Origin of the sequence: Streptococcus sp. 27098_8_113, from assembly GCF_041432545.1 — a bacterium.
In the GTDB taxonomy this organism is placed as follows: domain Bacteria; phylum Bacillota; class Bacilli; order Lactobacillales; family Streptococcaceae; genus Streptococcus.
On record NZ_JAPVZU010000016.1, the window covers coordinates 1 to 50,055 of the forward strand.

Annotated in this window: 38 protein-coding genes, 2 pseudogenes and 1 other annotated feature; of the genes and pseudogenes, 38 read left to right on the forward strand and 2 right to left on the reverse strand. The window is 41.0% G+C overall.

Features of this window, described 5'->3' with window-relative positions; translation table 11 throughout:
* From O3644_RS08765 to O3644_RS08780, 4 genes and pseudogenes are all read left to right on the forward strand, one after another.
* The coding region (locus O3644_RS08765; protein WP_371595391.1) for a ferritin-like domain-containing protein at positions 1-172 on the forward strand (172 nt) is incomplete at its 5' end.
* 380 nt (positions 173-552) lie between these two features.
* Positions 553-771, forward strand: a complete 219-nt coding sequence (locus tag O3644_RS08770; protein ID WP_005590812.1) for a YqgQ family protein — start codon at positions 553-555, stop codon at positions 769-771.
* Between the two features lies 1 nt (position 772).
* Entirely contained in the window at positions 773-1,153 is a 381-nt protein-coding gene (locus O3644_RS08775) for a rhodanese-like domain-containing protein (protein WP_048764043.1), read from the forward strand.
* Positions 1,154-1,192: 39 nt separating this feature from the next.
* Positions 1,193-1,339 (forward strand): annotated as a pseudogene (locus tag O3644_RS08780) (DUF4190 domain-containing protein); the annotation flags it as partial.
* Positions 1,340-1,374: 35 nt separating this feature from the next.
* Here O3644_RS08780 and O3644_RS08785 read toward each other — a convergent pair.
* The gene (locus O3644_RS08785; protein WP_371595511.1) at positions 1,375-2,100 is read right to left on the reverse strand and encodes a 16S rRNA pseudouridine(516) synthase; all 726 of its coding nucleotides are present in this window, start codon (positions 2,098-2,100) and stop codon (positions 1,375-1,377) included.
* Between the two features lie 192 nt (positions 2,101-2,292).
* Here O3644_RS08785 and typA point away from each other — a divergent pair, with 192 nt between their 5' ends.
* From typA to O3644_RS08875, 18 genes and pseudogenes are all read left to right on the forward strand, one after another.
* A complete protein-coding gene (gene typA / locus O3644_RS08790) occupies positions 2,293-4,140 on the forward strand; it encodes a translational GTPase TypA (RefSeq protein ID WP_005590809.1) in 1,848 nt (615 codons plus the stop codon).
* A 34-nt stretch (positions 4,141-4,174) separates the two neighbouring features.
* A complete protein-coding gene (locus O3644_RS08795; RefSeq protein ID WP_048764049.1) occupies positions 4,175-4,432 on the forward strand; it encodes a DUF3165 family protein in 258 nt (85 codons plus the stop codon).
* Positions 4,433-4,827: 395 nt separating this feature from the next.
* Entirely contained in the window at positions 4,828-6,180 is a 1,353-nt protein-coding gene (gene murD, locus O3644_RS08800; RefSeq protein WP_371595532.1) for a UDP-N-acetylmuramoyl-L-alanine--D-glutamate ligase, read from the forward strand.
* 1 nt (position 6,181) lies between these two features.
* Positions 6,182-7,252 carry a UDP-N-acetylglucosamine--N-acetylmuramyl-(pentapeptide) pyrophosphoryl-undecaprenol N-acetylglucosamine transferase gene (locus O3644_RS08805; protein ID WP_371595512.1) on the forward strand — a complete coding sequence of 357 codons (1,071 nt, stop codon included), beginning with the start codon at positions 6,182-6,184 and terminating at the stop codon, positions 7,250-7,252.
* The gene (locus O3644_RS08810; protein WP_371595513.1) at positions 7,249-8,442 is read left to right on the forward strand and encodes a cell division protein FtsQ/DivIB; all 1,194 of its coding nucleotides are present in this window, start codon (positions 7,249-7,251) and stop codon (positions 8,440-8,442) included. Before O3644_RS08805 ends, O3644_RS08810 begins: the two co-directional genes overlap by 4 nt.
* A gap of 123 nt (positions 8,443-8,565) precedes the next feature.
* A complete protein-coding gene (gene ftsA / locus O3644_RS08815; protein WP_048764060.1) occupies positions 8,566-9,930 on the forward strand; it encodes a cell division protein FtsA in 1,365 nt (454 codons plus the stop codon).
* A 16-nt stretch (positions 9,931-9,946) separates the two neighbouring features.
* Positions 9,947-11,212, forward strand: a complete 1,266-nt coding sequence (gene ftsZ, locus O3644_RS08820) for a cell division protein FtsZ (RefSeq protein WP_371595514.1) — start codon at positions 9,947-9,949, stop codon at positions 11,210-11,212.
* A 4-nt stretch (positions 11,213-11,216) separates the two neighbouring features.
* Entirely contained in the window at positions 11,217-11,888 is a 672-nt protein-coding gene (locus O3644_RS08825) for a YggS family pyridoxal phosphate-dependent enzyme (RefSeq protein WP_371595515.1), read from the forward strand.
* Positions 11,889-12,092: 204 nt separating this feature from the next.
* Positions 12,093-12,464 (forward strand): annotated as a pseudogene (locus O3644_RS08830) (cell division protein SepF); the annotation flags it as partial.
* Between the two features lie 3 nt (positions 12,465-12,467).
* Entirely contained in the window at positions 12,468-12,743 is a 276-nt protein-coding gene (locus tag O3644_RS08835; RefSeq protein ID WP_061422496.1) for a YggT family protein, read from the forward strand.
* Positions 12,737-13,522: an RNA-binding protein gene (locus O3644_RS08840; RefSeq protein ID WP_045499097.1), complete on the forward strand. Its 786-nt coding sequence runs from the start codon at positions 12,737-12,739 to the stop codon at positions 13,520-13,522. The genes O3644_RS08835 and O3644_RS08840 overlap by 7 nt, the downstream gene beginning before the upstream one ends.
* A 9-nt stretch (positions 13,523-13,531) precedes the next feature.
* On the forward strand, positions 13,532-14,317 hold the full coding sequence (locus tag O3644_RS08845; RefSeq protein ID WP_048764070.1) for a DivIVA domain-containing protein: 786 nt from the start codon (positions 13,532-13,534) through the stop codon (positions 14,315-14,317).
* Positions 14,314-14,517 (forward strand) — a binding site (T-box leader). Its footprint overlaps the gene before it by 4 nt.
* Positions 14,518-14,569: 52 nt before the next feature.
* Positions 14,570-17,362 (forward strand): isoleucine--tRNA ligase, encoded by a 2,793-nt coding sequence (gene ileS, locus O3644_RS08850; protein WP_048764073.1) that lies wholly within the window; start codon positions 14,570-14,572, stop codon positions 17,360-17,362.
* Between the two features lie 192 nt (positions 17,363-17,554).
* Entirely contained in the window at positions 17,555-18,007 is a 453-nt protein-coding gene (locus tag O3644_RS08855) for an NUDIX domain-containing protein (protein WP_371595516.1), read from the forward strand.
* Between the two features lie 99 nt (positions 18,008-18,106).
* Positions 18,107-18,409, forward strand: coding sequence for a DUF1827 family protein (locus O3644_RS08860; protein WP_005590795.1), 303 nt, complete (start codon positions 18,107-18,109; stop codon positions 18,407-18,409).
* Positions 18,410-18,682: 273 nt separating this feature from the next.
* On the forward strand, positions 18,683-19,807 hold the full coding sequence (locus O3644_RS08865) for an AI-2E family transporter (RefSeq protein ID WP_268731467.1): 1,125 nt from the start codon (positions 18,683-18,685) through the stop codon (positions 19,805-19,807).
* A gap of 97 nt (positions 19,808-19,904) precedes the next feature.
* Positions 19,905-21,551, forward strand: coding sequence for a phosphoenolpyruvate carboxykinase (ATP) (locus O3644_RS08870; protein WP_371595517.1), 1,647 nt, complete (start codon positions 19,905-19,907; stop codon positions 21,549-21,551).
* Between the two features lie 90 nt (positions 21,552-21,641).
* The gene (locus O3644_RS08875) at positions 21,642-22,982 is read left to right on the forward strand and encodes a hemolysin family protein (protein ID WP_371595518.1); all 1,341 of its coding nucleotides are present in this window, start codon (positions 21,642-21,644) and stop codon (positions 22,980-22,982) included.
* A gap of 354 nt (positions 22,983-23,336) precedes the next feature.
* Here O3644_RS08875 and treR read toward each other — a convergent pair whose 3' ends face one another.
* Positions 23,337-24,050 (reverse strand): trehalose operon repressor, encoded by a 714-nt coding sequence (gene treR / locus O3644_RS08880; RefSeq protein WP_371595519.1) that lies wholly within the window; start codon positions 24,048-24,050, stop codon positions 23,337-23,339.
* Positions 24,051-24,235: 185 nt separating this feature from the next.
* On the opposite strand from treR, the gene treP reads away from it, so the two are divergent.
* From treP to O3644_RS08960, 16 genes are all read left to right on the forward strand, one after another.
* Positions 24,236-26,203, forward strand: a complete 1,968-nt coding sequence (gene treP / locus O3644_RS08885) for a PTS system trehalose-specific EIIBC component (protein WP_371595520.1) — start codon at positions 24,236-24,238, stop codon at positions 26,201-26,203.
* Positions 26,204-26,265: 62 nt separating this feature from the next.
* Positions 26,266-27,891 carry an alpha,alpha-phosphotrehalase gene (treC, locus tag O3644_RS08890; protein WP_371595521.1) on the forward strand — a complete coding sequence of 542 codons (1,626 nt, stop codon included), beginning with the start codon at positions 26,266-26,268 and terminating at the stop codon, positions 27,889-27,891.
* 378 nt (positions 27,892-28,269) lie between these two features.
* Positions 28,270-29,067, forward strand: a complete 798-nt coding sequence (gene pflA / locus O3644_RS08895) for a pyruvate formate-lyase-activating protein (protein ID WP_005590787.1) — start codon at positions 28,270-28,272, stop codon at positions 29,065-29,067.
* Positions 29,068-29,570: 503 nt separating this feature from the next.
* Positions 29,571-30,794: a glycosyltransferase gene (locus O3644_RS08900; protein WP_061910803.1), complete on the forward strand. Its 1,224-nt coding sequence runs from the start codon at positions 29,571-29,573 to the stop codon at positions 30,792-30,794.
* Between the two features lie 167 nt (positions 30,795-30,961).
* On the forward strand, positions 30,962-32,221 hold the full coding sequence (gene secY2 / locus O3644_RS08905; RefSeq protein ID WP_371595522.1) for an accessory Sec system protein translocase subunit SecY2: 1,260 nt from the start codon (positions 30,962-30,964) through the stop codon (positions 32,219-32,221).
* A gap of 6 nt (positions 32,222-32,227) precedes the next feature.
* Entirely contained in the window at positions 32,228-33,829 is a 1,602-nt protein-coding gene (gene asp1, locus O3644_RS08910) for an accessory Sec system protein Asp1 (RefSeq protein WP_371595523.1), read from the forward strand.
* A complete protein-coding gene (asp2, locus tag O3644_RS08915; RefSeq protein ID WP_371595524.1) occupies positions 33,816-35,375 on the forward strand; it encodes an accessory Sec system protein Asp2 in 1,560 nt (519 codons plus the stop codon). The genes asp1 and asp2 overlap by 14 nt, the downstream gene beginning before the upstream one ends.
* Positions 35,372-36,406 carry an accessory Sec system protein Asp3 gene (gene asp3, locus O3644_RS08920; protein WP_371595525.1) on the forward strand — a complete coding sequence of 345 codons (1,035 nt, stop codon included), beginning with the start codon at positions 35,372-35,374 and terminating at the stop codon, positions 36,404-36,406. The genes asp2 and asp3 overlap by 4 nt, the downstream gene beginning before the upstream one ends.
* Positions 36,396-38,783: an accessory Sec system translocase SecA2 gene (gene secA2, locus O3644_RS08925; protein ID WP_371595526.1), complete on the forward strand. Its 2,388-nt coding sequence runs from the start codon at positions 36,396-36,398 to the stop codon at positions 38,781-38,783. Before asp3 ends, secA2 begins: the two co-directional genes overlap by 11 nt.
* A 69-nt stretch (positions 38,784-38,852) precedes the next feature.
* Positions 38,853-41,636, forward strand: a complete 2,784-nt coding sequence (locus O3644_RS08930) for a hypothetical protein (protein ID WP_371595527.1) — start codon at positions 38,853-38,855, stop codon at positions 41,634-41,636.
* A 63-nt stretch (positions 41,637-41,699) separates the two neighbouring features.
* Positions 41,700-42,875 (forward strand): family 1 glycosylhydrolase, encoded by a 1,176-nt coding sequence (locus tag O3644_RS08935; protein WP_371595528.1) that lies wholly within the window; start codon positions 41,700-41,702, stop codon positions 42,873-42,875.
* 266 nt (positions 42,876-43,141) lie between these two features.
* Positions 43,142-43,990 carry a hypothetical protein gene (locus O3644_RS08940; protein ID WP_062122955.1) on the forward strand — a complete coding sequence of 283 codons (849 nt, stop codon included), beginning with the start codon at positions 43,142-43,144 and terminating at the stop codon, positions 43,988-43,990.
* Between the two features lie 14 nt (positions 43,991-44,004).
* Entirely contained in the window at positions 44,005-45,534 is a 1,530-nt protein-coding gene (gene gtfA, locus O3644_RS08945; RefSeq protein WP_371595529.1) for an accessory Sec system glycosyltransferase GtfA, read from the forward strand.
* 30 nt (positions 45,535-45,564) lie between these two features.
* Positions 45,565-46,893: an accessory Sec system glycosylation chaperone GtfB gene (gtfB, locus tag O3644_RS08950; protein WP_371595530.1), complete on the forward strand. Its 1,329-nt coding sequence runs from the start codon at positions 45,565-45,567 to the stop codon at positions 46,891-46,893.
* A gap of 70 nt (positions 46,894-46,963) precedes the next feature.
* A complete protein-coding gene (locus O3644_RS08955; RefSeq protein ID WP_062004508.1) occupies positions 46,964-47,140 on the forward strand; it encodes a hypothetical protein in 177 nt (58 codons plus the stop codon).
* A gap of 431 nt (positions 47,141-47,571) precedes the next feature.
* Positions 47,572-50,055, forward strand: a 2,484-nt coding sequence (locus tag O3644_RS08960) for a KxYKxGKxW signal peptide domain-containing protein (protein WP_371595531.1), incomplete at its 3' end; no start/stop codon positions are given.

Consider the following 50,055-nt stretch of genomic DNA (forward strand, 5'->3'; position numbering starts at 1 on the left):
GCGCGTGATTGAAATCTTCCGTTATCTGACAGATCTTTACCAAGAAGCTATGGATGTGACAGATGAAGAAGGCGACGATGTGACCAACGATATCTTCGTTGGTGCTAAGGCAGACCTTGAAAAGACGATCTGGATGTTGACAGCTGAACTTGGCCAAGCACCAGGTTTGTAAAATGATGTTTAAAGAGGCTGGGACAAAAGTCCTAGCCTCTCAATTTTCTTTGGATTGTCGAGCAAGACGCAGTGGTTGAGTGGGCTCTACTACGCTGATTTCATCAGCTTTTACAGCCCTACTCAACTGTGCGGAGGTGGGACTACGAAATCGAATTCTAACGAATTACCGATTTCTGTCCCACTCTCTGTTTTTTCTTAAGGATTGTTTAAGCTTCTTCCCTTATACTAAGATTATCAAATGAAGACCTCCTAACTTTGTTTGATAGAACTCCTAAACTTTTCTTTTTCATAATAATCTCCTGAAAAGGCAGCCTTTGTGGCTGTCTTTTCTGTTTTGTCATCTTGAAAACTTTGCTAAAATCTGATAAAATATAGCTCATGAAAACACTCTATGATGTGCAGCAATTTCTTAAAAATTTCGGGATCATTATCTATATGGGCAAGCGTCTTTATGATATTGAGATGATGAAAATTGAGTTGGAGCGGATTTACGATGCTGGCCTGATGGATAAGCTTGATTATCTGGAGGCTGAGGCGGTCCTGCGCAGAGAGCATCAAGTAGAGTTGAAGTATTTAGAAGATAAAGGGAGAAACTAGAATGGGAATTTGGACTTTATGGGCAATCTTGCTGGGAATGTTGGCTTGGATGGGCTTCAATTATTTCCGTATTCGTCGTGCAGCTAAGGTAGTAGATAATAGTGAGTTTGAAGGCTTGATTCGTCAGGGGCAATTGATTGACCTGCGTGATCCATCGGATTTCCATCGCAAGCATATCTTGGGGGCGCGCAATATTCCGTCTCAACAGCTTAAGTCTAGTATCAATGCACTTCGCAAAGACAAACCAGTTCTTCTATATGAAAACAGCCGTGGGCAACGTGTGACTAATGCGGCAATCTACTTGAAGAAGCAAGGTTTTAATGATATTTATATCCTGTCTTACGGTCTTGATTCATGGAGTGGCAAGGTAAAGACAAGCTGATTCTTTGTAGAAATATATACAAAGCTAACTACTTATAATTTAATTGGTCTGATTTTGGGCAATTCTCATTAAAAAGAAACTCAATTAGATTATAAAACAGAAAGAATTCTTAATATCGTCGGTATTGTCATTTCTGTCATCAACTGGATTGCAGGATTTCTTCTGACTATGAATGGATTTATGTAATAAATAATAAAAAGGCTTGAATAAGCCTTTTTGTTTTACCAAGTTTGTTCCAAATAGCCTTTGATAATCTCGAGTTCGGAAGGATTCAGCGGTCGATAACTGCCTTCTGTTAGATTGGGATCCAGCTGAAAATCACCGAAATGAGTGCGTTTGAGATAGGTGACCTTGACACCAACTGCTAGAAACATTTTCTTGACCTGATGAAATTTCCCTTCAGAAATGTTAACTGAGGCGGTGGAGTGCTCGAAGCTAGTCGAGTGAATCTGAAGTTGAGCGGGTTTGCAACGAGTGCCATCCAGGAAAACAATGCCTTGCTGAAAAGCAACTATGGCTTCTTGGTCAAGAGGACCGTTGACTTCGACATAGTAGGTCTTTGCGATATGGTATTGTGGATGGAGGAGCTGAAATCCCAGTGGCCCATTATCTGTGATCAGAAGCAGACCTCGTGTATCACGATCCAAACGGCCGATGGCGTAAAGCTGGTCGTTAAAATCTTCTGGGGCAATTAGATCTATGACAGTCATCTTATCCGAGTCAGAATTGGCAGTGACAGCACCGGCGGGCTTGTTCATCAGAAAATAATGTTGGGCTAGGTGGTTTAAAGGTTTACCAGCTAGGCTAATGGACTGGAGGCCACTATCGACATTTTGACTGAGGGAGCGAGCTGCTTGACCGTCAATTACAATCTGCCTTAGTCGCAGTTTTTGTTTCATCTCTTTCCGGCTAATCTTAGCTAGGGCTAAGAATTTATCAAGGCGCATGAGTTTTCCTTTCAACGGTTTGGATCGATTCTTTTTTCTTTTTATCATACACTTTCGGAAGTAAAATTGCAAAAATAGCTACAGTTTACGATTTACCTATGAAAACATTTACACTTGGTTAGCCCGTGTTTTTTGGAAAAAACTGTGTTATAATTTTTAGTTGGAAATAAATAATAAGATTTAGAGGAAATCATGACAAAATTAAGAGAAGATATCCGTAACATTGCGATTATCGCCCACGTTGACCATGGGAAAACAACCCTCGTTGACGAATTATTGAAACAATCTGAAACTCTTGATGCACGTACTGAATTGGCAGAACGTGCTATGGACTCAAACGATATCGAAAAAGAGCGCGGTATTACGATCCTTGCTAAAAATACAGCTGTTGCTTACAACGGAACTCGTATCAACATCATGGACACGCCAGGACACGCGGACTTCGGTGGAGAAGTTGAGCGTATCATGAAAATGGTTGACGGTGTTGTTTTGGTCGTAGATGCCTACGAAGGAACCATGCCACAAACTCGTTTCGTATTGAAAAAAGCCTTGGAACAAGATCTTGTACCTATCGTTGTGGTTAACAAAATTGATAAACCATCAGCTCGCCCAGCAGAAGTAGTGGACGAAGTATTGGAACTCTTCATTGAACTTGGTGCAGATGATGACCAGCTAGACTTCCCAGTTGTTTATGCTTCAGCGATTAACGGGACATCTTCATTGTCAGACGATCCAGCTGATCAAGAAAAAACAATGGCACCAATCTTTGATACCATCATCGACCATATCCCAGCTCCAGTGGACAACTCAGATGAGCCTTTGCAGTTCCAAGTTTCACTTTTGGACTACAATGACTTCGTAGGTCGTATCGGTATCGGACGTGTCTTCCGTGGTAGTGTGAAAGTTGGGGACCAAGTTACTCTTTCTAAACTAGACGGCACAACGAAGAACTTCCGTGTTACAAAACTTTTCGGTTTCTTTGGTTTAGAACGTCGTGAGATCCAAGAAGCTAAAGCGGGTGATTTGATTGCCGTTTCAGGTATGGAAGATATCTTCGTTGGTGAAACTATTACTCCGACAGACGCAGTTGAAGCTCTTCCAATCCTACACATCGATGAACCAACGCTCCAAATGACCTTCTTGGTGAATAACTCACCATTTGCTGGTCGTGAGGGTAAATGGGTAACGTCTCGTAAGGTGGAAGAACGTTTGCAGGCTGAGCTACAAACAGACGTTTCCCTTCGTGTTGACCCAACTGATTCACCAGATAAGTGGACCGTTTCAGGTCGTGGAGAATTGCACTTGTCAATCCTGATCGAAACCATGCGTCGTGAGGGATATGAGCTTCAAGTATCTCGTCCAGAAGTTATTGTAAAAGAAATCGACGGTGTTAAATGTGAGCCGTTTGAGCGTGTCCAAATCGACACTCCAGAAGAATACCAAGGATCTGTAATCCAAAGTCTTTCTGAACGTAAGGGTGAAATGTTGGATATGATTTCAACTGGAAATGGTCAAACTCGTTTGGTCTTCCTTGTTCCAGCGCGTGGTTTGATCGGATACTCAACTGAGTTCTTGTCAATGACGCGTGGTTACGGTATCATGAACCATACCTTCGACCAATACTTGCCACTCATCCCAGGTGAAATTGGTGGACGTCACCGTGGTGCCCTTGTTTCTATCGATGCTGGTAAGGCTACAACATACTCTATCATGTCTATCGAAGAACGTGGTACTATCTTTGTTAACCCAGGTACTGAGGTTTACGAAGGAATGATCATCGGTGAAAACTCTCGTGAAAACGACTTGACTGTTAATATCACCAAGGCCAAACAAATGACCAACGTTCGTTCAGCTACTAAGGACCAAACAGCTGTTATCAAGACACCTCGTATCTTGACCCTTGAAGAGTCACTTGAGTTCTTGAACGACGATGAATACATGGAAGTAACACCTGAGTCTATCCGTTTGCGTAAACAAATCTTGAACAAGCAAGAACGCGAAAAAGCTAATAAAAATAAGAAAAAACAAGCAGCGGAATAAATCATTTAGTTGACTGATGGTAGAAAGGAGCAGCATGATTTACCTGATTATTGGAATATTAATCCTGCTTTTCTATGTATTTGCCATTCCAACTAGTATTAAGGGGACGTTGAATGTCTTGACATTCGTACTCTTGCTGGTTGCCTTGATCATTTTGTTTGCTTTAGCAATTTTTCAAATTTTTAAATTACCTGGAGAATTATTTGTGAGTATCTTTTTGATTATTATTACAGTGTGGGCCTTGATGGACATTGAGCGTCTGGTACCATCTCAGAAATCAAAAGAACTTTAAACCCATAAACTATAAGGAAGGAATTAGGATTTCAAAGGTCGTGTAGACTTTCGGTAGCCTAATTCCTTTTGTTTATCTAAAGCGAAATTCTTCGATAGTGATTTTATCTGAGTAAAAACAAATACAGATACGGATATTTTTTCATTTAGCGAGAGCCTAATTCTTTTGAATTCTGTTGATAATCAGTGAGCAGGTCAGGCTTGATAAGACACTAGCAATCAAATGTTATAGATAGTTATCACCTGTATAAATAGATTTTTCAAAGATTTCAAATAGAATAATATTTCTTCTTATTTATTAAAAGCGGCTAACAGTTAAAATAAAAGCCTGATATGACTTTTTTATTTTCGCAAAAAAAGGTAAAATAGAAGGTAGTATGAATGAAGAGGTACATGATGAAGACTATTTCAAAATTTGCCAATAAGAAAGTTTTGGTGTTGGGTTTAGCTAAATCAGGGGAGTCAGCTGCCCGTCTTTTGGATAAATTGGGAGCGATTGTGACGGTTAATGATGGGAAACCTTTCGAGGAAAATCCAGCTGCCCAATCTTTACTTGAAGAAGGAATTAAGGTCGTGACAGGTGGTCATCCATTGGAGTTATTGGATGAAGATTTTGAATGGATGGTGAAAAATCCGGGCATTCCTTACAATAATCCTATGGTTATGAGGGCTTTGGAAAAGAAGATTCCTGTTATTACTGAAGTGGAGCTAGCCTATCTGATTTCGGATGCACCGATTATTGGGATTACTGGTTCCAATGGGAAAACGACTACGACAACCATGATTGCGGAAGTGCTAACAGCAGGTGGTCAAAATGGTCTTTTGTCTGGGAATATCGGATTTCCAGCTAGTCAAGTCGCTCAAGATGCGGGTAAAACAGACACTTTGGTCATGGAACTTTCTTCCTTCCAACTAATGGGAATCGAAGCCTTCCATCCAGAAATAGCGGTGATTACCAATCTGATGCCGACACATCTGGACTATCACGGCTCTTTTGAGGAATATGTGGCAGCCAAGTGGAATATCCAAAAAAATATGACGGCTTCTGACTATGTCGTTTTGAATTTCAATCAAGATTTGGCGAAAGAATTGGCTAAGAAAACGGCAGCCCAGGTGATTCCTTTTTCAACCCAAGAACAAGTCGATGGAGCCTACTTGGACGGCGATGTGCTGACCTTCCGTGGGGAAGCCATTATGAAAGCTTCTGAACTAGGCGTGCCTGGTAGCCATAATGTAGAAAATGCTCTAGCAACCATTGCTGTCGCCAAACTGCGCGGGATTGACAATCAAGTTATTAAAGAAACTCTGGCTCATTTTGGTGGTGTCAAGCATCGTCTCCAGTATGTGGGCGAAATCAATCAAGTCAAATTTTACAATGACAGTAAATCAACTAATATTTTAGCGACACAAAAAGCTTTGTCAGGCTTTGACAATAGCAAGGTCATTTTGATTGCTGGTGGTCTGGATCGTGGCAATGAATTTGATGAATTGGTGCCAGATATCAAGGGCTTGAAAAAGATGGTGATTCTGGGAGAATCGGCTGCGCGTGTTAAGCGGGCTGCGGATCAGGCAGAAGTAAGCTATCTGGACGCTTCAGATATCAGAGATGCTACTCGCAAAGCCTTTTCTGTGGCGGAGCCTGGGGATGTTGTCCTTCTCAGTCCGGCCAATGCTAGCTGGGATATGTATAAGAATTTTGAAGTGCGGGGCGATGAATTCCTTGCAGTATTTAAAGAATTAAAGGGATAAAATGAAAAAAATAGTATTTACAGGCGGAGGGACAGTTGGTCATGTTACCCTCAATCTTTTGCTGATACCTAAATTTATCGAAGAGGGCTGGGAAGTCCATTATATTGGTGACCGCCATGGGATTGAGTACAAGGAAATTCAAAAATCAGGTCTACCTATTGTTTTCCATTCGATTGCAACTGGCAAGCTCCGTCGCTATTTTTCTTGGCAGAATCTTTGGGATGTTTTTAAAGTGGCAGGCGGCATTCTCCAGTCGCTGGGTATCATGTTAAAAGTCCGTCCCAAAGCTCTATTTTCAAAAGGAGGCTTTGTGTCTGTTCCGCCAGTGATAGCGGCAAAGGTGACAGGCATTCCAGTCTTTATCCATGAGTCTGATTTGTCGCTTGGTTTGGCCAATAAAATTGGTTATAAATGCGCGACAAAGATGTTCACGACTTTTGAACAAGCAGAAGGACTGAGCAAGGCTGAACATGTTGGAGCGGTGACCAAGATTGCGGCCCTCCCTCAAACAGAACCAGCTGAGATTGAGAAAATTAAGGCCCATTTCACAGAAGGAAAACCTACCTTGCTCTTTGTTGGTGGCTCAGGAGGAGCGAAAGTCTTCAATGATTTTATTACCAAAAATAAGGATCGCTTGATTGAAAAATACAATATTATCAATCTGACGGGCGATGCTAGCTTGGATGAGCTTTCCCATCGCATTTACCGAGTGTCCTATGTGACAGATCTATATCAGCCACTAATGGCTATGGCAGATGTCGTCGTGACACGAGGTGGTTCCAATACGATTTTTGAATTACTGGCTATGAAGAAGTTGCAAGTGATTGTACCTTTGGGGCTTGGGGCAAGTCGAGGAGATCAGATTGAAAATGCCAATTACTTCTTGGAAAAAGGCTATGCGCTTAAAATCAATGAAGAAAACTTGAATCGGGTCAATCTCCAAGTAGCAGTGGATGATTTACTAAGAGAAAAGGATGCTTACTATCAACGAATGGAAAAAGCACCTGAATTAACATCAGTAGATGAATTTTATGAAATTTTGAAGCAAGATATTAACAAAGGGAAAAAATGAAAAAAAGTAAGGAAGATAAGCAAGAGACTGCTCAACTTTCTCTTTCTGAATGGCAAGTCAGAAACAAAGAGTATCTTGAGAAAAAAGCTCAAGAAAAGGCAAAAAAGCAAGCTGAGTTAGAGAAAAAAAGAGCTGAACTAGAGCAGAAAAAAGAAGAAATGAAGGCGGAACTGGAAAATCAGGAGCCTTCTAACGAAGAAGATACTGTCTCCGAAGAAATTGACACAGACTCTCCTACAAGTGAGGAAGAAGATGCAGTTCAAGATTCTGAAAGTGAATCTGAAGTTGAGGAGCAAGAGGAAGTCCAAAAACAAGAAGAAGAGCAAGAGGAAGAAGTAGAGCAGCTTGAGTTTTCAAAAGTTCCAATTGAGAAAATTCATTGGTATCGAGCTTTGCCAGTTTTAGTGACAAGCTCCCTAGTTTTTTTAGCTTCCCTTTATTTTCTCACACCGCTTGCAACTATGAAGACCATTGAATTTACTGGGAACAAGGTTGTGAGTCAGGAAGAACTAAGAAGCAGTAGCAAAATCGATCAGCGCGATTATACTGTTACTGTTTACAAAAATCGCCATCATTACGAGCAAAATCTGAAAGCTTCTAGCCCCTGGATTGAAAATGTAGAAATGACTTATCAATTCCCACTGACTTTCAAAATCGATGTTCAGGAATATGGCATTTTAGGTTATTTGCAGAAAGATTCTAAGTATTATCCCATTTTAACGAGTGGAGAATACGTAAAAAATGAGGTTGCGGCTGATGCCTTGCCGGAAGAGCGGATGGATGTGACCTTTTCGGATGCAGGCTTGATCAAGGAATTCGTTCAACAACTGAAGAATGTTCCCGATTCAGTCAAAAAGAGCATTAGAAAAGTTGATTTAACTCCTAGCAAGGTGACAGAAGATTTAGTGACTATTACCATGTCTGATGAACACCAAATTTTAGTTCCTATTTCTCATATTGCTAAGAAACTTCCTTACTATGAAGGAATTCATCCTCAGTTGGAAGTGCCAAGTGTAGTTGATATGGAGGCTGGTATTTTTAGCTATGCCCAAGGCACAGAAAATGAAGCTATCCATGAAGCTAGCAACGATGCGCAAGATACAGAATCTTCAACTCAACATGCAGAGCAATCTACCGAGCATTCTGCTCAATCTCAGGCAGAAAAGCCAGAGATTTCTGAAAATAACTAATTATTATAGATAAAAAACTGCGCCAATTTCGTATTTTTATGATATAATAAAGTTTGGATAACCCTATTTTCTAGAGTTATTTGTATTAGAATGGAAACGTGGAAGACAGAGAGGACTGATGTAATGGCTAGAGATGGCTTTTTTACTGGATTAGATATAGGAAGTAGCACAATTAAAGTGTTGGTGGCAGAGCACATCAACGGTGAAATGAATGTTATTGGAGTCAGCAATGCAAAGAGTGCTGGCGTTAAAGATGGGATTATTGTCGATATTGAAGCAGCAGCAGCAGCTATTAAGTCAGCAATTTCTCAAGCAGAGGAAAAAGCGGGGATTTCAATTGGACTAGTGAATGTTGGCTTGCCTGCAAATCTATTGCAAATTGAGCCAACTCAAGGAATGATTCCTGTGACTAGTGACTCCAAAGAAATTACCGATGAAGATGTCGAGAGCGTTGTAAGATCTGCCTTGACCAAGAGCATGACTCCTGACCGTGAAGTAATTACCTTCATTCCAGAAGAGTTTGTTGTTGATGGCTTCCAAGGAATCCGTGATCCTCGTGGTATGATGGGGATTCGCCTAGAAATGCGTGGCCTACTCTACACTGGTCCTCGTACAATCCTGCATAATCTCCGTAAGACAGTAGAGCGTGCAGGAGTGAAATTGGAAAATATTATCATTTCTCCTTTAGCGATGACAAAATCCATCCTGAACGAAGGAGAACGGGAGTTTGGTGCGACAGTCATTGATATGGGTGGCGGACAAACTACAGTTGCTTCTGTAAAAAATCAAGAATTACAGTTTACCAATATCTATCAAGAAGGCGGGGACTATGTCACAAAAGACATTTCAAAAGTCTTGAAAACTTCTCAGAAATTGGCAGAAAGCTTGAAATTTAACTATGGTGTAGCTTATGTACCATTTGCAGGCACAGAATCTTTCCCAGTTGAAGTCATCGGGGAAGTTAATCCAGTTGAAATAACAGAAACCTATCTAGCTGAAATCATCTCTGCTCGTATCAAACATGTTTTTGAACAAATCAAGCAAGATTTAGATAGAAGACACGTGTTAGATCTTCCTGGTGGTATCGTTATCGTTGGTGGTGGAGCGATCTTACCTGGCGTTGTAGAATTAGCTCAGGAAGTATTTGGTGTTCACACTAAATTATATGTACCAAATCAAATCGGTATCCGTAATCCAGCTTTTGCTCACGTGATTAGTCTTTCAGAGTATGCGGGCAATCTGACCGAAGTGGATCGAATTGCACAAGCTGCTGTTCGTGGAGACGAGCAGTTACGTCATCAAGCAACTAGCTTTGAACGTCCAAGTCATAGAGTACCTCGCTTTGATCATCAGCCGGTTGAACCAGTTCAACCAGTTCAAGAGGTGGAACCAGAAATTGCACCGCTTAGAAATGAAGTACCACAAGAGGAACCAAAAGCTAGTTTTACAGATAAGATGCGCAATTTAATTGGTAATATGTTTGAGTAAGGAGAATAAATAGATTATGACATTTTCATTTGATGCGGCTGCTGCACAAGGCGCAGTCATTAAAGTAATTGGTGTCGGTGGTGGCGGCGGAAACGCTATTAACCGAATGATCGATGAAGGTCTTGCTGGCGTAGAATTTATCGCAGCAAATACAGATGTGCAAGCACTTAGCAGTGCAAAAGCAGAAACAGTTATCCAGCTTGGTCCTAAGTTGACTCGTGGTCTGGGTGCTGGAGGTCAACCTGAGGTTGGTCGTAAAGCAGCTGAAGAAAGCGAAGAAGTTTTGACAGAAGCCCTTCAAGGAGCAGACATGGTCTTTATCACTGCTGGTATGGGTGGTGGCTCTGGTACAGGTGCTGCACCAGTTATTGCTCGCATTGCTAAATCAGTAGGCGCCTTAACTGTAGCAGTTGTAACTCGTCCATTTGGCTTTGAAGGAAGCAAGCGTGGTAATTTTGCCGTTGAAGGAATCAATGAACTGCGTGAACATGTAGATACTCTTTTGATTATTTCAAACAACAACCTTTTGGAAATTGTTGACAAGAAAACTCCGCTTCTGGAAGCCTTGAGTGAAGCTGATAACGTATTGCGCCAAGGGGTTCAGGGTATTACTGATTTGATTACTAGCCCTGGCTTGATTAACCTTGACTTTGCAGACGTGAAGACTGTTATGGAAAACAAGGGTAATGCTTTGATGGGTATCGGTATCGGAAGCGGTGAAGAACGTGTTATTGAAGCAGCTCGCAAAGCTATCTACTCTCCACTTCTTGAGACAACTATTGACGGTGCAGAAGACGTGATCGTCAACGTTACTGGTGGCCTAGATATGACTTTGATTGAAGCGGAAGAAGCTTCTGAAATCGTTAATCAGGCAGCTGGTCATGGTGTCAACATCTGGCTCGGTACTTCTATTGATGAATCTATGAAGGATGAAATCCGTGTGACTGTTGTTGCAACAGGTGTTAAAGAGGATAAGGTTGATAAGGTAAGTGGATTGCAAGGCGTTAAACATGCGAGCCGAGCTGAGCAAGTACGCTCAGCACAATCATCTGCTCATTATGATCGAAACTTTGATATGGCAGAAACAAGAGAAATGCCAGCTCCTTCTCATCGCTCAACTGTAGAAACTTCTAGAGCTTCAGCCTTTGGAGACTGGGATTTACGTCGTGAATCAATCGTTCGTCAAGCAGAACCTGTGCCATCTAGCCGTGTAGAGCGCTTTACAGATATTAAGGAAGAAGATGACGAACTTGAAACACCGCCATTCTTTAGAAATCGCTAATTAAATGGATTTTCAAGCAAATAAAGATTTAATTTTTCAAAATGTTGCTCAAATGGTTGAAAAAGAAAATCGATTGAAGGACTCCGTAAACATTATTGCGGTTACCAAGTATGTTGACTGTGAAACAGCGAAAAAATTCGTGGATACAGGAATCAAACATATTGGAGAAAATCGAGTAGATAAGTTTCTTGAAAAATATCATGCTTTAAAGGAAGAAAACCTTACCTGGCATTTGATTGGTAGTTTGCAGAGAAGAAAAGTGAAAGATGTGATCAACTATGTTGATTATTTCCATGCTTTAGACTCTGTCAAATTGGCTCAAGAAATCAACAAGCGAGCAGATCATGTGATTAATTGTTTCTTGCAAGTGAATATTTCAAAAGAAGAAAGCAAGCACGGTTTTTTAGTTGAAGAACTTGATAGTGTTTTACCAGAGCTTGTAGCCTTAGAAAATATTTGCATTGTTGGCCTGATGACCATGGCTCCACTCGAAGCTGATCATCAAGAGCTGAATCAGATTTTTTCAGAGGCACATCAGCTTCAACAAAACTTACAAAGCAAACAGTTAAAAAACATGCCCTTTTCTGATTTGAGTATGGGAATGAGCCGTGATTATCCAGAAGCGATTGCCAACGGCTCAACCTATGTCAGAATCGGAACAGCATTTTTTAAATAGGAAAGAACTATGTCATTTAAAGATAAATTTGATAAATTTATAGAATACTTTACAGAAGATGGGGAGAAGTCTGACTTACCAGTACAGCCTTCAGATGAATCTGATTCTGTTTTGAAGCCTGCAGAGATCGAGCCAGTTCCGGCTGCATCGGCAAAGGAAAACGCACGTACTCGTTCAGCTTCTTCACAAGTCCAACAAAAGCCTGCAACGGAAAATATTACTAGATTGCATGCTCGCCAACAAGAACTGGCTCAGCATCGAGTGAAATCTAGTGAGAAGGTTACGATTGATGTTCGCTATCCGAAAAAATATGAGGAAGCAACAGAGGTTGTTGATTTACTTGTGGCGAATGAGAGTATCTTAATTGATTTTCAATATATGACAGAGGTACAAGCAAGACGTTGCTTGGATTATCTTGATGGGGCGCGCTATGTTTTGGCTGGGAACTTGAGAAAAGTTGCTAGTACCATGTACTTACTCACTCCAATCAATGTTGTTGTCAATGTAGAAGATATTCGCCTTCCAAACGATGTGGATCTGAGTGAATACGATTTTGATATGAAACGCAGCAGATAATTAATGATTTACTTTATTTTAAAATTAGTTTCTAATCTAATTGATCTTTACTCCCTTCTCGTCTTCGTCTATGCACTCTTGTCTTGGTTCCCTGGAGCTTACCAAACAGCCCTAGGAAGGCTTGTCGGTTCTCTGGTTGAACCATTTTTGCGTTTGTTCCGCAGGTTACCCTTGCAGTTTGGTAGATTAGACTTTACTGTTCTGGCGGCACTTTTTGCCTTGAGAGTGCTTGATACCTTATTTCTACACTTCCTCGCTTCCTTGTTATTGCTATGGTAAACAATATCTATCAGCATTATTCTCAGGATGATCAAGATTTTCTGGATAAAAGCATGGAATTGCTTCAAAGAGTAGAAAATCAATATAGCTATGAGACGACTGCTTTTTTGAATCCTCATCAGGTCAATATTCTCAAAAATTTGAGTAAGCAATATGATGTGCAAGTATTTGCTAGTTCAGATTATTTTCCAAGCGAGTTTGCTAAAGTGTTGATTGCACCTAGCTATTACCAATTAGAACTCGAAGATTTCGATGTGGTCTTGCTAGAGATTACCTATGCAAGTAAGTTCTATAAGGTGACTCATTCACAAATTATGGGAACCCTTTTGCATCAGCTAGGGATTGAGAGGCGGACGTTTGGCGATATTATCGTCGTGGATGACCGTGCACAGGTATTTGTGGATAGAAGATTAGAAGAATATTTCATTACGAATGTTTCTAAAATAGCTAAAGTTCCAGTTCGGCTAAGAAGAGTTGATTTCAGAGAGCAGCTACAAGAGTCACCGGCGACTAAAACAACAGATGTTCTGGTCTCTAGTCTCAGATTGGATAAGCTGGTAGCGATAGTGTTTAAGTTATCACGCAGTCAAGCTGTGGAACTAATCATGGGGAAGCAGGTAAAGCAGAACTACAGAACCATTGATAATCCTAGTCACCAGCTCTCTCTGGGAGATTTGATTAGCGTTAGGAAATATGGAAGATTTAAGATTTTAACAGAAAATGGTTTTTCCAAAAATGGGAAGCATAAACTAACAGTTGAATTATTACCTAGCAAATAAGGAGGAAATATGGCACTAACATCATTAGATATTAGAGATAAAGCTTTTTCGACCAAATTTAGAGGGTATGATATTGATGAAGTTGAAGAATTTCTTGATATCATTGTCAATGATTATGAGGAACTAATCCGCGAGAATCATGAGAAAGAAGCAAAAATCCGCAATCTTGAAGAGCGCCTAATTTATTTTGATGAAATGAAAGACTCGCTCAGCCAATCTGTTTTGATTGCACAAGATACAGCAGAGCGGGTCAAACAGGCAGCACAAGAGCGTTCAGGAAATATTGTGCAGCAAGCAGAGCAAGATGCGCAACGTTTATTAGATAGAGCTAAGTATAAGGCAAATGACATTCTTCGTCAGGCTACAGATAATGCTAAAAGAGTAGCTGTTGAGACAGAAGAATTAAAAAATAAAACGCGTGTCTTCCATCAGCGCCTCAAATCGACGATTGAAAGTCAACTAAGTATTGTTGACTCTCCAGATTGGGAAGATATCCTTCGCCCGACTGCTACCTATCTTCAAACCAGTGATGAAGCCTTTAAAATGGTAGTTGAAGAAGCGCTTGGAGAAAAAGTCGAGCTAGAGGAAGAAGTGGATGTTACGCGCCAATTCTCACCTGAAGAATTAGCTGAATTGCAAGAACGAATTGAGCAAGCAAATCGAGATTTGGCAGAAACACAGACTCTTCAGACTATAGATGAAGAGCTGATCCAAGCACAACAGAAAGAAATTTTAGAATCTGGAGAACTTTCAGATTTGGATGAAGATTCTAAAGTTCAAGTGGATCTTTTATAAGTGCAGAAACACAAGGCAAATAAAATATTTTCAGCGAGCAGGTGGTGGTGAAAGACCTGTAATCCCTTTTGTTTGACTTATCATTCTGCTTCATCGTTTCTGAAGCGAGTAAGAAACGACGTCGGCCTACGTTACAGGCTAAGAGGGACAGGTTTTTTCCTGTCTAAACAAAGGTGGTACCACGAATTTTCGTCCTTTCGGAGAAGTTTGTGGTTTTTTATTTTGAAAATTATGATGGAATAAGGAGACTAAATGAAACTCAAAGAAACCCTGAATCTTGGGAAAACTGCATTTCCAATGCGTGCTGGCTTGCCAAATAAAGAACCAGTTTGGCAAAAAGAATGGGAAGAAGCAAAACTTTACCAACGTCGTCAAGAATTGAACCAAGGAAAACCGCATTTCACCTTGCATGATGGACCTCCATATGCAAACGGAAATATCCACGTTGGACACGCTATGAACAAGATTTCTAAAGATATTATTGTTCGTTCAAAATCGATGGCTGGCTACTATGCGCCTTACATCCCAGGCTGGGATACACATGGTCTGCCAATCGAGCAGGTCTTGGCAAAACAGGGTGTTAAACGCAAAGAAATGGACTTGGTTGAGTACTTGAAACTTTGCCGTGAGTATGCTCTTTCTCAAGTTGATAAACAACGTGAAGACTTTAAACGCTTGGGTGTTTCTGGTGACTGGGAAAACCCTTATGTGACCTTAACTCCAGACTATGAAGCGGCTCAAATCCGCGTCTTCGGTGAAATGGCTAAAAAAGGCTATATCTACCGTGGTGCTAAGCCAGTTTACTGGTCATGGTCATCTGAGTCAGCCCTTGCTGAAGCGGAAGTTGAATACCATGACTTGCTTTCAACTTCCCTTTATTATGCCAATCCAGTTAAAGATGGGAAAGGTGTTCTAGATACAGACACCTATATCGTTGTCTGGACAACCACGCCATTTACCATCACAGCTTCTCGTGGCTTGACGGTTGGAGCGGATATTGACTACGTGGTCGTACAACCAGCTGGTGAAACTCGTAAGTTTGTGGTTGCTTCAGAATTGTTGAACAGTTTGTCTGAGAAATTTGGTTGGGCTGATGTACAAGTCTTAGCAACTTACCGTGGACAAGAATTGAACCATATCGTAACAGCCCACCCATGGGATACGGCTGTAGATGAGCTGGTGATCCTTGGTGACCACGTTACGACTGACTCTGGTACAGGTATCGTCCATACAGCTCCTGGTTTTGGTGAGGATGACTACAATGTCGGTGTTGCCAACGGTCTTGAAGTTGCTGTAACAGTTAATGAACGCGGGATTATGATGGAAAATGCTGGTCCTGACTTTGCAGGTCAATTTTATGACAAGGTAGTTCCAACTGTTATCGAAAAACTTGGTAATCTACTCCTTGCGCAAGAAGAAATCTCTCACTCTTACCCATTTGACTGGCGTACGAAAAAACCAATCATCTGGCGTGCAGTGCCACAATGGTTTGCTTCTGTATCTAAATTCCGCCAAGAAATCTTGGACGAAATTGAAAAAGTGAAGTTCCACTCAGAATGGGGTAAAGTGCGCCTTTACAACATGATTCGTGACCGTGGCGATTGGGTCATCTCTCGCCAACGTGCTTGGGGAGTTCCCCTTCCTATCTTCTATGCTGAAGATGGTACACCTATCATGACAGCTGAGACCATTGAACACGTGGCTCAACTCTTTGAAGAGCACGGCTCTATTGTCTGGTGGGAACGTGATGCCAAAGACCTCTTGCCTGAAGGATTTACCCATCCAGGTTCACCAAATGGCGAGTTCAAGAAAGAAACGGATATCATGGATGTTTGGTTCGACTCAGGTTCATCATGGAATGGAGTTGTGGTAAACCGTCCAGAACTCAAATACCCAGCAGACCTTTACCTAGAAGGTTCTGACCAATACCGTGGTTGGTTCAACTCTTCACTCATCACATCAGTTGCCAACCATGGCGTAGCACCATACAAACAAATCTTGTCACAAGGATTTGCCCTTGACGGTAAAGGTGAGAAAATGTCTAAATCTCTTGGAAATACCATTGCTCCAAGCGATGTTGAAAAACAATTCGGTGCTGAAATCTTGCGTCTCTGGGTAACAAGTGTTGACTCAAGCAACGACGTGCGTATCTCTATGGATATCTTGAGCCAAGTCTCTGAAACTTACCGTAAGATCCGTAACACTCTTCGTTTCTTGATTGCCAATACCTCTGACTTTAACCCAGCGCAGGATGCAGTAGCTTACGATGAGCTTCGTTCAGTTGATAAGTACATGACTATTCGCTTTAACCAGCTTGTTAAGACGATTCGTGATGCTTATGCCAACTTTGAATTCTTGACAATCTACAAGGCCTTGGTGAACTTTATCAACGTTGACTTGTCAGCCTTCTATCTTGACTTCGCTAAAGACGTTGTCTACATCGAAGGTGCCAAATCACTCGAACGTCGTCAAATGCAGACTGTCTTCTATGACATTCTTGTCAAAATCACCAAACTCTTGACACCAATCCTGCCTCATACAGCAGAGGAAATCTGGTCATATCTTGAGCATGAAGCAGAAGATTTCGTTCAATTGTCAGAATTGCCAGAAGCTCAAACATTTGCTAATCAAGAAGAAATCTTGGATACCTGGGCAGCCTTCATGGACTTCCGTGGACAAGCTCAAAAAGCTCTGGAAGAAGCTCGTAATGCCAAGGTGATCGGTAAATCGCTTGAAGCACACTTGACAGTTTATCCAAATGAAGTGGTGAAAACTCTTCTCGGAGCAGTGGATAGCAATGTAGCTCAACTTTTGATCGTGTCAGAATTGACCATTGCTGAAGGATCAGCCCCAGAAGACGCAGTTAGCTTTGAGGATGTTGCCTTTACAGTTGAACGTGCTGCAGGTGAAGTATGTGACCGTTGCCGTCGTATCGATCCAACTACTGCAGACCGTAGCTATCATGCAGTTATCTGTGACCACTGTGCAAGCATCGTAGAAGAAAACTTTGCGGATGCAGTTGCAGAAGGATTTGAAGAAAAATAATCCAGTCTAACATGAATAGGTTTGACTGATAGCCAGTAGAAAAAGTTCCGTCTCAACTGAGGCGGGCTTTTTACTTGAGAACGAAGGAATTCAGCTTCCTTGTGAAAGCTGAAAAAATAAGTTCAAACTCTTGACAGGCTAGTATAAGTTATTTATGATAGTAGTAAAGATTAGAAGGAATGAGGAAAGATAATGACCCATCCAGTTTTTGGAGTTCATGAGGAAAATGTCGAGTATGTGACACGCTATGGAGTTTACGCAGTGATTCCGGATGAAAAGAAAGAAAATATTATTTTAGTACAAGCTCCTAATGGCGCTTGGTTTCTTCCTGGAGGACAAATGGAAGAAGGCGAGGATCAGTTGGCTACTCTCGAGCGGGAATTGCTGGAAGAGCTTGGCTTTAGCGTTCAAGTAGGAGATTACTTTGGTCAAGCGGACGAATATTTTTATTCACGCCATCGGGACACGCATTTTTATAACCCCGCCTATATTTACGAAGCCCTTTCTTATCAAGAAGTAGAAAAGCCACTGGAAGACTTTAATAATCTAGCATGGTTTCCTGTCGAACTTGCAATAGAAAAATTGAAACGTGGCAGCCATAAATGGGGAATTGAGCAGTGGAAGCGCGAATATCAGAATAACTAACCTGCTATATGTAAAATGATATAAATTACAGGTAATCGTTCACAATTCCTGAAAAACGTGTTATAATAATAGCGACGATTTAAGGTAGGAGGCAAATGAATGAAGCTTATAAATACGACGAATACCCACGCAGAATTAGTAAAAAATCAGTTGGAAAGCACAGATGCAACGCTGGTAGAGGTTTATTCTGCAGGCAATAGTGATGTTATTTTCACAGAGGCCCCTAGCCATTACGAAATTCTCATTTCAAATAAGCATCGCGCAATCAGAGAGCAAGAAATTGAAAAAATTAGAGAATTCTTTTTGAAACGAAAAATTGACCAAAAGAATATTGACGCCTCTGCCATTCGGACGATCTATGCTAATAGTCTGATTGAGATTTCAATCCCGATTAAAGGATAATGACTTGTTTACGGGTTTAAACAGTTTTACATTCTCAATTGTATTCTTTGCTTCCTGATGGAGGTAATAGCAAAATCACTTGAAAGACTCCGCTTTTCAGCTCTTGCTTTCAGGTGATTTTTTATTTGTCTGATTTAGATTTTAAATTGTGTGATCTTTTCTGACTAGCCAAATTCTTCGAACTTAATAATGTTTCCATTTTTATTCTTTCTTTTATGAAATCACCTTTATTTTATGATAAATTATGGTAAAATAACTTGGAGGAGAGTAAAGATGTTTCATAAAAGTAAGTTAATGTTTTGGACCAGTGAAGTCTTGCTGCTGACGATTATCTTTTTCATCTGGCGGCAGATGGGAGATATGATTACGCCAGTGGTGAGCGTTATCAATACGATTTTAATTCCTTTTGTTATGGGAGGATTTCTCTACTATATTACAAATCCTCTGGTGACACTGCTCGAAAAAAAGTTGAAAATCAATCGGATTTTCGGGATTTTAATCACTCTTTTCCTGCTGTTTGGTCTAGTGACAATAGGAGTAATCTACCTCTTGCCAATCTTGATTAACCAGCTGTCCAGCTTGATCAACTCGACACAAAATCTCTATTGGGAAATTCAGAGTTTTGTCAATCAATTATCCAAAAATCCTTTATTTAAGAGTTTAAATATTCAGTCTACTATCCAGCAACTCAACCTGTCCTATGTAGATATTCTGCAAAATATTTTAAATAGTGTTACCAATAGTCTGGGTAGCGTAGTGTCTGCTGTCATCAATACCCTCATGATTCTCATCATGACGCCGATTTTTTTGGTCTACTTCCTGATGGATGGGCACAAGCTTTTGCCTATGCTGGAGCGGACCGTTCTCAAGCGCGATAAGCTCAATATATCCGGTCTCTTGACCAATCTCAATGCGACGGTTGCCCGTTATATCAGTGGTATTTCGATTGATGCCTTGCTGATTGGGACCTTGGCTTATATTGGTTACAGTGTTATTGGACTCAAGTATGCCTTAGTCTTTGCCATTTTCTCGGCTTTGGCCAACTTGATCCCTTATGTGGGCCCTAGTATCGGCTTGATTCCTATGTTGATTACCTACTTTTTTACCGACCCGCATAAAATGCTGGCAGCCTTGATCTATATGTTGATTATCCAGCAGATTGATGGAAATATCCTTTATCCTCGTATTGTTGGGAGCGTTATGAAAGTGCATCCCATTACGATTATGGTTCTCTTGCTTCTATCTAGTAATATTTATGGTATTATGGGCATGATTGTAGCGATTCCGACCTACTCCATCCTCAAGGAAATCGTGAAATTCCTGGCCAACCTTTATGATAATCACAAAGAAGCTCAGCAGCAAAAGAAGAATGAAGAATTTGGTATTATAAAAAAATAGGAGAAAGCTCGCCTTTCTCTTTTTTACTGCATTTTTTATGGTCTATCATTGGATATTTATGCTAAAATAATAGTAATAGCATAAAGGAGGTATCGTTATGGTAACACGTCGTAAATTTTCTCCGCAAGAAATAAGAAAAGATTCTTCTTATTTTTCGCCCTTGAAGACCATTGTAGAGACAGCCTTTTATGAGAATCAGGTGCAGGCAATCAAGACCGTAGAAGAGGCCTATCAACTGGCCTCGGTAGCTGCTGGAACGGTTGTGCTGGACATGCCGGTGATTCATACTAAGGAGCTGGGACTTCCTTCTTATGCCCGCGTTTTATTAACTAACTCGGGGGCTGTTGTCGGCCGAACTGCCAAGGCTAGACGAATTTATGGCAGAGATCGTCAGGAAGATGAGCACTTGCTGTTTCTAGTTCGTAGTGCTGTTTATCAGGCACATCAGAGGACCTTTTATAAGGCAGATGCAGTCGTGGGGCTGGATGAGGACTTCATGGTTTGCGCCCACATGATGGTGCCTCAGGAAGAAATCAACAATCTCTATTCTTGGCTCTTGAATTTCCAGATTTTGGATGAGGAATTTAAGAACCGCCTACGAGCTTCTAAAAAGTACGAAGAAAACGATATCTTTGTCTTTTTTGATCCCAAGTGGAAGCATCCAGACTATCCTGAAGGTTTGGTTTACTTTGATACCAATCATAATTGCGCCGTTATTCTGGGCTTAAATTATTTCGGAGAGCTGAAAAAGGCGACCTTGACCTTGGCTTGGGGGACGGCTGCCAGAAATGGCTATGTGGCCTGCCACGGGGGCTTGAAAATTTTCAAGCAAAATACGGACAAAGAGGACTATGTTGCATCTTTCTTTGGACTGTCGGGTTCAGGAAAATCTACATTGACGCATGCTAAACATGACCATAAATATGACATCAAGGTTCTCCATGACGATGCCTTCATTATCTCGGTCAAGGATGGCTCCTCTATTGCCCTCGAACCGTCTTATTTTGACAAGACCAATGACTACCCTACGGGTCACAGTGAGCAGGATTTCTTTGTCACCGTGCAGAACTGTGGAGTGATGCTGGATGAAAATGGGCGGAAAAAGCTAGTAACAGAGGACATCCGTAACGGGAATGGACGGACTGTCAAATCGCGCTTTGCGACTCCAAATCGAGTAGACAGAATTGATGAGCCCATCAACGCTATCTTCTGGATTATGAAGGATGATTCTCTGCCGCCACTGGTTAAGATCAATGATCCGTTGATGGCTTCTACAATGGGCTGCACCCTGATGACCAAGCGTTCCAATGCCGAGAATGTCACTGGCTTGCACGAAGACTTGGTTATTGAGCCTTATGCCAATCCTTTCCGGGTCTATCCACTGGTGGAAGATTATCGGAAATTCCGTCGTTTGTTTGAGTCAGGGGTCGCTTGCTACATTATCAATACTGGCTTTTATATGGGCAAAGGTATCCCAAAGGAAGTATCTTTAGATATTATCGAGCAGATTGTAGAGGGAAGGGCTCAATTTAAGCCTTTTGGTCCTTTGGAAGGTTTTGAATACTTGGATTATAAGGGCTATGCTGTTCCAAACTTTGACGACAAGTACAGACAGCTCATTCGTGAAAGAATGCAGGTTCGTTTAAACTTCCTGCTGGCCTTCAATCAGAAATATCCCAAGACAGCCCTGCCTGTCGGAGCTATTTCTCGGCTAGAAAAAGTCCTGCAGGATTTGGAGAATTAAGATGCAAAACGCTTTCCGATAAATCCTTGTGCACGAATCTTAAAAATATGTTATAATCAAGGTTGATCATAATTTTTAGGAGAAGAATCCATGGAAGACCCTGGCAGTCAGAGTATTTTATTGCAAGCAATACTGCTATTCGTTTTAACCTTACTAAATGCCTTTTTCTCAGCTTCTGAGATGGCGATGGTGTCACTCAATCGAGCTCGCGTCGAGCAAAAAGCCGAGGAAGGCGATGCCAAATATATTCGTTTATTAAAAGTTCTTGAAAGTCCCAATAACTTTCTGTCGACGATTCAGGTCGGTATTACCGTCATTAATATCCTGTCGGGGGCAAGCTTTGCGGATAATTTAGGGAAAATCTTTGCTTCTTGGATGGGTGATTCCAAGACGGCGCATGCAGTTGCTAGTTTCTTGGCTCTTGCCCTCCTTACCTATATTTCTATTGTTTTAGGGGAGCTTTATCCTAAGAGAATCGCTATGAATCTTAAGGATAGTTTGGCTATTCGGACTGCACCAGTGATTATCTTCCTCGGGAAAATTGTCAGTCCTTTCGTCTGGTTGCTTTCAGCTTCTACCAATCTTCTCAGTCAGATGACGCCGATGAAGTTTGATGATGCGGATGAAAAAATGACCCGAGATGAGATTGAGTACATGCTGACCAATAGTGAGGAGACACTGGATGCAGATGAAATCGAAATGCTGCAGGGGATTTTCTCGCTGGATGAAATGGTGGCGCGTGAACTCATGGTGCCACGGACAGATGCCTTTATGGTTGATATTCAGGATGATACCAAGGAAATTATCCAAAGCATCCTCAAGCAGAATTTCTCGCGGATTCCTGTCTATGATGGCGACAAGGACAATGTAATCGGTTTGATTCACACCAAGCGCTTACTGAATGAAGCCTTCGCTAATGGATTCGACAATCTAAACCTCCGCAAGATTCTGCAAGAGCCGCTCTTTGTGCCTGAAACGATTTTTGTGGATGATTTGCTCAAATCTCTCCGGAATACCCAAAATCAAATGGCGATTCTGTTGGATGAGTATGGTGGTATGGCAGGTCTCGTGACGCTTGAAGACTTGCTAGAAGAAATCGTCGGTGAAATTGAAGATGAAACAGACAAGGTTGCTATCGAAGTTCATGAAATCGGTGAGAATACCTACATTGTTTTAGGAACGATGACCCTCAATGACTTTAATGAATATTTTGAAGTTGAAATCGATAGTGATGATGTGGATACTATTGCTGGTTATTATCTGACTGGTGTTGGAACCATTCCAAATCCAACAGAACGGCTCAGCTATGAAGTGGAAAGCCAGAATAAAAAAATGATTTTGACCAATGATAAGGTTAAAAATGGCCGTGTCACTAAGGTAAAAGTGGAAATATCTGAAATCATTGAAGAAGATGAAGAAGCTGAAAAATAATTCAGCTTCTTTTGTTTTAAGTTTTCCGCAAGATTTTTATAAGGAATGCTTAAGCTGAAAGTCTTATACTAGTCTCAACAAATAAGAAATGAGGGCAGTCCAATGACATATAAAGTAAAAGTAACCTATCAGAAATCATTCATTCGCTCCAAGTTAAACGAAGCATCCTAGCCAGTACTAGCAATAGAAGCAAGAAATAGATTCTCGTATCAACATTTCATAAATTTTTCATATCATCTCCTAAATATAAAAAACGTATAAAACTAAACAACAAACCAAAGAACAGGAAAACTCCTCTGCTCGCTAGATTTTAGCTGACAGAGGAGATTTTTTATGTTTGCTGAATCATCGACTTCATTCTTTCTGCCGAGTAGCAAAATCCACGAAGCGAAATTTATCTAATTTGTGTCGACTCTCTGTGTATTGAAATTGGCGACCGTCAGCTAGATAGACCTGAGATTTGATAGAAACGACATGCTGGTCTCGGCCGATGTCCATAAGGATCTGGTCTTGGTCACTAACATGATCGATGGTAATTTCTTTTCTGGCATAGGCAATGTTAAGCTTTAAGGTTTCTTCTAAGTAGGCATAGATAGAATGCTCTCCGATTTCTCTGGTCAGATCTGGCACCAAGCTTTTATCCAAATAGTCAATATCCAAGACAGAAGCAATGTTGTCGACCACTCGCTGCCGGACAATACGCCAAACCAAGCGGTACTCTGGAAAGTCGGTTGTTTTGGAGAGCTTTTTATCTACAGTGATTTTATCAAGGCTGATGACATTGGTCTTGGATTGAAGCTGATGCTGTGCCACTAATTCTTGATAACTGGTTAAGTTGGAAACAGGGAAGTCTAGTTGCTCCTGTTTGACGACTTTGGAGCCCTGCCCCCGCACTTTTTCGATCAGCCCCTCTTCTTGCAAGAGCGCTAAAGACTTGCGAACTGTATCCCGACTGACTTGGTAGATTTCCATCAGCTGATGTTCACTAGGTAAAAAATCTCCGAATTGGTATTTTTCGCCTAGAATATCTCTTTCAATTTGTTTGAATAATTGTTTGTATTTCTTCATAAATCCCTCACTTGTATTCTTTTTATCATACAACTATCAAAATTTTAGCAGAAATCTTCTATTTTTACAACAAACAAGTTGCATACAGGATTGTTATCGATTACAATTGAGTTTGTAAGCTAGTTAAGAAACTAGCGAGATCAAAATATAAGGAGAGTGCTGGATGATTTCCAGCCACAAGTCAAATGGGAAAATTTGAAAAGGAAGCTAAGGATTTGCTGAAGGCAATTGGCGGCAAAGAGAATGTTACAGCGGTCACTCACTGTGCGACTCGGATGCGTTTCGTACTTGGTGACGAAAAGAAAGCTAATGTTAAGGCCATTGAAGCCATTCCAGTCGTAAAAGGAACTTTTACTAATGCTGGGCAGTTCCAGGTCATCATTGGAAATGACGTACCGATTTTTTATAATGATTTCACAGCTGTATCAGGTATCGAGGGTGTTTCCAAAGAAGCAGCCAAGTCAGCAGCTAAGAGTAATCAAAATCCAGTTCAGCGGGTCATGACGACTCTAGCTGAAATCTTCACTCCAATCATTCCAGCCTTGATTGTCGGAGGATTGATCCTCGGCTTTCGGAATGTCCTTGAAGGCGTTCATTGGTCTATGTTGGATGGGAAAACCATCACAGAAGTGTCTCAATTCTGGGCTGGGATCAACCATTTCTTGTGGCTTCCGGGTGAAGCGATTTTCCAATTCTTACCAGTAGGAATCACTTGGTCTGTTTCTCGTAAGATGGGGACTAGCCAGATTCTGGGTATTGTTTTGGGGATCTGTTTGGTGTCACCGCAGCTGCTCAATGCTTACGCAGTGGCATCGACACCAGCAGCCGAAATTGCTAAGAATTGGGTTTGGGACTTTGGTTTCTTCACTGTTAATCGTATCGGTTACCAAGCGCAGGTCATTCCAGCTTTGCTAGCAGGACTTTCCTTGTCTTATCTAGAAATCTTCTGGCGGAAACATATTCCAGAAGTGGTTTCTATGATTTTTGTGCCTTTCTTATCATTGATTCCAGCCTTGATCTTGGCTCATACAGTCTTAGGTCCTATCGGTTGGACAATCGGTCAGGGACTTTCAACAGTCGTACTTGCAGGTTTGACTGGTCCTGTTAAATGGCTCTTTGGTGCTGTCTTTGGTGCCCTTTATGCTCCGTTTGTTATCACAGGTCTTCACCATATGACCAATGCGATTGATACTCAGTTGGTAGCGGATGCTGGTGGTACTGGTCTTTGGCCCATGATTGCTCTGTCCAATATTGCTCAAGGTTCAGCTGTTTTTGCTTATTACCTTATGAATCGTCATGATGAACGGGAAGCACAAATTTCCTTGCCGGCTACTATTTCGGCTTACCTTGGTGTCACTGAGCCAGCCTTCTTCGGGGTCAATGTCAAGTACATCTATCCGTTCGTTGCGGGGATGATTGGTTCATCTATTGCTGGTCTGCTCTCTGTAACCTTTAATATCACAGCCAATGCTATCGGGATTGGTGGCTTACCAGGTATTCTTTCTATCCAAGCAAAATATATGCTTCCATTTGCGGGGGTTATGCTTGTCGCAATCGTTGTACCAATGGCTTTGACCTTCTTCTTCCGCAAAGCAGGATTTTTCACAAAAACGGAAGACGATACAGAACTACAAGCAGAATTTGCAGCTCAAGAAGAAGCAGAATTCGCCCATCAAGAAACAAAGATTGTCGCACCAGTAGAAATCGTTAGTCCTCTTGCGGGTCAAGTAAAAGAACTCAGTCAGGCAACGGATCCAGTATTTTCATCAGGTGTGATAGGTCAAGGCTTAGTGATTGAGCCAAGTGAAGGTGAGTTGGTGTCACCTGTGAACGGTACGGTGACTGTTCTCTTCCCAACCAAACATGCCGTCGGAATCGTATCGGACGAGGGTGTGGAAATGCTTATGCATATCGGTATGGATACGGTCGGTCTAGACGGCAAGGGCTTTGAAGCCCATATTGAGCAAGGCGATCATGTGGCTATTGGACAAAAACTGATTAGTTTTGATATGGATGTCATCAAGGCTGCAGGGCTCGTGACAGAAACACCTATCATTATCACCAAACAGGATGCTTTTGTAGCAGATATAAGTGGAGAATATCCTAGCCATATCAAACGCGGTGATCAATTGATGACAGCAAAACGCATCTAGGAATAGTTAACTCATGGGATGGCGGCTCTGAGCCCCTCCCTTTTATCAAAAAAGGAGAAAATATGACACTTGATAAAACAAAGGTTATCTACCAAATTTATCCAAAGTCTTTTAAAGACACGACTGGCAATGGTTTGGGAGATTTTCGCGGGATTATTGAAAAACTTCCTTACTTGAAAGAGCTGGGAGTGGACATGATCTGGCTCAATCCTTTCTATCCGAGTCCACAGCGGGACAATGGTTACGATATTTTTGATTACACTGCGGTAGACCCTATCTTTGGAGATATGACGGATTTTGAAGAGATGATCAAGGTCGGCCAGCAGCATGGTATTGACTTCATGCTGGACATGGTTCTCAATCACTGCTCGATTGAACATGAGTGGTTTCAAAAGGCACTGGCTGGGGATTCCTACTATCAGGACTTCTTTATCCTGCGAGATGAGCCGACGGACTGGCTGTCCAAGTTTGGCGGTAGTGCCTGGGCGCCATTTGGCGATACGGGAAAATATTATCTGCATCTTTATGATGTCACTCAAGCTGACCTCAATTGGCGCAACCCCAATGTTCGTCAAGAGCTCTTTAAAGTGGTGAATTTTTGGCGGGACAAAGGAGTCAAGGGCTTTCGTTTTGATGTCATCAATGTCATCGGAAAAGATGAGATACTGACGGACTGTCCAGAGCAGGAGGGCAAGCCAGCCTATACCGATAAGCCAATTGTGCATGACTATCTGCGTATGATGAACGAAGCAACTTTTGGGCAGGACGATTCCGTTATGACGGTTGGCGAAATGAGTGCTACGACGATTGAAAATTGCATCCTTTACACGGCACCAGACCGACAGGAGCTATCTATGTCCTTTAATTTCCATCATCTCAAGGTGGACTATGAAGCTGGACAGAAGTGGACGCTTAAGGCCTTTGACTTTGAAGAGTTAAAACGCCTCTTCCATACTTGGGGCAAGGAAATGAGCGATCATGATGGCTGGTCAGCACTTTTCTGGAACAACCATGATCAGCCGCGAGCTCTCAACCGCTTTGTCGATATAGAGAATTTCCGCAATGAAGGGGCAACCATGTTGGCAGCCAGTATTCATCTGTCGCGCGGGACGCCTTATATCTACATGGGTGAGGAGATTGGCATGGTGGATCCTGACTATGACTCCATGGAAGATTATGTGGATGTCGAGTCTCTCAATGCTTACCAGAGTCTGCTTGCTGAAGGTCAATCGCCAGAAGCAGCCTTCAGGATCATCAAGGCTAAATCTCGTGATAATTCTCGGACGCCTATGCAGTGGGATGACTCAGTCAATGCAGGTTTTACAACAGGAACTCCATGGCTGAAGGCGGGCAAATCCTATCCTCTCATCAATGTGGAAAATGAAATCAAGGGACCGATCTTTACCTTTTATCAGAAATTGATTGCCCTGCGTAAGGAACTACCTATCATCGCAGAGGGCAGCTATCAGCCAGCCTATGAGGACAGTCCTCAGGTCTATGCCTTTGAGCGGGAGTGGCAAGGACAAAAGCTTTTAGTCCTTAATAATTTTTATGCTGATCCGATTACTCTGGACATCCTGCCAGATTATCAAAATGGCCAGGTGCTGATTTCAAATTACGAGGAGCCAGCAGTAGCCGCGACCATGACCTTGAAACCCTATGAAACGTTAGCTATTCTAGTGAAATAATGATTAAAACCAGCTTAAGCTTCTTTTAAGTATGGTGCAGTATACTAGAAGCATCAAATGAAGACCTCTTAACTTTATTTGATAGAAGGAGTCCTTTAGTTTAACAGATGAGCAGCTGTTATAGCTATAGCTCCGCACCTTTTTTTCATAACAATCTCCGAAAAGGTCGCCCTCAGGGCGGCTTTTTTTATGGAGAAAGCTGGAAACGGAGAAAAGCAATTTTAAGAAAAACTGAAAAACTCTATCTGTTGTAACACAATGAAAATGAAACTGAAAAACAGTTTATTTTCTAAAAAATAGGCAGAATCTATCTATTTTCACTCGAATCGTGGTATAATGTAGTTATAGTAAAACGTTTTCAGGTACAAGAGGATTATTATGGTTGAAGAAGCTATTGATTATGGAAAAGTAACGGGAATGGTGCACTCTACGGAGAGTTTTGGAGCTGTGGACGGCCCTGGTATCCGTTTCATCGTCTTTTTGCAGGGCTGTCATATGCGTTGTCAATATTGCCACAATCCAGATACTTGGGAGATGGAGACCAACAAATCTCAGCTGCGGACAGTGGACGATATCCTACAAGAAGCTCTTCGTTACAAAGGTTTCTGGGGCAATAAAGGCGGCATTACCGTCAGCGGGGGAGAAGCACTTCTACAAATCGACTTTTTGATTGCCTTCTTTACCAAGGCCAAAGAGCTGGGGATTCATTGTACGCTGGATACTTGCGCCCTGCCTTTTAGAAATACGCCTCGTTATCTAGAAAAGTTTAATAAACTGATGGCGGTGACGGATTTGGTCTTGCTGGATATCAAGGAAATTAATGAGGCGCAGCATAGGATCGTGACTACCCAGACCAATAAAAACATTCTAGCCTGTGCAAAATATCTCTCAGATATTGGAAAGCCAGTGTGGATTCGTCACGTTCTGGTACCAGGTTTGACGGACCGTGATGAGGATTTGATTGAGCTAGGTAAATTTGTCAAAACACTCAAGAACGTTGATAAGTTTGAAATCCTTCCTTACCATACTATGGGAGAATTCAAGTGGCGGGAGTTGGGCATTCCTTATTCACTGGAAGGTGTGAAGCCACCGACTGCTGACCGGGTCAAGAATGCCAAGGAACTGATGCAAACAGAATCCTATACCGAATACATGAATCGAGTGCATAATAACTAAGTGATGTAAGTAGGGGAAGATGAGGCTGGGACAAAAGTCCTAGCCTCTCAATTGTCTTTGGCTTGTCGAGCAAGACGCAGTGGTTGAGTGGGCTCTACTAGGCTGATTTCATCAGCTTTTACAGCCCTACTCAACTGTGCGGAGGTGGGACGACGAAATCGAATTATAATTAATTACCGATTTCTGTCCCACTCTCATTTTTCTCAATAAAATACCAGCTAATTCTTCGGGATAGCCTAATTTTATAAGATTTGATAGTATGGGAGCGCACATTTAAGTACGTTGCAGGTAGTGGCTGTCTGATTTTAAAAGGATGGATATATTAGAAGAGCTTATAGCAAGCTTTCTTCTTTTTGCCTGATTAGCTTTCACCTCTATTTTAAGGCTAGAAAAGTTAGGTCTAGCTTTCAAGAAGGTGTTTGAATAAAGGCGGAATTTATGGTATAATAAGGCCTAATAGCGATTTTTTAAGAGAATAGAATAAGCGTAGTGGGAGTAGTGTTTTGGAAAAGAAAAAAGCCATTGTGGTTTCGGGAGATTATGGGTATATCAGACAGATTGAAACAACAATAAAATCTCTTTGCTGTCATCATAAAAATCTAGATATTTATGTTTTCAATCAGGATATTCCTCAAGAATGGTTCTACTATACGCGTCGGAAGGTGGAAGCAGCTGGCAGTCAGTTGAACGATGTGAAATTGTTTAATGACCAGATTGACGATCAGGTAAAATCGAAATGGGAAGCTGGGACTTACGCTCATATCAACTACATGGCCTATGGGCGCTATTTTATACCGAATTACGTTGCAGCAGATAAAGTCTTATATTTAGATTGTGATATTGTTGTGACACGAAATCTGGACCATCTTTTTGAGATAGATCTGGAGGATTATTATGTAGCAACGACTCGCGCGACATATGGAGTAGGCTTTGGCTTTAATTCTGGAATGATGCTCATCAATAATAAGCGTTGGCGTGAAGAAAACATGGCTCAGCAATTGGTTGAGTTGACAGATAGAGAATTAGCCAATTTTACTGAAGGTGATCAGTCTATCTTGAATTTGATGTTTGAGGGCAAAAAACTTGATTTGGAAGATACTTATAATTTTCAAATCGGTTTTGACATGGGAGCTGCGCTAGATAAGCATGACTGGATTTTCGAAATTCCACTTTCTCCACTACCTGCTGTTTTGCATTATATTTCTGGTCAAAAACCATGGAACACTGTTTCCAACATGCGTCTGCGTGAAGTATGGTGGTTTTACAATTCTCTTGATTGGTCTACAATTATTGAGACAGATGAATTTGATGTCGAGAAAGCTATTAAACAGAGGGATGAAGGCTTTGCTCTCCACTGTGTAACCTTGACAAACTCAGATAGGTTAGAGGGAATTGAAGATTTGGTGAATGCATTACCAAACTGTCTATTTCATATTGCTGCCTATACACAGATGTCTGATAAGTTACTCAAACTGATGGCTTATGAAAATGTTCGTTTGCACCCTGCAATTTTGCCATATCCTTTGAGAGATTTACTTGCGAGCAGCGACATTTATCTTGATATCAATCACGATCAGAAATTCGATACTGTAATTAGAGAGTTTCAAGAGTCTGGTAAGCCTGTTTATGCCTTTGATAATGTACAAACAGAAGGGGTTTCAGAGCGAGTATTCTCACATGAGAATTATCAGGAAATGGTGGAAAAAATTCGATCAGATTTTAATTAAATGACGAACTGCCCCACATTTTGTAATCAAAATAGAGAAAGCAAGTTGATTCCTTATCTATAATTCTATGGAATGGGCTTGCTTTCTTAAGTCTTTGGCTTAAAAGACAAGTTTATGTATGAAAAGAGGACTCTGGGCAAGTCCAAAATACAAATAAAGGATAATAAATGGAGCACTTTGGTCTTAAGAAAAAGAAGCATCAGAATATTTTTAGAAAGAGAATCCTCTTTACACTGTTCATTATAGCTATTTATATATTAGGAAGACATATCTTGCTTCCGGGCTACAATGGCAGTATGGAAGCTTTTCGGATAAAGGAAGACAATCCCTTGGCCGCTTTGTATTTGCTGGCAGGAATTGATGTTTCTCAGATTTCAGTATTTTCTTTGGGCTTAGGACCCTGGATTACGACGATGATTGTATGGCAAGTCATGAACCTAAAGAAAAGCTGGAATATACAATCTTGGTCTCTTAAAAAAACAGATTTCTTTCAAAAAATTTTAACCTTGTTCTTTGCGATTGTGCAGGGACTAGCCATTATGTACACCGCTTATAGAGGAAATGGTCGCTTTCTACTTCTCGTGGATGATTGGCTCTATAATCTAGCAGTTTTACTCACAGTTGTGACAGGCAGTTTTATCATTATTTGGTTGTCAAGTCTTAATACTCGTAAGGGAGTGGGAGGGTCAACCATTATTATCATTTCAGGTATTTTACTCCAGTTTGCTGACCAATTAATAGTCCTGCTTGGGAAATCCTTGTCTTCTGTCCGAGGAGGAATGATTTTAGTTGTTGCTCTATTGGTCTATCTTCTCTTGACCTTTGTTGCTGTCGTATGTGAGAAAGCCGAGATACGTCTGCCTCTTAATCGGATCATGTTAAGCAGTCGCTACTATGATAAATCTTATTTGCCAATTAAGTTCATTCCTTCTGGTGGAATGCCTATTATGTATGCAACAAGTGTCTTGATGTTGTTCCAATTATTACTAGACTGGACGGGGAAAGGATTTTCAGTAAAATTTGGGAATTTGTTTGACTTTACAAAGCCCTTGGGTCTCTTTGTTTATCTAGTTGCGATTTACTTGTTGGGTATTTTGTTTGCCTATATCAATTTGGAACCGGAAGAGACAGCGAAACGCTTGCAGCGTCAGGGAGAATATTTTGACTATATTCAGCCTGGGAAAGAAACCTTAAAAGTGTTAAAACACTATATTTCTTTGCAATCAAATATAGGAGCTATCTATCTCATCTTGTATGTCGGTCTGCCCTATTTTATTAATTTCTTCTTGCCTTTGCCAAGTTTCTTTTTGACCTTGCCAAGCACACTAGTCATTTTGATCAGCATGCTCTTGCCCTTGCGTGAAGAAATACGAATCTTAAGAATCGGGACTTATTATCATAAAGAACTAGAAGTAAAAGGAGAATAGAGGGATATGTTTTACTTTGTACCTTCTTGGTATAAACAAGATCGAAAATGGTATTCTACTGCCCTACCTTTCTATCTGCAACCGAAAAATATGATGTTTGATGATGCCGTAAATTTATTGCGGATGTTTCAACAATCAGGAGAAACCAACTCTGTCCTGATTTTGAATTATTCACCTCATATCCGAACTTTCTTTTATCAACAAAGACTTTCATCAGATGAAATGTGGAACCTATTTGATAGCATACAAGGTCTGACAGATGTGCCTGCACGAAAAATTCGTTTGGATGATTTGAAATGGCCTCAGGGAGCAGAAATCTTTTATACTCCTTTTATTGTAGATGTTCACGTTGATCACCTACCTCATGCTCAGATTAATTTTTCACAAATAGGTAATATTTTTGATATTACCTATTTTGAAAATAATCAGATAGATTATCAGCTTGTTTTTGATGACCGTGGCTTTGTCTCCAGTATTATCTATTTTGAGCATAATCAGCCTTATTATCAGGACTATCTGAATGCACAAGGAATATGGCAATTCAGAGAATTTTTGACAGCTGATAACCAGCAGGTCATTATCAATCCTGAGGCACAGGGCACATTTGCTAAGGATGTTTATCAGAATATTGAAGAGCTTGTTAAAGAAAAGCTAGAGCAGCATTTGGCTTCTGTCTTAACCAAGGATGATTCAATTATTGTTTCAGCAGATGTGCAGCATAATCATTTTTTCCAACAGATTAAGAAGGATCATCTTGTTGTTTTGTCCTTCTTTGGCAATCGTTATCCAATTACGAATACAGAACAATTATTCTCTGATTTAAAAGATACTCCATTTTTTGTGGTAGATAGCTTAGATAAAATCGTGAAGATTGCAGAACAAGTGGGAGAAGTAGAAGAGGAGCAACTTCCTGCTTATTATGAGATTCCACCCTATGACACACAGTTGAATCTTGGGCATAGTCAGCGGAAAAAAGAGTTGATTATCTATGTCAATTTCGATACTTTACCAGAACATCATCTTCAATATGTCTTTACTTCCTTGTTTGATATGATGTTGCAACATGAGTGGATTGACTTATTGGTTGGTACGCAGAGTCAGGATTTTGGTCGAGAAGCTTCTATTCGACAGTTTCTTGAGGAATCTTTATCATCAACAAAGTATGCAGAAAAATTGCTTCTTGTTGACAAAGATAAGGTTGCTAAGAGTGGCGATCCACGTTTAGACGATGATGATAGCCTTAGAGAGCGAATTGATACTGTGGTGATTCATAGTGATACCGATTTGGCGAAGGCTCTGAAGTATGTTCGCGTCATCTTGGATTTGGGAAGTCCAGCCGATATCCGAACCCAAATTGCAGGTATCAGTGGAGGGATTCCTCAAGTGAATTTGTATAATTCTTCCTATGTAAAGCATGGCGAAAATGGTTGGATCATGAATGATATTTCTAACCTGAGAGAGGCACTCTTGTATTACCTCACGGATTTGGAACACTGGAATCAGTCTTTGGTGCATTCGGTTAAGAGGATTGAGCTGTATACAAGGGGAGAAATTGTCGAAATGTGGAAAAATACGATAAAGGAATTAAAGCTAAATGAACAAAATTAGTGTCCTACAGATTGCCAATGAGAATTGGCAGCACCAATATAAGATTCCTAGTAATATCGCATGGACATTTGTTAAACCAGAAGATATCATGTCTCTCTTGCCCGAAGATATCGGTATTTTAAAAAAGGATGGGAAGAAACCGAAGGCTGCTAAGCCCTATGATGTTGTATTGGTCGATACTGCTGAGCATTTTGAGTACATTACAGTATTGGACAGCTTAATTCAGGTTTATCGCTTGTTTTATCATGAACGCTGTCAGATCACTACAAAGACCTTGGAGAGATTCCTTTTACGGAAAAGGGCAATTCAGTCTACTTTTGAAGATCCAGCACAGATGCTGTATCTATTTTCACGGGGCTTTTCTTCCAAGCAAAGTGGTACCAAGCTCAGTGTTAATCATCTAGCCGTCAATCCCTCCTTTTCAGGTCAGATTAACTATGAAGGAACTAACTATCTCCGTCTGTGTGGCCAATATGGTGAGGATTACCAAACTGTAGCAACCTATCAGTACAATATCTTTCTGAGCGCAGACGCCCCTTTGGATTTATGGCCAGAGTTCAGAAATTCTGAAGATTGCGCAATTCGTTATGTCATCAAGGGTTATCCAGTTGGCAATTCTCCCATGCAAGAATGGATTTATGATGAAGAATCTTTTGATAAGCCTCTCGTTTTGGATACCAGCGATTCTTATTACCTAAGCGTCAGTGTTCAAGTAAAAGGTCAAGGAATTGTGAAAATTGGACCATTCCACCATCGCCAGTCTCATTTGGGTTATGGGGACTTGTTGATTGGTGGAAATCGTGTTGTGGATAAAAATCGGGAGGAATTGATTTACTACTTCCATCCTGGTGATTTGAAGCCACCTCTCAATATTTATTTTTCTGGTTATCGTCCAGCTGAAGGATTTGAGGGATACTGGATGATGAACAATTTGGGAGCGCCTTTCTTGTTGATTGGAGATCCGCGTTCTGAGGGTGGTGCTTTCTATCTCGGCTCAGAAGAGCTAGAGCAAAAGCTTGTTCAGGTTATTCATCACTGCTTAGATGAATTAGGCTTTACAAGGGATCAGTTGACCTTATCCGGACTATCAATGGGGACCTTTGGAGCCCTGTATTATGCTTCCAAGTTAGAGCCTCATGCAGTGATTGTTGGTAAGCCCTTAGTAAATTTAGGCGATATTGCAGAGAATGAATCCACGATTCGTCCTGGAGGTTTTCCTACTTCTTTAGATTTGGTGCTTCGTACAACAGGAGAATTATCAGAGGAAGGAATAGCTCAACTTAATGAGCACTTCTGGACATCGTTCAAGGAAGCTAATTTTTCAAGGACGAAATTTATTGTGTCTTATATGTATCATGATGACTACGATGGTACGGCCTACCCTGATATGCTAGAAGAGCTAGGGAAGCGAGCTTATCGCGTTAATATCATTAGTAAAGGATTGACTGGACGACACAATGATGATACGCAAGGAATTGTCGAATGGTTCTTTAATCAATATAAAACTTTATTAGTGAATAGTTTTGAAAGGAAGTTTGATTCGTGAGATACAAGGAAGAAATCTATTTTGCTTATTGGGATATGCAAAGTGTATCACAGTATCTATATGGATCGTCTGTGAAGCTGCTGGCTGATGGGCATGTTTTATATGAGAATCAGTTCATGCCGTCTGGTACAGTCATTCATGAATGGCATTCGCAAGCAAACTATCAGGCTTTACGAAATACGAGCCAGCTTCCTGAATTGAAGCGAGGAGAAAAATATATCTTTGGCAGCCATCTGGAGACTCTTCCTGAAAATTCGACCTACTTAAAGATTGAATTTATGAATGCGCGTGATGAGGAGATTTTTAATCAAATCATTAAGCAGGGTGAGACGATGAGCATTCGTGTTCCGAACAATACCCATCATTATAAAATTCAATTAGTGAGTTCAGGTTGCCATCGTTTCTTGTTTGAAAGCATCTATATTGCTGAAGAAGGTGTGGCAGATTATACAGTCGATCGCTATTGGATTTCGAAATTGTTGCATAAGGACGTCAATCAAGAGACGATTTACGTTTGCTTTACAGAGCCTGATTTCAATCGGACGGGCTACATTCCAGAAATTGTTCGGGAGCATTTTCCAAATTTGTTGGTAGTCAATTCTTCCTATAAAGACGCTCTTTTGTATATGGAAAAAGAGTTTTTCGAAATCTTACTTGGAACAATTGAAAAGCTGTCTCGAGAATATTCTTTTGAGAAGGTCGCTTTTGCTGGCTATGGGCCGATTTCAAATATGGCAGCCTTGCTTTACTCACAGCAATTTGAAAATGCCTATGCTTTAGTGACTGATGATTTCATGCCAGAATTGGATTATCAGCATGTTCTGGATCGCTATCGAAATAGGGCGAATTATCCTCTATTTAGAGATTTACTACTGGAACGCTTCAATTCAGCTAGAGTAAAAGAATATGCCCATCTGAAAAATAGGCCGCGGGTACTAACCAAAATTGATTATTTGTTGGATCAGTCCTTTTTGCTTCAAAAAATAGACTTGGAGAAAACGGAAGAGTGGATGAGAAAGAATGAAGCCTAAAAAATTACATTTAGCTAATTCCTTTAAACTAAGGCGATATAAAAAAATCTTAGAAAAGATTAATCAGCTTTCTAATAATTATGCAGCCATGTCAGATGAAGAATTGCAGGCTAAAACTCAATGGTTTAAAGGCCGTCTTTCTAAGGGAGAAAGGCTGCAGGAAATTTTACCAGAAGCCTATGCCACCATTCGTGAAGCGGCTAAGCGCGTCTTGGGGCTCTACCCTTACGATGTACAAATCCTAGGTGCCTTAGTCATGCAAGACAATCAGATTGCCGAGATGAGGACGGGAGAGGGCAAAACACTAACAGCAATTCTTCCCTTGTACTTAAATGCTTTGACTGGAAACAGCACCATCTTGGTTACGGCCAATGAGTATCTGGCGATACGTGACGCTAAACAAATGGCTCCTGTTTTTCATTACTTAGGAATGACAGTTGGGATTGGTGTTTCAGAAAATCCAGCTAAAAGATTGAAGGTTGCGCAAAAGCAGCGGATTTATCAAAGTGATATCGTATATACAACACATAGTGCGCTGGGATTTGACTACCTTGAAGAAAATTTAGCGACCTCTCAAGCAAAGAAATTCTTGCCTAAGTTCTATTTCTGTTTAGTGGATGAGGTTGATGCAGCTCTCTTGGATAGTGCACAGATGCCTCTGATTATATCAGGCTCTCCGCGGGTTCAGTCCAATCTATTTGTTACCTGTGATGAGTTTGTTAAGACCTTGAAGGAAGGGGAAGATTTTAAGCTAGATTCGACTCGGACTTCAGTCTGGTTGACGAGAAAAGGTGTCAAGGAAGCAGAAGTATACTTCCGTGTACAAAATGCTTACGATCCAAATAACTACCAACTGATCCGTCAAATCAATTTGGCCTTAAGGGCCAATCATTTATTTGAAAAAGATCGTCAGTATACTGTAGAAAATGGCGAAGTTAAGCTGATGGATGAGGCAACAGGGCGAGTTTTAGAAGGGAATAAACTCCAATCTGGTTTGCACCAAGCCTTGGAAGCGAGAGAACGCGTGAAGATTTCCTTAGAAACACGTTCCATGGCCTCTATTACCTATCAAAATCTGTTCAAGATGTTTCCTAAATTGGCGGGGATGACGGGTACAGGGAAGGTCTGTGAAGATGAATTTCGTGAAGTGTATGACCTGGGAGTGGTCGTTGTACCAACTAGAAAGCCCAATCAACGGATTGATTATCCAGATGAAATCTATCTAACTATCCCTCAAAAACTTTATGCTTCTTTGGATTATATTAAAAAACTACACAAAAAGGGACAGCCAGTTCTGATTGCGACAGGATCGGTGAGAATGTCAGAAATTTACTCCATGCTCCTGTTGCAGGAAGGAATTGCTCATAATGTGCTAAATGCCTACAATGCAGCAAAAGAAGCAGAGATGATTGCACAGGCTGGCCGGCGTTCTGCGGTAACCGTCGCAACCTCTATGGCTGGTCGGGGAACGGATATTATCTTGGAAGAAGGCGTTGCTAAATTAGGCGGGCTGGCGGTTATTGGAACAGAGAGAATGTCCAGTGAACGAGTGGACTTGCAGCTTCGTGGTCGTGCAGGCCGTCAAGGTGCGCCTGGACTAAGTAAATTCTTTGTTTCACTCGAAGATGATATTATCACAAAGACTGGCAGTAAGTGGATCAATGATTTTTATCAGAAAGAAGTCGCCAAGCCAGAGGAGAAGCAGAAGGTTCATCTAAAATCGGTTCGTATTAAATATGAGGTGACAGAAGCTCAGAGAAACAGCGATAATGCGGCAGCCGCTTCAAGACGATCAACGGAGCAGTATGACGAAAGTATCCGAATTCAACGGCAAATCATTTATAACAAGCGCAATGACATTATTGCTCATCCTGACTTTAAACTAGAATATTTTTTATCTGTTTTATCAGATGCTATGGACGCCTATATGAAGAAGCATCCATTTAGAGAGCAGGCTGATTTGTATCGATTTGTCTTGGATAATATTAGCTACTATTGTCAAGGCATTCCAAGAGATTTAGATGTGACAAATATTCGTCAAGTTAAGAAGTTCCTATCTAAGCTTTTCATTGAAGAATATCAGCGAAAACGCGATAGAATTGAGGATTCAGAACTGTTTGGGCAGCTTCAACGCATCGCCGTGTTAAGAGCAGTGGATGATTGCTGGGTGGAGCAAGTTGACTATCTCCAACAATTTCAAACTTTAGTGGTTAGTCAAGGTTATGCGCAAAAGAATCCTGTATATGAGTTTCATAAAGAGGCTTTTGAGTCATATAAGAGAATGAATGCAGACATGAATCTTAAAATTATAAAAAATATGGCGCTTAGTTATGTCAATGTTCAGCCTACAGGGAAATTAGAGGTTTTCTTTGGCTAAAGTTTTGACAGATTGTGCTATAGACTTTATAATAAGGATATAACTGCATTCGGGAGAAAATGTATATTTATGGGTAAGAACAATAAAGCAAAATCAAAGGGGTTTAAGCGCGTTATATCGAAGTTTAAACGATTGGTGACGGAGGATGATAATTATTATGATCCGGATGCAGCCATCTTAAAACCGATTAGCCGAAAACCCCAAGAGCAGAATCAGGTTGTGTTAGGTATTAATGAAGAATTAAAACCACAGACAGAGCCAATTTCTATTATGGAAGACTTTGAGGATTTTCAAGCCAATAATAGCTTGGTAGTAGATGATCTGATAAAAAATGTCAGCCAAAGTTTATCAATGAGCGTTTCGACCTCAATGAGTTTGTCTGCTGAACATTTCGATAGTGGCTCTGTTTCAACAAGCGAGAGTTCTCTTCAAGATTCGCTGTGGGAAAATGATTCATTAGAGACTTATTCTTTAGACTCTTCTCATATTATCGATCAGTCAGATTCAGAATCTGAGCTGGTTCTTGAAGATGAATCTCTATCCGCTTCTATCAGCGCCAGTGATAGTCTTTCCGAGTCTGAATACTGGAGTATTTTCGAAATGGAATCCCTCAGCATATCAGAGTCAGATTCACTTTATGAGAGTGAGTGGTTATCCGCTTCCATAAGCGCCAGTGATAGTCTTTCCGAGTCTGAATACTGGAGTATTTTCGAATCTGAGTCCCTCAGCATATCAGAGTCAGACTCACTCTATGAGAGTGAGTGGCTATCCGCTTCTATCAGTGCAAGCGAGAGCCTTTCCGAGTCTGAGTACTGGAGTATCTTTGAATCTGAATCTCTCAGCATATCAGAGTCAGATTCACTCTATGAGAGTGAATGGCTATCCGCTTCTATTAGTGCCAGTGATAGTCTATCCGAGTCGGCTTCTATCCTTCTTAGCGAATTCGTTTCAACTTCGGTAGCGGATAGTCAGTCAGTTTCTCTGTCAGAATCCATTAGTGCTAGTCTGAGCCTTTCAGAATCTGAGTCTCTAAGTGCCTTAGAAGAGACTTCTATGAGTCTTTCGAATTCAGTTTATGGGGAGGAAGCTGATTCACCTTCAGTAAACGAGAATAAGCCAGATACTTTCTTGATTTCTCTTAGCACTAGCCTGAGCCTTTCTACTTCTGAATGGCTGGCTCAGTCTGAGTTCACTTCACTTAGCCTTTCGGCATCTGAATCTTTGGGCATCAGTCAGTCTCTATCCTTGAGTGAAGCTTTTTCTCAACTTCTTTTCGAGTCTGAATCAGCCAAGGAGAGTCAGCAGCTATCAGAATCACTTAGCTATAGCCAGTCCCTTTCTCTGTCAGAATCTTTGAGTGAATGGACAGTAACTTCTCTCAGTCTCAGCGAGTCAATCTCTTTGAGCGAGTCAATCTCCTTGAGTGAGTCCATTGCCGAGTATACTTGGTTAAGTTCTTCATTATCGGTTAGTGCCTCTGTTGCTCAATCCGAATTGGAAAGCCAATTGACATCAATTTCCGAGTCTATTAGTGTCTCAGAATCTCTCAGTCAGAGTGTGAGCGTCTTCACTTCTTTCAGCTTGAGTGAGTCAGTTTCCTTGAGTGAATCCGAAAGTCTCAGTGCGTCAAGCTCCTTGAGTTTGAGTGAGTCCGCTTCTTTGAGTGAATCTGAAAGTCTTAGTCAGAGTCTCAGCCTTTCAGAATCCTTGAGCCAAAGTGTCAGCGCTTCACATTCTTTGAGTCTCAGTGAGTCAATTTCAGTCAGTCAATCTGAACAAGAGAGCCAGAGCCTTAGTGTGTCAGAATCCTTGAGTCAGAGCGCAAGCATTTCGACTTCCTTTAGTTTGAGTGAATCACTTTCCGAATATACTTGGCTCAGTTCGTCACTCTCAGTTAGTGCCTCTGTTGCCCAATCTGAATTGGAAAGCAAGTTAGCATCGATTTCCGACTCTATTAGTCAGAGTGCTTCAATCTCTCTGAGTGTTTCAGAATCTCTCAGTCAGAGTGCAAGCCGTTCAACTGCCTTTAGTTTAAGTGAATCAGTTTCCTTGAGTGAGTCTGAGAGCCTTAGTCAGAGCCTCAGTGTTTCAGAATCCTTGAGTCAAAGCCTGAGTGTTTCAAGCTCCTTGAGCTTGAGTGAGTCTGAAAGCCTTAGCCAGAGTCTCAGTATTTCTGAATCATTAAGTGAGAGTGCAAGCCTTTCAACTTCTTTAAGTTTGAGTCAATCAATTTCAGAGTATAATTGGCTCAGTTCGTCACTCTCAGTTAGTGCTTCTGTTGCCCAATCTGCATATGAGAGCAAGTTAATTTCAGTTTCAGAGTCGGCTAGTCAGAGCACCTCAACCTCTATCAGTCTTTCAGAATCTCTTAGTTATAGTGTCAGCATCTCAACTTCCTTTAGTTTGAGTGAGTCGATTTCCCTGAGTGAATCAGAGCAAATCAGTCAAAGTATTGTGAGAGTTTCCTTATCTGAGTTTTACAGTATTTCAGTCTCAGAGTTGCTTTCTTACAGACAGAGTGTTTCAGAGTCTAAGTCAGTATCACATAGTTTACAAGTCTCAGAATCTCTGTCACTTAGCTTGTCTCGAACAGAGTCAATGCTTCTTGCCTATCAACAAGAATCGCTTGAAAGTATGAGCCTTGCATCTCAGGAACTTTCAGAGGCGGTTGCACTATCTCAAGAAAGCTTGTCTGTTCAAGTGTCTACAACTCCAAACTTGAGCGTGACTGATCAAGAGGCATATCAGATGGTAAGACCATGTTTACAGCCAATTTCTCCTGACTTAAAAAATGTCGCTAGTACATTATCTGGATTGGCTTCTATCGCTCAAAATAAGAAAGACCAGCGATAATTTTAAAGATACTAGAGGATGCAATAGTATCCATATATATTCACAAAATCAAAAGGAGTCATTATGATTAGAAATACGATGCCCAACAGCAATAAAGGTTTGGGAACGACGGATGTATTACCACTTAGTGAACCACGTATAGGAGTACTGACAGGGGAAATCAACTACAAAAAAGTACCAATAGGTGCCTATGATCTTCTGGGACAATTTACTTTAGCGAGTCAACCGGATTATGTTAGTGATTTGAATATGATTCAATCGATGGGCTTCAATGTTTATAGAATTTCTATCTCTTGGGCACGCATTTTCCCAACTGGAGAAGAAGCGCAGCCAAGTGAAGAAGGTTTGAAATATTATGAAGCTATCATTGATCAAGTGTTGCAAAAGGACATTGAACCGATTGTAACTTTAAGTCATTTCGATCTTCCTCTTCATCTGTATGAAAAATACGGTGCGTGGAAGAGCCGCAAGATGATTGAACTTTATGAGCATTATACAGAAGCTGTTTTCAGACATTTTAAAGACAAGGTAAGATATTGGATTACCTTTAATGAATTTAATATTTTACACCATTTACCATATCTTGGTGGCGGTCTGTCCTTTGAAGATGGAGAAAATCGAAACCAACGAATCTGGCAGGCGGCTCACTATCAATTGGTCGCTTCGGCACGTGCTGTTAAGCTTGGAAAATCAATCAACCCAGAATTTCAATTTGGTGGCATGTTGGTAGTTAGTCGTAACTATAGTCAGAATCTAGATAGTGCGATTGATGCGATGGAAGCAGAAGTCAAGAACCGTGAAAACTATGTCTTTACAGATGTACAAGTTCGTGGTTCTTATCCAAACCATTTCTTGCGCCGATTAGAGCGTGAGCAGATTGCTTTGGATATTGAAAATGATGACTTCTTTGACTTACGAGTCGGAAAGGTTGATTTTGTTAGCTTTAGTTACCATGCATCTAGTAATTCTCAAGAAGTCTTTATCAATAAATATGGCTATAATAATACCAATAAGAATCCAATTGATCCTGTAGGTCTTCGCCTAGCTATGAATAATCTTTATGACCGCTATCAAAAACCATTATTTATTGTGGAAGATGATCTAGTATTAGATGAGTCAGACAGCCGCTCAATAGAAGAGCTAAAAACGAATATTCAAGAGATCGTTAAAACAGTAGAATATGATGGCGTTGAGCTTCTTGGCTATACACCTCTCAGTTGGGTAGATCTCAATTTCTAAAATAGATGCATTTACATCTAGTTACCTTTTATGAAAATACCTGAATGGATTATATGTCATCTATTCAGGTGTTTTTGCTTATAAAAGAATAAGGTTACAAAACTAAGAAAAGCATAGAGCTAGTGGGTAAATCGAATCTTATTTGCTCCTGTGGTGTTGGATTTTTTTGCTCGGAGACTTATAAAACAATGGTAATAAGCGTCATTTTATGCTACAATTGATAAGATAGTATATAATTAGAATAAATGAAGAATAGAGGGAGCAGAATGAGACTTAAAAAGACCCTATTTGGTAACTATCGTGCCAAGGAAGTTGAAGAATACATTGAATCGTTAGAAGAAGGATTTGATAGTGAAATTCGTAAAAAGAATGAGAAAATTGAATCTTTACGTAAAAAAATTGATGCTTTAAAGAACCAAGAAAGAGAAATCGGTGAAGCCGTCGTTTATGCTAAATCGCTGATTATTGAAGCACATGAAAAGGCAGAAAAAGAGGCTCAAGAGGTTCTAGAGAAAGCTCAGAAAGACTTCTTACAAGTAAGATCGTCTATCCTTGAAGAAATCGATGAATTGACGAAAAAACGTCTTGAAACGGAACAACTCTATAAGGCGCAAAAGGAAAAAATCAAAGAGCTTCTTAGTCAAATTGGTCAGATTCTAGACGAAGAAACTTTAGAGGGTCAAATTGACATCGCAAGTCTAATCGAGGAAGCTTCGGAAGACGACGAATTTGCAAGCATATTTGATACTCCTTTAGAGGAAGATGAAGCTACGCGTTTGTTTGATACACCTTTGGAAGAAGACGAGGCTCCAAATGAGCAAGTTGAAGCTGAAAGTCTATTCGATGAAGCTTCTCTTGAAGCGCACGAAGAAGAAGTAAACGAATCAGATATTTTTGGTGAGGAAGAAGTCCCAGTAGAAATCTCTGCTCCACAAAAAGAAGTTGTGAATATTGAGCAAACATTTGCTAAGACAGGTACAGATAGCTCTGTTCCCGTTACTTACTTCACTTCTCCTGTCAAAAAGTCTAAAGACGAAGATAAAGAAAAAGGGAAAAAGAAGAAAGGAAAAATCATCAAACGACTTTCAAGAATTAAAAAAGATAGTCTTTTGTAAGAGGAACATGGTTTATGACAATTTATAACATCAACCTAGGAATTGGTTGGGCAAGCAGCGGAGTCGAGTACGCACAAATTTATCGTGCAAAATTGCTTCGCAGTGTGGGCTTAGAGGCAAAATTTATCTTTATGGATTTTATTTCAGCCGATAATATTGAACATTTGACGAAGAATATCGGCTTTGAAGACTCTGAGGTCATTTGGCTCTATCAGTATTTTACAGATGTTAAGATTGCTCCAACGACCTACACTCTAGCACAAGTCTTAGCTAGTTTTGATAGAGAACCTCTAGAAATCGTCCGTAATCCTGAGAATAAGACCTTTCGGATCTTGTTTGGAGATAATGATTTCGTAACGTGCTATTCATGCGATATGGATAATGAACTGATTGAGCGGGCAGAGATTGTTTCGCGCGGCTGTCTCCTTCAGAAAGAATATTATACGTATACCAAAAACTTTATTGAATACTATAGTCCTGTAGATGGTCGGGCTCGTCTCTACCAACGGACTTGGCTCAATGAAGATGGTAGTGTGGCTTACGAAGAGATTATCGATGAAGTAGACGGTAAGCCAGAAACGCAAGTTTATCGTTTTCCAGATCAGGTCTTCTACTCCAAGCAGGAGTTTGTTGCTCATTTCATGAGAAGCTTGAAGTTGACAGACAAGGATTTACTGATTCTAGACCGAGAGACAGATATTGGCCAGCCAATCTTCGCCAATAAGGGGGCTGCTAAACTAGCTGTCATCGTTCACGCAGACCACTTCAGTGAAAATCCCGCAGAAAAAGAGTATATCTTATGGAATAATTACTACGAGTATCAATTTGAATACGCAGAAGAAGTAGACTACATCATCAACTCGACGGATGCTCAAACAGAGCTTCTGAAAGAGCAGTTTGCTCAATATACCGACATCAAGCCGAAGAATATTTTAACTATTCCTGTGGGTAGCTTGGATCAGCTGCGCCGACCAGAAGGTCAGCGGAAACCTTTTGGTTTGATGACAGCTTCTCGTTTGGCCAGTGAAAAGCATATTGATTGGCTGATTCACTCTGTGGTGAAGGCGCATGAGCAACTACCGGAAATCACCTTTGATATTTATGGTAAAGGTGGTGAGGAAGCTATGCTGCGGAAGCTGATTTCGGATCTGCAAGCAGAAGAGTATATTCGACTGATGGGGCATCATCATATGGCGGATATTTACAAGAATTATTCCGCTTATCTAGCAGCATCGACAAGTGAAGGTTTTGGTCTGACTCTGTTGGAAGCAGTAGGTTCTGGCCTGCCCATCATTGGCTTTGATGTTCGTTATGGCAATCCGACCTTTATCCGCGATGGAGAAAATGGCTACCTGATTCCCAAGGCTCGTCCAGATGATCTAGATGCCATGACGACAGAGTACGCAGAAAAGATTGTTCAGCTATTAACTCAACACTCTCAAGAAGATTTGTCCCGTGTATCCTATGAGGTAGCTGAACCTTACCTTGATGAGCATATTGCCCAGCGCTGGTCTGATCTGGTTCGATCGGCTCAGACCAACTAAGTAGGATTCAGAAAGAAAGGCATAACCACTATGATTTGTTTGTTTGACCGCTATGATCAAGCAAGTTTTGATTTGTTACGTTCATTAAAAGCAACAGGACTTGATTGTCCTGTTGTTGTTGTACAAGACGATGGCTATCTTTCACCAGATGTCGAGTCTCCTTACAGTTATTTCACGGGAGATTTGGATACACCGGAAGGCCGGCCAATTTATTTTAATCTTGTCCCCAAACCGCATCTATGGGAGATTCGCTCCAGCAATGTAAATGGGGAAATCTTGGATATGGGCAAGAAGCGTGCGAATATTTTCTATCGCCAACCGACGCATGAAAGACGTGTTCGGGCTGTCGAATGGTTGGATACAGAGGGGCAGGTTCGAGCAGCAGATATCTACAATCGCAAAGGACGGCTTTTCGCACAAATAACCTACGATCAGACACAACGTCCGACCCATACACGTTATTTTGACCAGAACAATGTTGTAGTCATTATGGAAAATCATCTGACTGGGGATATTATCCTGACACTGGAGGGAAAGCGTCATATCTTTAAATCCAAACAAGAATTTGTCGTCTTTTATCTGCAATATCGTGGATATGATACAGATCGCATTATTTATAATTCTCTAGCAACCCCCTTCTTGGTGGCCTACGCTCTTCGTCCTAAAAATGGTCGTGCAGAAGATGTCCTTTTCTGGCAAGAGCCTATCGGAGAAGCCTTACCTGGTAATATGAAAGTAGCTATGAAAATGCCTCATCGCAATATCCGCATCGCTGTTCAGGACAGACAGGTATATGAGAAAATTCAAAGCTTGGCAACACCAGAAGAAAAAGTCTATTTCCACAATATTGGTTATATTTATGATTACCAGCGTCTTAATAATATGAATCCAGAAGCCTTGATTTTGACCAATAGTGATCAGCTTGAGCAAATAGAGCAGCTCTTGAATCAGCTGCCAAATGTACATTTCCATATAGGAGCCATCACAGAAATGTCTGGCCATTTGATGGGGCTCAATCGTTATCCGAATGTTTCGCTTTATCCAAATATTCGTCCGGCCAAGGTTGCAGAGCTTTTTGAGAGATGTGACTTGTATTTAGATATCAATATCAGCGATGAAATCCTCAATGCTTGTCGCACAGCTTTTGAGAACAACATGTTGATTCTCAGCTTCACAAATACTTGCCATAGCCGTCGATTTATTGCGGATGATCACATTTACGCGCCAGAAAATGTTTCAACCATGGTGGATAAGATTCAAGCTGTCCTTGCTTACTCATCAGAGATGGAAGCAGCACTTGCTAGACAGAAACAGGCTGCTAATCAAGCTAGTTTGGAGCAATATAAGACCATTCTTTAACCAGATACATGAGAACTTGCTTTCGATGAAGGCAAGTTCCTTTATGCAGATTTAGTAAGGGAGGACAATCATGCAAGAGAAGCAAAAGGGAATTCTGCAGGAGCATATCAACGAGCAACTAGATAATCGTAGAAAACCGTTGAAAAGAGAGAAGCAAGAGTTTAGTATGATTGCAGTTCTAGGTGGTATTCTTTTTCTTATCACCCTTTTAGTCACAATCATCATGCAGTTGGGACACTTTTTCTAGGATTTTTTCTGGATGGAGGAGGTCTCTGGAAAAGATGAACCTTGACGAGCAAATCGTCAAGGTTTTTTTGCCTCTATCTAATTGAACTAGTGTGAAAGGGGGGAGTAGAGGTTCAAAAGATAATAAAACGCTTTCAACAATTTGAAACTTAAAAGCGAATTTTAGGTAAAAATTAGGCGTTTTCATTGGTTATTTAGCGTATAAATACTTGAAAAGGGGAATCCGTTTTGGTAAAATGATGAGTGGTATATACTGGATAAAAACGGCTGGTATATCCCAGATGGAATCTGCTTTTTCTGAGTCAAAGGGATAAAAACTGAAACTGACTGCAACTTTTATTAACTCTGGTTTTGGGAGGCAGCGCAATCTACACTTTGTTAATGGTCATGAGATTAACAAAGGGTCGCAATTGGATAAAAGAAAGGAATCGAATGTTTCGAAGTAAAAAATTTAACAAAGATTTCGAGATCGTAGATGAGAAAAAGCGTTATAAGCTTTACAAGTCGGGCAAAAACTGGGTAAAAGCCTCGAACTCTCAATTGGATCTCTTCCGTATCGGTGGGATGGGCGAAGTTGTCTCTAGTACCATGTCAGACACTGAAGAACTTGATCACGCACACCTTAGTTTTAACACGCTAGCGGGTATAGGGGGAATCCTGGCCGCGGGGGCTGCAGGATTTGTGATGACTCAAGAGCAAACTGTTTATGCGGATGAAACATCTGAGTATACAGAAAAGGATAAAACAGTCATCGCAGCTGAACCGAAAGCGGCTGAAACAACTGAAACAAGTGCCAACTCAATCATCGCTCAAGCGCAAGCGGAAGTAAAGAAAGCTCAAGCAGAACAAGCATCTGCAACAGCTTCTGTATCAGTCAGTCAATCTGTTGAGGATCAAGCGAGTGCGAGTCAGTCAGTTTCAGTCAGTCAATCTGCCTCAGCAAGTCAGTCAGCTTCAGTCAGTCAATCTGCCTCAGCAAGTCAATCTGCCTCAGCAAGTCAATCAGCATCAGCTCCTACATCAGTCTCAGCAAGTGCAAAAGCATCTGCATCAGTAAGCTCTACACCATCAGAGTCAGCAAGCGCTCAAGCACCTGCCTCTGTAGTTGAGAGTACATCAGTTGTTAGCGAACCATCAGCTCAGGCTTCTGTGTCTACCTCAGCTTCTGCATCGCTCAACCTTAAGGTCAACCCTGCGGCAAGTCTTGTATCAGGTAGTGCTAAACAAAGTTTGGCAAGTGCAGCTCTTAGCACAAGCCAAGCAGCAACAACAAGCAACAACATCGCAGCTGGTGTTGTAGCAGATAAGAACCAAGCCCAAGGTAAGGATACAACCAAGCAAGCTGAGAAAAACCAAAAGGTTGACAATACTGTAGCGATTGCACCAAAGACAGGGTATTCTGGATTTAGAGCAAATCCGATCGATACTGGATCAAAAGAACCTTTCTTTCTAAATACCGATCCATATAGCATCAACTCTCCAGAAACAAGTGGTCGTTTAAATAGACAACGGGTCTTTCTGGGACGAGCAGGTGTTCCTTTCTCGGTAACATATTACATGCATAAGTCTCAATTTGATGCGGACGAATATCCTTACGGTTCATACAAGGATAGTGAGCTTGCAGGACTTTCTCCAAGAACAACTCTAGAGACTCGAAACTGGCAAGAAGCACAAGAGAAATATAATATTACCTCGGAAACAGGTCGTGTGGAAGTGGCTCCTGGACGTTATATTCCATATGTAACTTTTAAGAGTGATAATCCAAAACCACTTAGAAGTAGTGTCAATCTGGATGTGACCTTTGATGGACGTAGCTTTCCTCAAACCAGCGTATTCATGAACTTCACTACTTCTCAGTTTAAGGGACCTGCTGTAACGTATGATGCCGAAGGGAAAAAAGAAGCACTGGCTCCTCTTGCAAAATATAAAGTAGGAGATACAGTCAATGAAACCTACTATTTCCATAATGATAAACAGTATAGATATGAGCAAGATGCTAGAAATGCTATTACTTTGTACGCTGGTAATGGTGGTTGGACCAGAAATATGGGCTTGAGATTTGTTCAAGGAGTGGAAAGACGTGCTGATTTTACCTATGTTCCTAAAGTCACTGTTACGGGGACTGTTAAAACTGAAAATCCTAATTATCTTATCAGACATAATGATGGAGTGGGAGGTAAGGATGCTGAATTCTTTACCTATCTAGGCCGTCCAGAAGAAGTTGTAACCGAGGCTGCGCAGGAGTCAATTATCAACAAGAGCAAAGACTCACTAACTCCTTCCCCTGAACCACTAGTTCCTGAGGTTGAAGTCGGTAAACGAGTTAATGAAACTTTATATGTTCATGATGGTAATAACAAAGGAGATAAGTCTGTTGGTTCTTGGCAGAGTTCTTACCTTGCAGATCAAGCGGTTGAACTGATTCATGGCAAGAAAGAACTAGAAGCACTTGGATTAACAGTTACTACTAAAAGCAATGAACCAGGGGCTGGTAAAACTGGCTATATCCCATCTATCCAAATTTCTGGAACGCCTACTGGAACAGGAACTGTAACACTCAAATATAAGATCACTGACGAAGCGGGACAGCTTAACTTTAAGGACATTCAAGTAAATGTTAAAGAAAGCGGATCCCTTAGCCAATCAGTTTCAGCTTCTGTATCTGCAAGTCAAAGTGCTTCAGCATCTATCTCAGCAAGCATCAGTGCGAGCCAATCAGCATCAAGCTCAGTAAATGCTAGCCAAAGTGCATCAGCAAGCCAATCAGCCAGCGCATCCGTATCAGCTAGTCAAAGTGCTTCAACATCAGTAAGCGCGAGCCACTCTGTGTCAATTAGTACGAGCCAAAGCGCTTCAGCATCTATCTCAGCAAGCATCAGTGCTAGCCAATCAGCATCTGTATCAGCTAGCCAAAGC

Bases quoted from the DNA above. Each gene is read 5' to 3' on its own strand.
- O3644_RS08795 (WP_048764049.1), top strand. From the start codon at position 4,175: ATGATTTACCTGATTATTGGAATATTAATCCTGCTTTTCTATGTATTT.
- murD (WP_371595532.1), top strand. From the start codon at position 4,828: ATGAAGACTATTTCAAAATTTGCCAATAAGAAAGTTTTGGTGTTGGGT.
- O3644_RS08805 (WP_371595512.1), top strand. From the start codon at position 6,182: ATGAAAAAAATAGTATTTACAGGCGGAGGGACAGTTGGTCATGTTACC.
- O3644_RS08870 (WP_371595517.1), top strand. From the start codon at position 19,905: ATGGTAACACGTCGTAAATTTTCTCCGCAAGAAATAAGAAAAGATTCT.
- O3644_RS08930 (WP_371595527.1), top strand. From the start codon at position 38,853: ATGGGTAAGAACAATAAAGCAAAATCAAAGGGGTTTAAGCGCGTTATA.
- O3644_RS08875 (WP_371595518.1), top strand. From the start codon at position 21,642: ATGGAAGACCCTGGCAGTCAGAGTATTTTATTGCAAGCAATACTGCTA.
- ftsZ (WP_371595514.1), top strand. From the start codon at position 9,947: ATGACATTTTCATTTGATGCGGCTGCTGCACAAGGCGCAGTCATTAAA.
- gtfB (WP_371595530.1), top strand. From the start codon at position 45,565: ATGATTTGTTTGTTTGACCGCTATGATCAAGCAAGTTTTGATTTGTTA.
- secA2 (WP_371595526.1), top strand. From the start codon at position 36,396: ATGAAGCCTAAAAAATTACATTTAGCTAATTCCTTTAAACTAAGGCGA.
- ftsA (WP_048764060.1), top strand. From the start codon at position 8,566: ATGGCTAGAGATGGCTTTTTTACTGGATTAGATATAGGAAGTAGCACA.
- gtfA (WP_371595529.1), top strand. From the start codon at position 44,005: ATGACAATTTATAACATCAACCTAGGAATTGGTTGGGCAAGCAGCGGA.
- O3644_RS08935 (WP_371595528.1), top strand. From the start codon at position 41,700: ATGATTAGAAATACGATGCCCAACAGCAATAAAGGTTTGGGAACGACG.
- O3644_RS08840 (WP_045499097.1), top strand. From the start codon at position 12,737: ATGGTAAACAATATCTATCAGCATTATTCTCAGGATGATCAAGATTTT.
- secY2 (WP_371595522.1), top strand. From the start codon at position 30,962: ATGGAGCACTTTGGTCTTAAGAAAAAGAAGCATCAGAATATTTTTAGA.
- treC (WP_371595521.1), top strand. From the start codon at position 26,266: ATGACACTTGATAAAACAAAGGTTATCTACCAAATTTATCCAAAGTCT.
- O3644_RS08940 (WP_062122955.1), top strand. From the start codon at position 43,142: ATGAGACTTAAAAAGACCCTATTTGGTAACTATCGTGCCAAGGAAGTT.
- treP (WP_371595520.1), top strand. From the start codon at position 24,236: ATGGGAAAATTTGAAAAGGAAGCTAAGGATTTGCTGAAGGCAATTGGC.
- ileS (WP_048764073.1), top strand. From the start codon at position 14,570: ATGAAACTCAAAGAAACCCTGAATCTTGGGAAAACTGCATTTCCAATG.
- O3644_RS08835 (WP_061422496.1), top strand. From the start codon at position 12,468: ATGATTTACTTTATTTTAAAATTAGTTTCTAATCTAATTGATCTTTAC.
- O3644_RS08955 (WP_062004508.1), top strand. From the start codon at position 46,964: ATGCAAGAGAAGCAAAAGGGAATTCTGCAGGAGCATATCAACGAGCAA.
- typA (WP_005590809.1), top strand. From the start codon at position 2,293: ATGACAAAATTAAGAGAAGATATCCGTAACATTGCGATTATCGCCCAC.
- asp1 (WP_371595523.1), top strand. From the start codon at position 32,228: ATGTTTTACTTTGTACCTTCTTGGTATAAACAAGATCGAAAATGGTAT.
- O3644_RS08825 (WP_371595515.1), top strand. From the start codon at position 11,217: ATGGATTTTCAAGCAAATAAAGATTTAATTTTTCAAAATGTTGCTCAA.
- O3644_RS08845 (WP_048764070.1), top strand. From the start codon at position 13,532: ATGGCACTAACATCATTAGATATTAGAGATAAAGCTTTTTCGACCAAA.
- O3644_RS08775 (WP_048764043.1), top strand. From the start codon at position 773: ATGGGAATTTGGACTTTATGGGCAATCTTGCTGGGAATGTTGGCTTGG.
- pflA (WP_005590787.1), top strand. From the start codon at position 28,270: ATGGTTGAAGAAGCTATTGATTATGGAAAAGTAACGGGAATGGTGCAC.
- treR (WP_371595519.1), bottom strand. From the start codon at position 24,050: ATGAAGAAATACAAACAATTATTCAAACAAATTGAAAGAGATATTCTA.
- O3644_RS08810 (WP_371595513.1), top strand. From the start codon at position 7,249: ATGAAAAAAAGTAAGGAAGATAAGCAAGAGACTGCTCAACTTTCTCTT.
- O3644_RS08770 (WP_005590812.1), top strand. From the start codon at position 553: ATGAAAACACTCTATGATGTGCAGCAATTTCTTAAAAATTTCGGGATC.
- O3644_RS08865 (WP_268731467.1), top strand. From the start codon at position 18,683: ATGTTTCATAAAAGTAAGTTAATGTTTTGGACCAGTGAAGTCTTGCTG.
- O3644_RS08855 (WP_371595516.1), top strand. From the start codon at position 17,555: ATGACCCATCCAGTTTTTGGAGTTCATGAGGAAAATGTCGAGTATGTG.
- O3644_RS08785 (WP_371595511.1), bottom strand. From the start codon at position 2,100: ATGCGCCTTGATAAATTCTTAGCCCTAGCTAAGATTAGCCGGAAAGAG.
- O3644_RS08860 (WP_005590795.1), top strand. From the start codon at position 18,107: ATGAAGCTTATAAATACGACGAATACCCACGCAGAATTAGTAAAAAAT.
- asp2 (WP_371595524.1), top strand. From the start codon at position 33,816: ATGAACAAAATTAGTGTCCTACAGATTGCCAATGAGAATTGGCAGCAC.